This window comes from Amycolatopsis heterodermiae, from assembly GCF_034929455.1.
Classification (GTDB): domain Bacteria; phylum Actinomycetota; class Actinomycetes; order Mycobacteriales; family Pseudonocardiaceae; genus Amycolatopsis; species Amycolatopsis heterodermiae.
In genome coordinates this window covers 53726-102725 of record NZ_JAYFSI010000022.1, presented here as the reverse complement: position 1 = coordinate 102725, position 49000 = coordinate 53726, and the positions used below count along the sequence as shown (strand labels likewise).

General features: G+C 71.9%; 46 protein-coding genes (1 of these 46 only partly in view). 21 read left to right on the top strand and 25 right to left on the bottom strand.

Translation table 11 applies throughout. The features are described 5' to 3' along the window. On the bottom strand, positions 1-2860 hold a 2860-nt coding region (locus VA596_RS48350; RefSeq protein ID WP_323337395.1), incomplete at its 3' end, for a PKD domain-containing protein. 271 nt (positions 2861-3131) lie between these two features. Continuing rightward, positions 3132-4568, bottom strand: coding sequence for an MFS transporter (locus tag VA596_RS48345; protein WP_323337393.1), 1437 nt, complete (start codon positions 4566-4568; stop codon positions 3132-3134). A gap of 97 nt (positions 4569-4665) precedes the next feature. On the opposite strand from VA596_RS48345, the gene VA596_RS48340 reads away from it, so the two are divergent. Then, the gene (locus VA596_RS48340; protein WP_323337392.1) at positions 4666-5214 is read left to right on the top strand and encodes a TetR/AcrR family transcriptional regulator; all 549 of its coding nucleotides are present in this window, start codon (positions 4666-4668) and stop codon (positions 5212-5214) included. A gap of 84 nt (positions 5215-5298) precedes the next feature. Further along, the gene (locus VA596_RS48335; protein WP_323337390.1) at positions 5299-5628 is read left to right on the top strand and encodes a putative quinol monooxygenase; all 330 of its coding nucleotides are present in this window, start codon (positions 5299-5301) and stop codon (positions 5626-5628) included. Positions 5629-5641: 13 nt separating this feature from the next. Here the strand turns inward: VA596_RS48335 and VA596_RS48330 are convergent, their stop codons facing one another. Next, positions 5642-6325: a response regulator transcription factor gene (locus VA596_RS48330; protein ID WP_323337388.1), complete on the bottom strand. Its 684-nt coding sequence runs from the start codon at positions 6323-6325 to the stop codon at positions 5642-5644. Beyond that, positions 6322-7515, bottom strand: coding sequence for a sensor histidine kinase (locus VA596_RS48325; RefSeq protein WP_323337386.1), 1194 nt, complete (start codon positions 7513-7515; stop codon positions 6322-6324). Before VA596_RS48325 ends, VA596_RS48330 begins: the two co-directional genes overlap by 4 nt. Positions 7516-7623: 108 nt before the next feature. Here VA596_RS48325 and VA596_RS48320 point away from each other — a divergent pair, with 108 nt between their 5' ends. Both VA596_RS48320 and VA596_RS48315 read left to right on the top strand, forming a co-directional pair. Continuing rightward, positions 7624-9591, top strand: a complete 1968-nt coding sequence (locus VA596_RS48320; RefSeq protein WP_323337384.1) for an alpha/beta hydrolase — start codon at positions 7624-7626, stop codon at positions 9589-9591. Beyond that, positions 9588-10064 (top strand): SRPBCC family protein, encoded by a 477-nt coding sequence (locus tag VA596_RS48315; protein WP_323337382.1) that lies wholly within the window; start codon positions 9588-9590, stop codon positions 10062-10064. The genes VA596_RS48320 and VA596_RS48315 overlap by 4 nt, the downstream gene beginning before the upstream one ends. 4 nt (positions 10065-10068) lie before the next feature. On the opposite strand, the gene VA596_RS48310 is transcribed toward VA596_RS48315, so the two are convergent. Further along, the gene (locus VA596_RS48310; RefSeq protein WP_323337380.1) at positions 10069-10446 is read right to left on the bottom strand and encodes a MerR family transcriptional regulator; all 378 of its coding nucleotides are present in this window, start codon (positions 10444-10446) and stop codon (positions 10069-10071) included. 112 nt (positions 10447-10558) lie between these two features. On the opposite strand from VA596_RS48310, the gene VA596_RS48305 reads away from it, so the two are divergent. Next, positions 10559-11632 carry an alkene reductase gene (locus tag VA596_RS48305; RefSeq protein WP_323337378.1) on the top strand — a complete coding sequence of 358 codons (1074 nt, stop codon included), beginning with the start codon at positions 10559-10561 and terminating at the stop codon, positions 11630-11632. Positions 11633-11635: 3 nt separating this feature from the next. On the opposite strand, the gene VA596_RS48300 is transcribed toward VA596_RS48305, so the two are convergent. The 3 genes from VA596_RS48300 to VA596_RS48290 are packed head-to-tail and all read right to left on the bottom strand — an operon-like array spanning position 11636 to position 14444. Then, positions 11636-12751, bottom strand: a complete 1116-nt coding sequence (locus tag VA596_RS48300) for an LLM class flavin-dependent oxidoreductase (RefSeq protein WP_323337376.1) — start codon at positions 12749-12751, stop codon at positions 11636-11638. Next, a complete protein-coding gene (locus VA596_RS48295; protein WP_323337374.1) occupies positions 12748-13392 on the bottom strand; it encodes an NADPH-dependent F420 reductase in 645 nt (214 codons plus the stop codon). Before VA596_RS48295 ends, VA596_RS48300 begins: the two co-directional genes overlap by 4 nt. Beyond that, positions 13389-14444 carry an LLM class flavin-dependent oxidoreductase gene (locus VA596_RS48290; protein ID WP_323337372.1) on the bottom strand — a complete coding sequence of 352 codons (1056 nt, stop codon included), beginning with the start codon at positions 14442-14444 and terminating at the stop codon, positions 13389-13391. The genes VA596_RS48295 and VA596_RS48290 overlap by 4 nt, the downstream gene beginning before the upstream one ends. Positions 14445-14528: 84 nt before the next feature. Between VA596_RS48290 and VA596_RS48285 the strand changes: the two genes are divergently transcribed. From VA596_RS48285 to VA596_RS48275, 3 genes are read left to right on the top strand one after another with little or no spacing between them, the layout of a single operon-like run. Further along, positions 14529-14993 (top strand): MarR family winged helix-turn-helix transcriptional regulator, encoded by a 465-nt coding sequence (locus VA596_RS48285; RefSeq protein WP_323337370.1) that lies wholly within the window; start codon positions 14529-14531, stop codon positions 14991-14993. Positions 14994-15050: 57 nt separating this feature from the next. After that, a complete protein-coding gene (locus tag VA596_RS48280) occupies positions 15051-15572 on the top strand; it encodes a hypothetical protein (protein ID WP_323337369.1) in 522 nt (173 codons plus the stop codon). 27 nt (positions 15573-15599) lie between these two features. After that, on the top strand, positions 15600-16184 hold the full coding sequence (locus tag VA596_RS48275) for a GNAT family N-acetyltransferase (protein WP_323337367.1): 585 nt from the start codon (positions 15600-15602) through the stop codon (positions 16182-16184). Between the two features lie 6 nt (positions 16185-16190). Here VA596_RS48275 and VA596_RS48270 read toward each other — a convergent pair whose 3' ends face one another. From VA596_RS48270 to VA596_RS48260, 3 genes are read right to left on the bottom strand one after another with little or no spacing between them, the layout of a single operon-like run. Next, positions 16191-17003 carry an ABC transporter permease gene (locus VA596_RS48270; protein ID WP_323337365.1) on the bottom strand — a complete coding sequence of 271 codons (813 nt, stop codon included), beginning with the start codon at positions 17001-17003 and terminating at the stop codon, positions 16191-16193. Then, the gene (locus VA596_RS48265) at positions 17000-17761 is read right to left on the bottom strand and encodes an ABC transporter permease (RefSeq protein ID WP_323337363.1); all 762 of its coding nucleotides are present in this window, start codon (positions 17759-17761) and stop codon (positions 17000-17002) included. The genes VA596_RS48270 and VA596_RS48265 overlap by 4 nt, the downstream gene beginning before the upstream one ends. Before the next feature lie 3 nt (positions 17762-17764). Continuing rightward, entirely contained in the window at positions 17765-18754 is a 990-nt protein-coding gene (locus VA596_RS48260) for an ABC transporter substrate-binding protein (protein ID WP_323337361.1), read from the bottom strand. Positions 18755-18856: 102 nt separating this feature from the next. Between VA596_RS48260 and VA596_RS48255 the strand changes: the two genes are divergently transcribed. From VA596_RS48255 to VA596_RS48220, 8 genes are all read left to right on the top strand, one after another. After that, positions 18857-19576, top strand: coding sequence for a class I SAM-dependent methyltransferase (locus VA596_RS48255; protein ID WP_323337360.1), 720 nt, complete (start codon positions 18857-18859; stop codon positions 19574-19576). 51 nt (positions 19577-19627) lie between these two features. Next, entirely contained in the window at positions 19628-20857 is a 1230-nt protein-coding gene (locus tag VA596_RS48250; RefSeq protein ID WP_323337358.1) for a Tm-1-like ATP-binding domain-containing protein, read from the top strand. Positions 20858-20863: 6 nt separating this feature from the next. Next, positions 20864-21688 carry a phosphoenolpyruvate hydrolase family protein gene (locus VA596_RS48245; RefSeq protein WP_323337356.1) on the top strand — a complete coding sequence of 275 codons (825 nt, stop codon included), beginning with the start codon at positions 20864-20866 and terminating at the stop codon, positions 21686-21688. 71 nt (positions 21689-21759) lie between these two features. Continuing rightward, positions 21760-24777, top strand: coding sequence for a DEAD/DEAH box helicase (locus VA596_RS48240; protein WP_323337355.1), 3018 nt, complete (start codon positions 21760-21762; stop codon positions 24775-24777). Next, entirely contained in the window at positions 24770-25480 is a 711-nt protein-coding gene (locus VA596_RS48235) for an SWIM zinc finger family protein (protein ID WP_323337354.1), read from the top strand. The genes VA596_RS48240 and VA596_RS48235 overlap by 8 nt, the downstream gene beginning before the upstream one ends. Positions 25481-25861: 381 nt before the next feature. Beyond that, entirely contained in the window at positions 25862-26140 is a 279-nt protein-coding gene (locus tag VA596_RS48230) for a type 1 periplasmic-binding domain-containing protein (RefSeq protein ID WP_323337352.1), read from the top strand. Between the two features lie 91 nt (positions 26141-26231). Continuing rightward, a complete protein-coding gene (locus VA596_RS48225; RefSeq protein ID WP_323337351.1) occupies positions 26232-28151 on the top strand; it encodes a LamG-like jellyroll fold domain-containing protein in 1920 nt (639 codons plus the stop codon). A 152-nt stretch (positions 28152-28303) separates the two neighbouring features. Beyond that, complete coding sequence (locus VA596_RS48220; RefSeq protein WP_323337347.1) at positions 28304-28807, top strand: ricin-type beta-trefoil lectin domain protein; 504 nt, start codon at positions 28304-28306, stop codon at positions 28805-28807. Between the two features lie 9 nt (positions 28808-28816). Here VA596_RS48220 and VA596_RS48215 read toward each other — a convergent pair whose 3' ends face one another. The 3 genes from VA596_RS48215 to VA596_RS48205 all read right to left on the bottom strand — a co-directional run bounded on the left by VA596_RS48215 (position 28817) and on the right by VA596_RS48205 (position 31789). Then, the gene (locus tag VA596_RS48215) at positions 28817-30058 is read right to left on the bottom strand and encodes a carboxylesterase family protein (protein WP_323337345.1); all 1242 of its coding nucleotides are present in this window, start codon (positions 30056-30058) and stop codon (positions 28817-28819) included. A gap of 80 nt (positions 30059-30138) precedes the next feature. Next, entirely contained in the window at positions 30139-30885 is a 747-nt protein-coding gene (locus tag VA596_RS48210) for an ANTAR domain-containing response regulator (protein WP_323337343.1), read from the bottom strand. A gap of 61 nt (positions 30886-30946) precedes the next feature. Further along, complete coding sequence (locus VA596_RS48205) at positions 30947-31789, bottom strand: helix-turn-helix transcriptional regulator (RefSeq protein WP_323337341.1); 843 nt, start codon at positions 31787-31789, stop codon at positions 30947-30949. 99 nt (positions 31790-31888) lie between these two features. Between VA596_RS48205 and VA596_RS48200 the strand changes: the two genes are divergently transcribed. Continuing rightward, positions 31889-32653, top strand: a complete 765-nt coding sequence (locus tag VA596_RS48200) for an SDR family oxidoreductase (RefSeq protein ID WP_323337339.1) — start codon at positions 31889-31891, stop codon at positions 32651-32653. Here the strand turns inward: VA596_RS48200 and VA596_RS48195 are convergent. Next, a complete protein-coding gene (locus VA596_RS48195) occupies positions 32625-33431 on the bottom strand; it encodes a phosphatase PAP2 family protein (RefSeq protein ID WP_323337337.1) in 807 nt (268 codons plus the stop codon). The genes VA596_RS48200 and VA596_RS48195 overlap by 29 nt on opposite strands. 93 nt (positions 33432-33524) lie before the next feature. Between VA596_RS48195 and VA596_RS48190 the strand changes: the two genes are divergently transcribed. Continuing rightward, positions 33525-34433 (top strand): helix-turn-helix domain-containing protein, encoded by a 909-nt coding sequence (locus VA596_RS48190; protein ID WP_323337335.1) that lies wholly within the window; start codon positions 33525-33527, stop codon positions 34431-34433. Positions 34434-34448: 15 nt separating this feature from the next. Here VA596_RS48190 and VA596_RS48185 read toward each other — a convergent pair whose 3' ends face one another. After that, positions 34449-35387: an NADP-dependent oxidoreductase gene (locus tag VA596_RS48185; RefSeq protein ID WP_323337333.1), complete on the bottom strand. Its 939-nt coding sequence runs from the start codon at positions 35385-35387 to the stop codon at positions 34449-34451. Positions 35388-35538: 151 nt separating this feature from the next. Next, positions 35539-36411, bottom strand: a complete 873-nt coding sequence (locus VA596_RS48180; protein WP_323337331.1) for a helix-turn-helix domain-containing protein — start codon at positions 36409-36411, stop codon at positions 35539-35541. Between the two features lie 71 nt (positions 36412-36482). Here VA596_RS48180 and VA596_RS48175 point away from each other — a divergent pair, with 71 nt between their 5' ends. Then, positions 36483-36986, top strand: coding sequence for a MarR family winged helix-turn-helix transcriptional regulator (locus VA596_RS48175; RefSeq protein WP_323337329.1), 504 nt, complete (start codon positions 36483-36485; stop codon positions 36984-36986). A gap of 12 nt (positions 36987-36998) precedes the next feature. On the opposite strand, the gene VA596_RS48170 is transcribed toward VA596_RS48175, so the two are convergent. Then, complete coding sequence (locus VA596_RS48170; RefSeq protein WP_323337327.1) at positions 36999-38306, bottom strand: extracellular catalytic domain type 1 short-chain-length polyhydroxyalkanoate depolymerase; 1308 nt, start codon at positions 38304-38306, stop codon at positions 36999-37001. 194 nt (positions 38307-38500) lie between these two features. Between VA596_RS48170 and VA596_RS48165 the strand changes: the two genes are divergently transcribed. Continuing rightward, on the top strand, positions 38501-39493 hold the full coding sequence (locus VA596_RS48165; RefSeq protein WP_323337325.1) for a glycoside hydrolase family 26 protein: 993 nt from the start codon (positions 38501-38503) through the stop codon (positions 39491-39493). Positions 39494-39529: 36 nt separating this feature from the next. Here the strand turns inward: VA596_RS48165 and VA596_RS48160 are convergent, their stop codons facing one another. Beyond that, positions 39530-40642 (bottom strand): GDSL-type esterase/lipase family protein, encoded by a 1113-nt coding sequence (locus VA596_RS48160; RefSeq protein ID WP_323337323.1) that lies wholly within the window; start codon positions 40640-40642, stop codon positions 39530-39532. A 125-nt stretch (positions 40643-40767) separates the two neighbouring features. On the opposite strand from VA596_RS48160, the gene VA596_RS48155 reads away from it, so the two are divergent. Then, positions 40768-41157, top strand: a complete 390-nt coding sequence (locus VA596_RS48155; RefSeq protein ID WP_323337321.1) for a hypothetical protein — start codon at positions 40768-40770, stop codon at positions 41155-41157. 249 nt (positions 41158-41406) lie between these two features. On the opposite strand, the gene VA596_RS48150 is transcribed toward VA596_RS48155, so the two are convergent. The 6 genes in view from VA596_RS48150 to VA596_RS48125 are tightly spaced (at most 30 nt apart) and all read right to left on the bottom strand, a layout consistent with a single transcriptional unit that may run on beyond the window. Then, positions 41407-43809 carry a glycoside hydrolase family 2 protein gene (locus VA596_RS48150; protein ID WP_323337319.1) on the bottom strand — a complete coding sequence of 801 codons (2403 nt, stop codon included), beginning with the start codon at positions 43807-43809 and terminating at the stop codon, positions 41407-41409. A gap of 30 nt (positions 43810-43839) precedes the next feature. Continuing rightward, the gene (locus VA596_RS48145; protein ID WP_323337317.1) at positions 43840-44589 is read right to left on the bottom strand and encodes an ABC transporter ATP-binding protein; all 750 of its coding nucleotides are present in this window, start codon (positions 44587-44589) and stop codon (positions 43840-43842) included. Continuing rightward, complete coding sequence (locus tag VA596_RS48140) at positions 44586-45584, bottom strand: ABC transporter ATP-binding protein (protein WP_323337315.1); 999 nt, start codon at positions 45582-45584, stop codon at positions 44586-44588. Before VA596_RS48140 ends, VA596_RS48145 begins: the two co-directional genes overlap by 4 nt. Then, positions 45581-46477 carry an ABC transporter permease gene (locus VA596_RS48135; protein ID WP_323337314.1) on the bottom strand — a complete coding sequence of 299 codons (897 nt, stop codon included), beginning with the start codon at positions 46475-46477 and terminating at the stop codon, positions 45581-45583. Before VA596_RS48135 ends, VA596_RS48140 begins: the two co-directional genes overlap by 4 nt. Continuing rightward, a complete protein-coding gene (locus tag VA596_RS48130; RefSeq protein ID WP_323337312.1) occupies positions 46474-47472 on the bottom strand; it encodes an ABC transporter permease in 999 nt (332 codons plus the stop codon). The genes VA596_RS48135 and VA596_RS48130 overlap by 4 nt, the downstream gene beginning before the upstream one ends. Next, on the bottom strand, positions 47472-49000 hold the 3' portion of the coding sequence (locus tag VA596_RS48125; RefSeq protein ID WP_323337310.1) for an ABC transporter substrate-binding protein. Its footprint extends 118 nt past the window's final position; 1529 of the gene's 1647 nt are visible here — the last part of the coding sequence; its start codon lies off the right edge, out of view — the gene reads right to left on this strand; its stop codon occupies positions 47472-47474. The genes VA596_RS48130 and VA596_RS48125 overlap by 1 nt, the downstream gene beginning before the upstream one ends.

Sequence of the window (49000 nt, the reverse complement as noted above, 5' to 3'; positions counted from 1 at the left end):
GCCGCCGGGGGAGGCCCCAGTGGGGGGGGAGGGGGGGGCGGTGGGGGGGGGTGCCCCCGCCGGTGAGCGAAACCGCACCGCCCTCGTTCCCGGTGTACGGACCGCCGGTGGCGACCACCGGCGGGTCGTTGACGACGATCCGCACGGTCGCGGTGCCGGCCCCGCCGTCGTCGTCGGTGACCTTGACCGTGATCGTGTACGTCCCCGAGACGGTGTAGGCATGCGAGGCCGTGCAGGCGCCCTGCGCGACCGTCCCGGTGACGGGCGGACCGCCGTCGGCGTAGTCCACCGTGCAGGTGTGCGTGTCGTGCTTGCCCGCGTCGGTGAACGGCGCGGTGACGGCCACCGGCGCGTCGTGGCCGAACACCTTGTCGGCCGCGGGCGCGGTGATGCCCACGACCGGTGCGACGTTGGCGAGGGTGAGCGTGGTCGTCTGGACGACCGCCGGGTGCAGGCCGTCGTTCGCGCTCAGGGTGAGCGTGAAGACGCCGTCGTCGTCACACGTCACCGTGGTGGCCAGGGCGTCGGCGTTGCCGAAGGAACACGTCGTCCCACTGTCCACTCCGGACTGCGGGGCGATGCTCCAGTGCACCGCCGACGGCGGGCCGTCGGGATCGACGACCGTTCCGCCGAGGGACACCGCGGCGCCCTCGTTGCCCGCGTACGGGCCGCCGGGCACGACCACGGGCGGGTCGTTGACGATGATCTTGGCCACGGCGGTCGCGGAACCGCCATCATCGTCGGTGACCTTCACCAGCACGTTGTACGTGCCGGAAACCGTGTAGCCGTGCGAAGCGGTGCAGGTGCCCGAACCCGGGCCCTGCGCGACCGTGCCGGTGACGACCGGGCTGCCGTCGGCGTAGTCCACGGTGCAGGTGTGCGTGTCGTGCGTCGAGACGTCCGTGAACGGCGCGGTGACCCCCACGGGGGCGTTGTGGGTGAACACCGTGTCGTCCGCCGGTGCGGAGATCGTCACGTGCGGGGCGACGTTGCTCAGCGTGAGCGTCGTCGTCTTGACGACCGGCGGGGCGATACCGTCGGACGCGGTCAGGGTGAGCGTCCAGACGCCGTCGTCGTCGCAGGTGACGGTGGTGGACAGCGCGTCGGCGTTGCCGAACGTGCAGGCCGCGCCCGGGTCGACGCCCGAGGCCGGGGCGATCGTCCAGTGCGTGGTCAGGTCCGGCCCGTCGGGGTCGGTGACGGTGCCTGCGATCTCGACCGCGGTGCCCTCCTGGCCGGAGTACGGCCCGCCCGCGGTGACCACCGGTGCGGCGTTGACCACGACGTGGGTCACGGCCGTGCCCGCCCCGCCGTCGTCGTCGGCGACCCGCGCGGTGACGGTGTGGCTGCCCGAGGCCGTGTAGCTGTGGCTCGCCTGGCAGGTCGGGCCGGTGATGGTGCCGGCCACGGGCGCGCCGCCGTCACCGAAGTCCACGGTGCAGGTGTGCGTGTCGTGGCTGCCCGGGTCCGTGAACGGCGCGGTGACCGCGACCGGGGTGCCGGGGCTCACCAGCGCGCCGTCGGCCGGTGCGGTGATGGTGACGGCCGGGGCAACGTTGGCCACGGTGACGGTGGTGGTCTTCACGACCGGTGGGTTGACGCCGTCGTCCGCGGTCAGCGTCAGGGTGAAGACGCCGTCGTCGTTGCAGGTCACCGTGGTCGACAGGGCGTGCGTGTTGCCGAACGTGCACGCGGTGCCCGGGTCGACGCCGGAGGACGGCGTGATGGTCCACGTCGTGCCCACGCCGGGGTTGTCCGGGTCGGTCGCGGTGCCCGTGATCGGCACGGCCGAGCCCTCGTTACCGGTGTACGGGCCACCCGCGGAGACCACGGGAGGTCCGTTGACGAGCACGTGCGTGCAGTCGGTGACCGCGCCCGCGCCGCCGCCGTCGGTGCCGGCCGCGGTGACGCACAGTTCGTGCGTGCCCGCGCCGAGCGGCGGGGTGGGCACGGTGAAGTTCACCGACGCCGGGCCGGTCTGCGGCAGCCCCGGGGTGACGTTGGTGACCGGGATCGCGGCGCCGCCGTCGACCTTCAGGGTCAGGCCGGTCAGCTTCGCGCTGATCAGGCCGGGCACCACGTTCGGCAGGTTCGCCGGGTCGGGCACCGCGGTGCAGGTGCCGTGGGTGAGGTCCGCGATGGCCTGCAGGCTGGCGTTGTAGCTGGTGCCGGCGCAGCTCGAGCCCGCGCCGACGGCGAAGGTGTAGTAGGTGACGTCCGCCGGGACCGCGCCCGCGGCCGGCCGCACGTCGCCCGAGGCGACCCCGTCCGACATGAACACCACGATCTTGCGGGCTTCGGTCTGGGCGTTGGTGACGGTGGTCGCGGAGCCGATGCCCGCGATGTAGTTGGTGCCACTGCCGACGCTCTTGGAGGTGAACTGCCCGACCCCGCCGATGACGGCCGAGTTCAGCACCTCGTCGACGTCACGGGTGCCGTTGGTGTTGGCGTCGGTGGCCGGGCCGGTGAGCAACTGGTCCCCGGCGGCCGGGACGACGTCCGCGGGCGCGGCCGACGAGCCGAACACGACGGCGCCGACGTGCCCGACGACCGTGTTCGCGCTCGCGGCGTTGGTGTTGAGGTTCTTGCCTGCGATGATTTCGCAACCGAGCACGTTGGTGCTCGAACAGCTCGACGCCGTGCTGCCGGAGACGTCCAGCACGTAGGTCAGCGCGGTGTCCTTGACCGCGACGCCGGTGCCGACCGCCGCCGTTCCGGTGACCGTCACCGGCCCGGGCGGGACGACGGCGTTGTCGGCGGGCCCGGTGATGTCCACCGCGATGCTCGTCCCGCCCGGAAGGTTCCCGTTCACGGCGTTCGCCGGGACGGAACTCGCGAGCAGAGCCGCGATTCCCGTCACTGCGGCGCACGCCCATAGCCTGCGTCTCATTCGTTCTCACGCTTCTTTCACTGATTGAGGATGTGGTGTGAAAATCGCGTTAAACGAACGGATGGTTACTAGGCTGATTCAGTGAGTTGTTGGTGAGGCCGTTCGAGTGCCTTTTGTTTTTCCGTCGAACGGAGCAGTGACTCTTCGTTTGCGTCTTTTTTCGTGCGGCCGGGTGGGCCGTCCGGTGCGATTCCGCCGATTTCTTTCACTGAAGAGTGATCGCTGTGCGCGCAGTGCGGTTTCAGCGCCGGACCCCGGCGGATTCGGGGTCGGGGCTCGGGGTGAGGCGGCGGCCGTTGCGGGTGGCGGCGGTCTTGGCCCAGGTGCTGGTGGAGAGGACGCCGAGGGCGAGTGCGACGAGGCCGCAGCCGCCGAGGACGAACCAGGCCGCGTGGCTCGCGCCGACGAAGGCGGTGCCGGTGCCGGCGACGATCGAGCCGGTGACGGCGACGCCGATGGCGACGCCGAACTGGCGGGCGCAGGCCACGAGCGCGCCGGCGACACCGACCTGGTCACGGGGCAGCCCGGAGACGGCGGTGTTGGTGACCGGCGGGCCGACCAGGCCCGCGCCGAGGCCGAAAACGGCGTAGGTGGCCAGCAGGTAAGCGCTTTCGGTGTGCTCGGTCAGCGGGACGAGCAGGAAGCCGCCGGCGGCGAGCAGCGCGCCGCCCAGGGTGAGGGGGAGGCGGGGGCCACGGGCGGCGAGAAGCCGTCCGGAAAGGTTCGCGGCGACGGCTTGGCCCGCGGCCATCGGGATGATCATCAGTCCCGCGTGCAGCGGGCCGAAGTGGCGGACGTCCTGGAGGTAGAGGGTGTTGAGGAACAGGAACCCGCCGAGGCTGGCCGACATCATCACGGAGATCACGTTCGCGCCGGAGAACGGGGGACTGCGGAAGAACCGCAGGTCGATCAGCGGCTCGGCGCGCCGGCGCTCGACGGTGAGGATCCCCAGGAGGGCCAGGACGGCGAGCACGACCAGTCCGGCGATCAGGGGGTCGGCCCAGCCGAGGCGGGGACCCTCGATCGTCGCGGCGATGATCGACGCGAACAGGACGACGATCAGCGCTTGGCCGGGCGGGTCGAACGCGCGGGCGCGGGCGGCACGGGACTCGGGGACGAACCGCTGGGTGAGCAGGAGGGCGGCGAGCCCGATCGGGACGTTGACCCAGAACACCGATCGCCAGCCGATCCCGCTGACCAGCACGCCGCCGAGCACGGGCCCGGCCGCGATGGTGACCCCGATGACCGAGCCCCACACGCCGATCGCCCGCGCCCGTTCCCGGTCGTCGGTGAACACGCTGACGATGATCGACATCGCGACCGGGTTGAGCATCGAGCCGCCCACCCCCTGCAGGCCGCAGAAGGCGATCAGCCACCCGGCGCCGGGTGCGAGGCCGCACAGGAGCGAACCGAGGGCGAACAGCGACAGGCCGAGCCGGAAGATCCGCTTGCGGCCGAAGCGGTCGGCCATCGAGCCGGACAGCACGAGCAGGCAGGCCATGACGAGGGAGTAGGCGTCGACCGTCCACTGCAGACTGCTGACCGAGGCGTGCAGGTCCGCCGCGATCGACGGGAGCGCCACGTTGACGATGGTGAGGTTGATGCCGGTCACGCCCACGCTGAGGCAGCAGATCGCCAGCACCAGCCGGCGGTGAACGGGGGTGTTCGGGATGCTCATGGCGGATCCTCGGGCGGGTTCGATAGAGTCTCCGAGAGAAACGGAGAGGGTGCCCGGATGATATGGGGACCCTCCCCACTTACGCAAGGACGCCTGAATGACCGACCAGCCGCCCGCCAAGCGGGCCGACGCGGCCCGCAACCGCCAGCGGATCCTCGACGCGGCACGCACCGCGTTCGCCGCCACCGGGGCCGAGACGTCCATGGCCGAGATCGCCCGGCGATCCGGGGTCGGCTCGGCCACCCTCTACCGCAACTTCGCGACCCGCCGCGACCTGCTGGAGGCGCTGCTCGTCGACGAGGTCGACGAGGTCTGCGCCGCCGCCGGGACCGTCGAGGGTGACAGCCCGGGGGAGCGGCTCACGGCCTGGCTGCGCCGGTTCTTCCGGTACGTCACCACCAAGCGGCCGGTCGTCATGGGGCTGCTCGAGCACACCGACACCACCGACCCGGTCTTCCAGACCCGGGGCCGGCTGCTCGCGGCCGGCCGGCCGCTGCTCGCCGCCGCGCAGGACGCGCGGCAGATCGATCCCGGCCTCGACCTCGGCCAGATCCTCGATCTCGTGATGGCCGTCGCGAAGATCCCCGGTGACCAGGAGTACCGGCAGCCGATCCTCGACGCGGCCCTCGCCGGACTGCGCCGGTGACGGTCGTCACCAAGCCCTTCAGCTGACACTGGTGTCAGCTCGTACCTTCGATCGCGTTAACCGTCAGCGATTTCGGAGGGTTCCGTGAGCTCGAACGATGCGGTCGTCAACGTCGTCACCCTGGTCGTCGAGGAAGGTCACGAGGACGAGGTGGAGCGAGCGTTCCGCGTCGCGGTCCGCGCCGTGCACGGCGAGCCCGGCTGCGAGCGCTACGCCCTGCACCGCGATCCGCGCTCGCCGTCGACGTTCGTGCTGATCGAGAAGTGGGTTTCGGCCGAGGCGTTCCGGGAGCACGAGAAGGCACCGGCCCTGGCCGCGCTCACGGCCGCGATCGGCGGGTTGTTCGCCGCGCCGCCGATCATCCAGACCGTCAGCCCGCTGCCGGAGGGCGACGAGCACCTCGGGCAGCTGTGACGGCGAGTGCGTCTCACAAGCCCGACGTGTCGTGGGGCTCGATCAGGCCGTGGTGGTGGCCGAAGCGCACGGCGTGCACCCGGTCCCGGAGCCCGAGCTTGGCCAGCACCCGCGAGACGTGCGTCTTGACGGTCTGTTCGCCGACGTAGAGCTGTTCACCGATTTCGGTGTTGGAGAAACCGGTGGCCATCAGCAGGAACACCTCGCGCTCGCGCGCGGTGAGCCGGTCCAGGCCGGGCGCCCGGTCCCGGTCCGGGACGGCCGGGGCCAGCGCGTCGGCCAGCCGCGGGGCGAGCCGGCTGGTGATCGACGGGTCGAGGTAGGTGTCGCCCCGGGCGGCGACGCGGATCGCGGTCACGAGCTCTTCCGGCGGCAGGCTTTTCAGGACGAACCCGCTCACGCCCGAGGCCAGCGCGGAGCGCACGTAGTCGTCGGTGCCGAACGTGGTGAGCAGGACGATCTTCAGGTCCCGCCGCCCGGACGACATCAGCTCGCGGGCGGCGGCGAGACCGTCGAGCTTGGGCATGCGCACGTCCAGGACGGCGAGGTCCGGGTCCAGCGCGGTGACGGCTTCGACGGCGCTGTAGCCGTCGCCGACGTCGGCGACGCACTCCATGTCCGGCTGGGCGTCGAGGACCGCGCGGAACCCGGACCGGAACATCGCGTGGTCGTCGGCGATCACGATGCGCAGGGTCACGATCCACCTCCCAGGGGCATGGTCACGCTCGACTCCCAATAGTGCCCGGCCGCGCCGAAAGACGCGGTCCCGCCGAGTGTTTCGACCCGCTTGCGCATCCCGTCGAGACCGACCCCGAGCCCGGGGGAGCCGCCCGCGGCCGCGATCCGGTTGCGGGTGGTGAGTCCCACGTGGTCGCCGCCGTAGTCGAGCTCGACCCGCGCCGCGGTCCCGTCGCCGTGCCGCAGCGTGTTCGTCATCATCTCCTGCGCCACCCGGTACAGGGTGGTGTCGACGGCCCGCGGCAGCGGGTGCGGGTCGTTGTAGACGACGAACGTCACCTGCAGCCCGGACGACCGGACGCCGTCGAACAGGTCCGGCAGCATCGTGGCGCCGGGCTGCTCCGGTGACCGATCACCTTCGTGCAGCAGGGAAAGCAGCCGCCGCAGGTCGACCATCGCCGCTTGGCTGGACTGCTCCACCGCGGTGAGCGAGGTGCGCACCGAGCCGTCGGCCGGCACCGGCACGGCCGCGAGGTTCAGCCGCGCCGCCGTGGCGTGGACGCCGATCGCGCTGACGTGGTGGGAGATGACGTCGTGCAGGTTGACGGCGATCGTTTCGCGCTCCTTGGCCACCGCCGCGGCCACCTCGGCCTCCGCGTCCCGCAGCGCCGCCTCCCGCTGGTGGCGCAGTTCGTCCACGTGCGCCTTGCGCGCCGTGGTGTACCGCCCGACCAGCCACGGCAGCAAGGCGTTGGCGGACACCAGGGTCACGAGCGAGGCCGGCGCGGTCAGCCCGCTGATCAGCAGCGAGCACAGGACACCGCCGCACAGCACGGCCAGTGCCGCGCCGGCCGGCCGGCCGCGCAGCCAGGCCCCGGCGCGGTAGGCGCTGACCAGCTGGCCGGCGGTGCTCGCGCTCCGGCCGGGGAGGACGAAGGCGAGCGCGGGAACCAGCAGCGCGTGCCCGAGCGCGACCCAGCCGGAATACCGGGGCGACGACACGAGAACGGCGTCCGCGACGACGATTCCGGCCAGCAGCAGCACGTTCCACGGCCCCGGCGCGGGTCCCCGCGTCACGAAGCTCGCCACGTCGATGACCAGGCAGAACGCGCCCACCAGAAGCGACTGGCGCGCCAGCGATCGTTCCGCCGGGTGCGTGCCGGTGCGGGCGCGCCACCGGCGGGCCATTTCGTTCGTGCTGCTGGGCATCCGGCCATTGTGCCCGGCGCGCACCGGCCGGAAGTCACTCCCTGGAGGGACAAGCGATCACAGCCCGGTATGACGCCCTCGGGTGGTCGCCGCTCATAACGTGCCGCCATGCGCTTTCCCCCTCCCCGCCGCCGAGTCGTGGTTTTCGCGAGCATCGCGGCCGTCCTGATCGTGCTGAGCACCGTCGTCTTCTGGCCGGACGGCACCCCCCGTGTGCCGCGCGGTGCCGCGCCGGACACCCTGACCGTCCAGCCCTGCACCTTCGACACGGAAGCCGGGGCCCAGGCCGCCGACTGTGGAACGCTGGTGGTCGCGGAGAACCGCGCGAACCCGGCGTCCGGCCTGATCGCGCTGCCCGTCGTCCGGATCCGCGCCACCGCGCAACCCGCGGGCGAACCGGTCTTCCGGCTCGGCGGCGGCCCGGGACTGTCGAACATGGACTTCCCCCAGGCCGCCCGGCTCACCGACCACCACGACGTCGTCCTCGTCGGCTACCGGGGCGTCGACGGCTCACGGCGGCTGGACTGCCCCGAGGTGACCGACGCCCTGCAGTCGTCCGGCGGGATGACCGGCGCCGACGCCCTTCCCGCCACCAGCAAGGCGTTCGGCAAGTGCGCGAACCGGCTGCAACGCTCCGGGGTGGACCTGACCGGCTACTCGGCCGCCCAGCGCGTGGACGACATGGAGTCGGCGCGGAAAGCCCTGGGCTACCAGCGGATCGACCTGGTCAGCTCCAGCGCGGGCACCCGGACCGCGATGGTCTACGGGTGGCGCCACCCGGATTCGCTGCTGCGCTCGGCCATGATCTCGGTCAACCCGCCCGGCCATCTGCTCTGGAACCCGCGGACCACCGACGCCCAGTTCGGGCAGTACGCCGACCTGTGCCGGGCGGACGCCGCCTGCGCCGCGAAGACCCCCGACCTCGCGGCGTCCATCCGCGACGGCGTCGCCACGATGCCGTCGCGGTGGGGACCGCTGGCCATCAAGGACACCAACGTGCGGGTCCTGAGCCAGTACGCCATGCACTACAACGGAAGCGCGTCGGCGCCGAACAACGCGCCCGCGGCGATCGACGCCTACCTCGACGGCGGGCCGAGCGCGAAGTGGGCGATGTCCGTCCTCGCCGACCTCGCCCTGCCGACCTCCACCGTCTGGGGGGAGTTCGCGTCCTTCTCGATGCTCGACGCCCCCGACGCGAAGCGCTACTACGCCGACGGCGGCGATCCCGGCTCGATCCTCGGCAACGCCTCGACCGACTTCCTCTGGGGCGGCCCGTCGGGCTTCTACAACGCCTGGCCGGACAGCCCGGAAAACGCCGCGTACCGCACGGTCCGGCCGAGCGCGGTCGAGACCCTGCTCATCGGTGGCGAGCTCGACTTCTCCACGCCGCCGGTCAACGCGACGAAGGAGCTGCTGCCCTCGCTGTCCCGCGGACACCAGGTGGTCCTGCCGGGCCTGGGCCACACCGACGACTTCTGGGGACACCGGCCCGAAGCGGGCAAGCACCTGCTGACCACGTTCTTCGACACCGGCCGCGTGGACAGCTCACAGTTCGACCGGCGCCCGGTCGACTTCGCCGCGGTGCCGCTCAGCATGTCTGCGATCGCCGGGCTGCTGGTCGGCGTGACGACCGGCGGGGTGCTGCTCGGCCTGCTCGTGCTCGGCCTGCTCGCCCGCCGGCGCCGTACAGCAGAGCGCGGGGCGCGCTGGTGGGTCCGGGCGCTGATCGTGCTGCCGCTGGGCCTGGGCGGCTGGTTCCTGGGCGTCCTGTACGCCTGGACGCTCGCGCCTTCCTGGTTCATCGCCGGTCCCACCGTGGTGGTGCCGGGCACCGGGCTGCTGATCGGGCTCGGCGCGTACCTCGCCGCCCCGGGCTCGGGCGGCCGGCTCACCGGCGCCCTGGCCGCGGTCGCCGGCGCGCTGGCGGGCGCGTGGCTGCTGTCACTGGCCGGAACGGGGTTCGTCGTCCCGGTGCTGGGGATCGTCGGCGCCGCGCTGGGCGCGAACCTGGTCCTCGTGCTCCGGGCCCGCCGTGATCACCGATCCGTGACGGCGGTGGATAGGGTGGCGGCATGAGCCGCTGGGTCGTGTCCGTCGAACGCCGCATCGCCGCCCCGGCGGGCCGGATGTACGCGCTGGTCGCCGATCCCCTGCGGCACAAGGACATCGACGGGTCCGGTTCGTTGGTCGAGGCGATCGAAGTCAGCTCACCGGTCCGGCCGCTCGGTCTCGGCGACCACTTCGGCATGCGGATGGACCTGCGCGGCAAGTACGTCATGACGAGCACGGTGATCGAGGCCGTACCCGGCCGGCGGTTCGCCTGGCAGAGCCGGCCGCACGAAGACTCGGTCAAGTGGCGCCTGGTCTTGTTCGGCGGCCGGATCTGGCGGTACGAGTTCGAGCCGGACGGCGACGGCACGCTGGTCCGGGAGAGCTGGGACCTGAGCCGGGAGCCGCTGCGCGTGGTGGTCACTTTGGGCCGGTGGGCGGCACGCGGGGCGATGCGCCGGACCCTCGACCGGATGGCCGAGCTGGTCGAATCGACCTGAGCGCCTACCGGCCGGCGGCCGCCGGCAGGGTTTCGCGGTGCGCCCGGTTCGCGGCGAGGAGACCGTCGAGCGAGTCGCGGGTGTCGGTGAGGTCGGCGATGTGCCGGGTCAGCCGGTCGCGTTCCTGCTGCATCCGCTCGAACGCGGCGTCCGAGGTGCCTTCGCTCGGGGATTCCACGCAGGGAAGCAGATCGGCGATGGTGCGGCTGGACAGGCCTGCGTCGAACAGCCGTTGGATGAACGCGACCCGTTCGATTTCGTTGTCGGTGTAGTGCCGTTGCCCGCTGGTGCTGCGGGTGCTGGTGAGCAGGCCCTGTTGTTCGTAGTAGCGCAGGGATCGCACGCTGACCCCTGCTCGTGACGCCAGTTCGCCGATCCGCACGACGTCCTCCCGGTTGTGACCCGTGACACGAAGGGTTTCCCCTGACACTGATGTCAGATCCTAGCGTGATCGTCAGGCCCGTGCCGGGCCCCACCGAGCGAAGGAGCCTGACGTGACAACGCTTTTCGACCGCCACGAGATCGGCGGGCTGGTCCTGCCCAACCGGGTCGTGATGGCCCCGATGACCCGGGTCCGCGCGGCGGCCGGCGGCCTGGCCACCCCGTCGATGGCGACGTACTACGCCCAGCGCGCGACCGCTGGGCTCATCGTCACCGAAGGGGTGCAGCCGAGCGCGGCCGGGCAGTCGAACCCGGGAACGCCGGGCCTGCACACCGGCGAGCAGGTCGCCGCGTGGCGCCCGGTGACCGACGCGGTGCACGCCAACGGCGGGCGCGTCTTCGCGCAGCTGATGCACGGCGGGCGGGTCTCCCACCCGGACACGACCGGCACCCGGCCGGTCGGCCCGTCGGCGGTGCCCGCGGCCGGTGACGTGTTCACCCCGAGCGGGCCGCAGCCCGCTCCGGTGCCGCGGGCCCTGGAAACCGCCGAGGTGCCCGGGCACGCCCGGTCCTACGCCGAGGCGGCCCGCCGTGCGCTCGACGCCGGGTTCGACGGCGTCGAACTGCACGGGGCGAACGGCTACCTGATTTCGCAGTTCCTGTCGTCGAATGCGAACCTGCGCACCGACTCCTACGGCGGCACGGTGGCCAACCGGATCCGGTTCGCCGTCGAAGCGGCCGAGGAGACGGCGGCGGTCGCCGGAGCGGCCAGGACCGGTATCCGGCTCTCCCCGGGCGGCTCGTTCTGGGGTGTCGAGGAGACCGACGTCGCCGAGCTCTACACCGCGCTGCTCCGCGAGCTGGCCCGCCTGGAGCTGGCTTACGTCCACCTCGAAGCCACCGTCGACGAGAGCGTGCTGCTCGACCTGCGCCGCCGATGGCCGGGCACGCTGATCGTCAACCCTTCCGTTCCCATGGGGCCGAAGCAGACCGGGCGGACGGACGCCGAGCACTGGCTCGGGCTCGGCGCGGACCTCGTCAGCTTCGGCCGGGCCTTCCTCGCGAACCCCGATCTCGTCGAGCGGCTGCGCAACCGCCTGCCGATCGCCCCGGTCGACGAGGCGACGTTCTACCAGGGCGGCGACGACGGTTACCTGACGTACCCGGCGTACCAATACGCGATGTGAGGGTTACCGGGCTTCGAGGGGAGACGTGCGCCCGTACGCGGCGGGACGTCCGCCGTACGGGTCGGCGTCCGTCCACAGTGCCGTGGGTGCCGCCTTGCGCACCACGGGCACGACCTCGCCGGCGAACCGTTCCAGCATCTCGAGCTGCTGCTCGTGCGGGAGCATGGTGGGCAGGCTGAAGGACTGCAGGTCGTGCCGGAAGGCTTCGTGCCACCACAGGATCTTCTCGGCGATCTGCTGCGGGCTGCCGACCAGGACGGGCCCGCGGGCGATCGCGTCGTCGACCGTGGCGAACGTCATCGCGTTGCCCGGCGTGTGGTTTCCCGGCCGGTTGAAGAAGGCGACCATCTTCTCGTAGGTCGGGCCGAACGCCTCCCGCGCCTCCTGCGTGGTGTCGGCCAGGTAGAGGAACCCGGCGCCGGCCGCGACGAACGCGAGTCGCGGGTCGTGGCCGTGCTCGGCGTACTGCTCGCGGTAGCGCTCGATCAGGACCGTGTAGTTGTCCCGCGGCTGGATCGCGTTGGCGGAGAACAGCGGATCACCCCACTTCGCGGCCAGCTCGGCCGACGTCGCCGTGGTGGCCGAGCCGTGCCAGATCCGGGGCGCGCCGGCGAACGGGCGCGGCAGGCTCGTCACGTCCTTCAGCGGACCGCGGAACCGGCCCTCCCACGTGACGTCCTCCTCGCGCCAGAGCCGCCGCAGCAGCTCGTACTTCTCCGCGAGCGCGTCCCACTGGTCGCCGTTTTCGATGCCGAACATCGGCAGCTGGCGCAGCTCGTTTCCCTTGCCGATGACCAGTTCCAGCCGTCCCCGGGAGAGCTGGTCGACCGTGGCGTAGTCCTCCGCCACCCGCAGCGGGTCGTGGATCGACAGCACGGACACGCCGGTCTGGATCCGCACGCGGCTGGTCGTCGCGGCGATCGCGCCCAGCAGTACCGTGACGCCGCTGCTGAGGAAGGGGCCCGCGTGGCGTTCGCCGAGCGCGACGGCGTCGTACCCGAACTCTTCGGCGTAGCGCGCCGAGGTGAGCGCCTGCGCGAAGCGTTCGTCGGTGCGGACCTGGCGGCCGCTCACCGGGTTCGTCAGGTGCGGCAGGATGTCGAGAACCTGGAACTTCACGCCTCTGCTCCTTCGCTGACCGAGCCGATCATCGTGCGCAGGTCGTCGGCGCCGACGTTGGCGCCGAAGGGTGCCCGGCCGGGTTCGAGCCGGGCGCCGTCGGCGAGCGAGCCCGCGAGCACCGGGTCGAAGCCGAACGCGACGACCAGCCGCGCGACGGCGGCGAGATCGGCGGGATCGTCGCCGGCGACGGCGATCGCCTTGCGGCCGTCGGCGCCGCTCGGCCGGGCTTCTTCTTCCAGGTGGTGGTAACCCATGTGGTTGAAGGCTTTCACGACCCGGGACGCGGGCAGGAACGCCTGCACGATCTCGCTGGTCGAGCTGCGGAGGTCGGCGCGGATCCCGTCGGTTTCCCACCAGTAGTTCATCGCGTCGATCACCAGCTTGCCGGCGAGCGCCTCGGCGGGCAGGGCGGTGTGCTTGCCCAGCGGCAGCGCGAGGATCACCACCGACGACCGGGCGGCCAGGTCCGCCGTGGTGGTGGCCACGGCGCCCGGTGCCAGCACCTCGACGGTGAGCGCGATCTTGGCCGGGTCACCGGAACCGGAGATCAGCACCTCGTAGCCGGCGTCGAGAGCCAGCCGGGCGAGCACGGTGCCGACCTTGCCGGCACCGACGATGCCGACGCGAACCCGGCTCATGCCGACACCTTCTTCTCCGCGAGCAGGGCGCGCACCCGGGGGATGACCTCGGTGCCGTACAGCTCGACCGCGTGCAGCCGGGCCGACGCCGGGAGGCTGCCGACGGTGTAGATGAGGTCGAAGCGGCCGACGTCCAGCGTCTGCACGGCGTCCGCGATCTTGCGCGCCACGGTGGCGGGGGAGCCGATGTACAGCGACCCGTCGGCGACCTCGGCCTCGTACTGCGCCCGGCCGATCGGCGGCCAGCCGCGCAGGGCGCCGATGCGGTCGTGCATGACGCGGTAGCGCGGCCAGAACGTTTCGACGGCCTCTTCGTCGGTGTCGGCGACGAAGCCGGGGGAGTGCATTCCGACGGGGTGGGCCGTCGTGCCGAACTGCGCGGCGGCCCGGCGGTAGAGGTCGACGTAGGAGGCGAACCGCGCGGGCGCTCCGCCGATGATGGCGAGCATGAGCGGGAGGCCGTAGCGGGCCGTGCGGATGACCGACTGGGGCGAGCCGCCCACGCCGACCCAGGTGTCGAGGCGCCCGGAGTCGGTCTTGGGGAACACGTCGGCGTTCTCGAGCGGGGCGCGGGTGGTGCCCTCCCAGGTGACGGGCTTCTCGTCCAGGAGCCGGGCGAAGAGGTCGATCTTCTCCTCGAACAGCACCTCGTAGTCCTTCAGGTCGTAGCCGAACAGCGGGAACGACTCCGTGAAGGACCCCCGGCCGAGGATCACCTGGGCGCGCCCGCGGGACAGGGCGTCGACGGTCGCGAAGCGCTGGAAGACCCGCACCGGGTCGTCCGACGACAGCACGGTGACCCCGGACGCGAGCTTGATCCGCTCGGTGCGGGTCGCGATGCCGGCCAGGACGGTTTCCGGCGTCGAGATGGCGTATTCCGGCCGGTGGTGCTCGCCGAGGGCGATGACGTCGACGCCCAGCTCGTCGGCCAGGACCGCTTCGGTGACGACCTGGCGGATCGCGTCGCCGTGGGAGAGCAGTTGGCCGGAGTCGTCCTCCGGGACGTCGCCGAAGGTGTCGAGACCGAAGACGAGAGGTTCCGGCGTGGTCATCTGGCGCTGCCCTTCTGGTGCTGGACGCTGACAGCGAGTAGAACAACATGACTGCGCATGTATTCCCGGCGGCCTACGCTGTGCGTGAGGAGGTCGAACGAGTCGATGGCCGGTGTCTTCCGATTGGCGAACGAGGCGTGGGAGGCCCTGTTCCGCGCCCAGGCGACCCTGGCCCGCGAATTCGAGCAGGCCGGCGCGTGGGGCGGCTTCGCCCCGACCGAGTACGGCGTGCTCTACGCACTGGCCGGCCACGACGAGGGCCTGCGGATCACCGAACTCCTCGACGACGTCCTGCTCACGCAGGCCGGGGTGTCCCGCCTCGTGGCCCGCCTGGAGCAGCGCGGCCTGGTCGAGCGCCGGTCCGACCCCCGGGACGGCCGGGCGTCCCGGATCGTGCTGACCGACGAGGGCCGCGCGGTCCAGGGCCGCCTCGGCCGCGCCCACGCGCGGCACGTGGCCACGGCGATGACCCGCACGCTGAGCGCGTCCCAGCTGCGGGCACTGCGCGACCTGAGCCAGGCGCTGGTGGAAGAGCCTCCGGCCTCCTGATGGGCCGTATGGCGTAGCCGCCGGGCGGCCCTCTACGGATGGGCCGACCATGAGGGGATGAGGACGCGAGGGGGATCTCGGCGGGCCTGGCAGCTGGGGCTGCGGTTCGGGGCGTGGTTCGCGGTCGGCGTGGTGCTGATGGAGGCGACGGTGGCCCTGCCCGACGCTCCGCTCTGGGTCGCCGTGCTGGTGGGCGTCGGCGGGGGCACGGTGGTCGGTGCGGTGGCGGGACCGGCGAACGCCCGCGCGGAACACGAGATGTGGCGGGCCGCTGGGGAAGAGCTGACGTGGCCGCAGTTCCGTGCCGCCGCCCGGGCCAGCCGCTCCGGCCGGGTCCCTGAAGACCCCGGGCTGCGTGAGGCGGCGATCCGGCTCGGGGTTCACCAGCTGGCGCGGCACCGCCGCCACCGCGCGGGCACCGTGGTCGCCTGCGCGCTGGGCGCCGGGATCAGCGGGCTCAACGCGGTGCTCGGCAACTGGCTCAGCCTGCTCACGGTGGCCTGGTTCGCCGCGATCATGGTCGTCTGCCTGCGTGAGCGCACCAAGCTGGGTAAGGCGTTGCTCCGCCTGCGCGCGTGACGTTTCGGCGTGTGGCATGGTGGCCCGGTGACCGACGTGGAAGCTTGGGAGGTTCGTCCCGCTTCGCGGTTCGAGGACGTCGCGGCGCTGCTCAACCCGGGCGGGAACCCGCGGGCCTGCTGGTGCCTCGCCTACCGGATCACCTCGGCCGAGTACAGCGCCCTGCGCGGTGAACAGCGGGCCGCGCGGGTCCGGGACCTGTGCGCCGGTTCGCCCGCTCCGGGGGTCGTGGCCTACGACGGCGCTACGCCGGTCGGCTGGTGCGGGGTCTCGCCGCGCTCGCGGATGGAACGGCTGGTGCGGTCGCGGACCATCCCGGCGCTCGACGACCGGCCCGTGTGGAGCGTCGTGTGTTTCGTGGTGCGGTCGCCGTTCCGGCGGCGCGGCGTGTCGCGGGCCTTGCTCGACGGCGCCGTCGAGTACGCCCGCGAGCAGGGGGCGCCGGCGGTGGAGGGCTTCCCGGTCGACACCGAGGGCGCGCGGATCAGCTCGAGCGCCGCGCACGTCGGCACGACGACGTTGTTCGAGGCGGCGGGGTTCGAGCGGATCAGGCCGACGCAGGCGCGCGCCGACCGCCGGGTCCGCTGGCACATGCGGCTCGAACTCGGCTGAGCGGCGCTACTCCGCCCCGGACGCCCGGTGCTTGCCGAGAACACGATTCTCTACCAGCAGGAACAGTCCGTTCAGGACGTTGCCGAGGATGCCGACCAGCGCGATCCACGCCCACACCGCGGGAAGGTCGAAGCTCTGGCCGGCGAGCTGGAACTGGTAGCCGATCCCGTTCGTCGCGCCGACCAGCTCGGAGATCACCATGAGCACGAGGGACAGGCCGAGCGCGATCCGCATGCCGGAGAAGATCTTGGGCAGCGACGCCGGCAGGACGACGGTCACCAGCAGCCGCACCGGCGAGGTGCCGTACACCCGCGCCGTGTCGACCATGACCGGCTCCACCGACTGCGCGCCCTGCACGGTGTTCAGCAGCACCGGCCAGATCACGCCGAACACGATCGTCGCCAGCTGGACCGGGGTGCCGATCTTGAACAGCACCAGGAACACCGGGAGCAGCGCGGGGGCCGGCAGCGCGCGGCCGAAGTTGACGATCGCGTCGGCGTAGTCGAGCCCGGCGCGGGAGCGGCCCAGCACGAGCCCGAGCACGACGCCGGTCGCGCCGCCGACGAGCCAGCCGGCCAGCAGCCGGCCCAGGCTCGGCAGGATGTTCTCGATCGCCACCTGCGTCAGGAACAGGTGATTCGCCGGGCCGGAGAACCACAGCTCGTGCATCTTCCCGGCGATCTCGACCGGGGTCGGGAAGTACGTGTCGTCGAAGTACGCGGTCAGCGCCTGCCACACGAGCAGGCACCCGATCAGCACCGCCCACCGCTGGAGCACCCCGGCCACGAGCCGGGCCGGCGCCTCGGTCCGCCCGGTCATCGCACCTCACCCGGCGCCCACACGACGAACTTCCGTTGCAGCGCCGCGAAAGCGCTGTTGCTCAGGTAGCCGAGCACCCCGGCGACGACGGCGCCGGCCAGTACGATGTCCAGGCGGCCGCTCTCCTCGCCGTACCGGATGAGGTAGATGCCGACGCCCCGGTCGCCGCCGAACACCAGCTCAGTGGACACCACCACCAGCAACGCGAACGTCGCCGCGATGCGCAGGCTGGTGATGGCGAACGGGACCACGTCGGGCAGCTTGACCCGCAGGAGGATCGCCAGCCGGCCGAGCCCGAACGACCGCGCGGTTTCGACGTACCCGCGCTCGACCTCACCCAGCGCGTAGACGATGTTGAACAGGATCGGCCAGGCCGCCGCGTACGCCGCGAGCATGATCTTGGTTTCCGCGCCGTCCATGAGGATGATGTAGAAGAGCGGGAACCACATGATCGCCGGGATCGGCCGCAGGAACTCGATCACCGCGCCGACCGCCGTGCGCACCAGCGGGATGCTGCCGAGCAGCAGGCCGGCGGGGACGGCGACCAGCACGGCGACGCCCACCGCGATCAGCCACGCGAGCAGCGTCGCGATCAGGTCGAGCAGGAACTCGCGCTCGCCCAGCATCCGGGCCAGCGCGACGACGACCTCGGACGGCGGCGGGAAGTACTCCCGCGCGATCAGGCCGGAGCGGCTGAACCCCTCCCAGCCGAGGAGGAGCACCGCCACTCCGGCGAGGCGGCGGAGGATCCGGCGCATGACCTACGACGCCGGCGCCTGGTAGAGCATCGGCCCGACGTCGAACTTCTTCTTGAGGTCGCCGTAGGTCAGCATCAGGTCGGCGACCTTCTGCAGCCGGGCCCCCTCGACCGCCGTCGGGAAGACGCCGGTGCCGACGGCCTGCGCGACGCCCGGGTCGAGCTTGGCGTAGTCCTGCAGGGTCTTGCGGACCAGCTGCTGGTCGGCGAGGTCGCCCTGGCCCTTGGCCATGGCGCCGGCGAAGGCGGCGGTCGTCTTCGGGTTGTTCTTGACGAAGGCCGCGGGCGCGACGTAGCCGCTGATCGAGAAGTCCGCGACCGGCCCGGTCGCCCGGTCGGCCACGACCTTGGCGCCGAGCTTCTGCTTGGCCATGGTCAGGTTCGGTTCCTGCAGCGACATGACGTCGATCTGCCCGGTCTTCAGGGCGTTCAGCGCGTCCGCGGTCGGGATGACCTTGAACTGGACCCGGCCGGGGTCGGCACCGGCGGCCTTGACGACCGCCTTGCTGGTGAGCGTCACGTTGCCGACCAGCGCGTTGACGCCGACCGACTTGCCCGGCAGGTCCTTCGCCGAGGTGATCGGGGACTGCGGCATCGCGACCAGTGCCGTCATGCCCGGCTTGGCCTGCAGGCCGTCCGCGACCGCCCGCAGGTCGGCCGCCCCCTCCGACTGGGCCGCGATGAACGACGACCAGTTGCCGAAGGCGAAGTCCAGCTCGCCCGTCTTGAGCTTGGGCACGGCCTCGGTGGCGCTCTTGATGGTGACCAGCTCGACCTGCAGGCCGGCGGCGCCGAAGTAGCCCGCGCTGCGGGCCCGCTCGAAGCCGGCGATGTCGAGCAGCTGCGGGATGATGCCGACCTTGACGGTGGCCTTCTCGACCTTGTCGTTGCCGCCGGCGTTGTCGTCCGACCCGCCGAGCAGCCCGCACCCGCCCAGCGCGGTGACCGCGACGACCGTGACCGTGGCGGTGACCCACCGCCGGAATGTGTGCATGACAACCCCTCCCTCGATCCCGAGAGGGGAGAATACCGGTTTGTTCTCGCCCGACTCGGCGAAAATGCGAAAATAACCGACCGGATCAATGGGGGGACGACAATGCCCGAAACGGACGAATTCCGCCCTGAAAACCGCATCGGCGCGGTTCTCGTCAGCTCGCGCTCGCTCGACGAGTACCGCCGGATGTTCGCCCTCACCGGCGCCGACCTCGCCGGGCGCGTCCTCGACTGCCCCGGCGGCGCGGCGAGCCTGACCGCGGAGCTCACCGCGGCGGGCGGGCACGCGCTGGCGTGCGACCCGGTCTACGAGCGCCCGGTCGGGCAGGTGCGCGAGGCGGCGCTGGAGAGCCTGGGCCGCGGGTACGCCTACCACCAGGCCCACCCGGACGAGTACGTGTGGACGTACTTCCGCGACCCGGACCACTACCTGGAGTCCCGGACGCGGTCGGCCGAGCTGTTCGCGGCCGACCGCGCCGCGCGCCCGGAGAACTACGTCCACGCCGAACTGCCCGCGCTGCCGTTCGCGGACCGGCAGTTCGACCTGGTGCTGAGCTCGCACCTGCTGTTCAGCTACGCCGACCGCTTCGACCGCGAGTTCCACGTGGCGAGCCTGCGCGAGCTGGCGCGGGTCGGGCGCGAGGTCCGCGTGTTCCCGCTGGTGTCGATGGGCCTGGCCGAGAACCCGGAGCTGGCGCCGGTGCGCGCCGAGCTGGCGGCCGCCGGGCTGCACACGGCGATCCGGCCGGTGGACTACGAGTTCCAGCGCGGCGGCGACGCCATGATGACGATCAGCCGGGCCGGCCACGACAGCGCAGAATGAAGGGCGGCCGGCCCGCGGCGAGACGGTCCGGCCCGACCGAAGGGGCTGTCGATGGCGACCGTGGTTCTCCTGGGAACGCTGGACACCAAAGGTGCGGAGTACGCCTGGCTCCGGGAGCGGCTCGCCGGGCACGGCGTCGACGTCCTGACCGTCGACGCCGGGTCGTTCTCCGCAAGCCCGCTCGCCGACGTGTCCTCGGACGAGGTCATCGCGGCCGCCGGGGGCGACGCCGGGCAGCTGCGGGACCGGCGCGACCGCGGCGAGATGATGACCGTGCTGGCGGCCGGCGCGGCCGCCGTGGTGCGCGACCTCCACGGGCAGGGCCGCCTGCACGGCCTCCTCGCCGTCGGCGGGTCGGGCGGGTCCTCGGTCGCGGCCCCGGCCATGCAGGCCCTGCCGGTCGGCGTGCCCAAGCTGCTGGTGTCCACGATGGCCAGCGGCGATGTCCAGCCCTACGTGGGCGAGGTCGACGCGACGCTGATGTACTCCGTGGTCGACGTCGCCGGGATCAACTCCGTCTCGGCGGCGGTGCTCGGGAACGCGGCGGCCGGCATCGCTGCGATGGCCCAGGCGTACGAGGCCCGGACCGGCACCGAGGAGCACGCCCCGCTGGTCGGGCTGACCATGTTCGGCGTCACGACCCCGGCCGCGGACGAAGCGCGCGAGCGGCTGACCGCGCTGGGTTACGAGGTGCTCGTCTTCCACGCCACCGGCACCGGCGGCCGCGCGATGGAGAAGCTGGTGGCGTCCGGCATGCTCGCCGGGGTCTGCGATCTGACCACCACGGAACTGTGCGACGACCTCGTCGGCGGCGTCCTCAGCGCCGGGCCGGACAGGCTGGAGGTCGCCGGACGGCTCGGCGTGCCGCAGGTGGTCAGCCTCGGCGCGCTGGACATGGTCAACTTCGGCCCGCGGGAGACGCTCCCGGCGCAGTTCGAAAGCCGCAACGTCCTCGTGCACAACCCCACGGTCACCCTCGTCCGCACGACGGCAGGCGAGATGGCCGAACTCGGCCGGCGGATCGCCCGCAAGCTGGCCGCGGCCACCGGGCCCACGGACCTGTTCATCCCGCTGCGCGGGGTCAGCGCGGTCGACGTCGAAGGAGCACCGTTCCGGGACGCGGACGCCGACGCCGCACTGTTCGAGGCGCTGCGCACGGGCTTGGAAGGCTCCGCGGTGACCGTGCACGAGCACGACCTGGCCCTCAACGACCCGGGCTTCGGCGCGGCCATGGCCGAGACCCTGCACCGCCAGCTCACCTCGACCCCGAAGGAGCGTTGAGACCCGATGAGCCGCGAAGAGATCCTCGCCCGGTTCCGCGCGCAGGTGGCCGCCGGGAAGCCGGTCATCGGCGGGGGCGCCGGCACCGGCATCACCGCGAAGTCCGCCGAGGCCGGCGGGATCGACCTGCTGATCGTCTACAACTCGGGGCGGTTCCGGATGGCCGGGCGGGGCTCGCTGTCCGGGCTGATGCCCTACGGCGACGCCAACGCGATCGTCATGGAGATGGCCGCCGAGGTGCTGCCGGTGGTCAGGACCACGCCGGTGCTGGCCGGGGTGTGCGGCACCGACCCGTTCCGGGTCATGCCGCGTTTCCTCAAGCAGGTCAAGGAAACCGGGTTCGCGGGGGTGCAGAACTTCCCGACCGTCGGCCTGATCGACGGGACCTTCCGCGCCAACCTCGAGGAGACCGGCATGGGGTACGGCCTCGAGGTCGACATGGTCCGCGCCGCCCGCGAGCTGGACCTGCTGACCGCGCCGTACGTGTTCGACGAGGAGCAGGCGGCCGACATGGCCCGGGCCGGCGCGGACATCCTGGTGCCGCACATGGGACTCACGACGTCCGGCACGATCGGGGCGCGGACGGCGATCACGCTCCCGGAGGCGGCCGAACGGGTCCAGGCCCTGGCCGACGCCGCGAAGCGGGTCAACCCGGACATCCTGTGCCTCTGCCACGGCGGGCCGATCGCCGAGCCCGCCGACGCGAAGTACGTGCTGGACAACACCAAGGGCATCGCCGGGTTCTTCGGTGCCTCGTCCATCGAGCGGCTGCCGACGGAGGCAGGCATCCGCAAGCAAACGGAGAGCTTCAAGGCGATCGTGGTGGACTAGGACCGGCGAGTGCCCCGGCCGCCGTGCGACGATCTGCGGGGAAGCCGGATCGGACGAAGGAGCTCCAGACCTTGCCCTTGGTGCACGCCCTGTGGTCGCCGGGCCGGGGTCTGCTGCTGTGGGCGGAGCACGACCGGCGCCCGGCCGGCACGTCGAGCCGCTCGGCGCAGATCGCGCTGCCGCATCCGTTCGCGGTCTCCAGCGCGCAGCTGACCGCGCTGCACCCCGGCAAGCCGACGTCGGCGACGGTGCTGCTGCCGTCGCGGGCGAACCGGCCGCTCGCCTCCTCCGAGCTGCCGCCGAGCCGGCGTGGCCCGGCGCCGACGCTGCGGCCGTGGTCGGTGCCGGCGTTGATCGTGGACGCCACCGAGCTGGACGACCTCGACGACTCGGCCACCTACGGCGCTTCGGTCACCTACCTGCGGGCGGTGGCCCGCCTGGCCGCGGACCTGGTGCGGCGCGGGCGGGTGCTGCCGACGCTGGTCCGCCAGGGCGACGCGGCGGAGGCCCGGTGGCGCCCGGTGCTGCAGGGTGTGGACTTCGTCGCGTTCGACGCGCTGGTCAAGGCCATGCCGCCGGCCGGGCGGGCCGAGCAGATCGCGCCGCTCACCGGCGCCTCGCCGCGCGCGCTCGTCACCGACGCCCTCCACACGCTGGTCGACGCGGCGGTCCGGGACCGGCTGGCGCGGGCGGACCCGCCCGCCGACCTGCGCGGGAGCCGGGGCGCGGTCGGCGTGTGGCTGTCGGCGTTGCAGGGCGGCGCCGCCCGCGTCGAGCTGCCGCTGAGTGAGCTTGGCGTCCTGGCCGACGCCGTCGCGAAGTGGGACGAGGTCGCCGACACCGACGTCGTCGACGGCCGGGCGTGTTTCCGGCTGGCCGAGGTCGGCACCCTGCGCCTGCCCGCCGAGGCCGATCCCGACGACCAGACCGGCGACGGCACCAAGTGGCAGCTGCAGTTCCTGCTGCGCGCGACGGCCGATCCGAGCCTGCTGCTCTCGGCCGGGCAGATCTGGTCCGGCGAGGCGAACGGGCTGGTCCGGGACCCGCGGGGGCTGTTGGTCGCCGAGCTGGGCCGGGCCGCGCTGGTGGAGCCGATGCTGGCGCCGGCGTTGCGCCGGACCCAACCGTCCGAGTACGACCTGACCGTCGAGGAGGCCGAACGGTTCCTCACCTCGGGCGCGACCCGGCTGCTCGAGGCCGGCTTCGAAGCGCAGCTGCCGGCCACCTGGGACGGCCGGCGCCGGCTCGGGCTGCGGCTGTCGGTCCGCAGCACGCCGTCGGAGCAGGTCGTCACCCGCAGCCGGGTGGGCCGCGACGAGCTGGCCGCGTTCCGCTGGTCGATCGCGGTGGGCGACACCGAGATCGGCGAGGAGGAGCTGGCCAGGCTCGTGGCGGCGAAGACTCCGCTGGTGCGGCTGCGGGGCCGGTGGATCAGCGTCGACGCCGATCGGCTCCGCGCCGGGCTTGAGTTCCTGCGCCGCGACCCGCACCGGCACACCGAGCCGCCGACCGCGGCCGAGCTACTTGAGCTGGTCAGCCTCGCGCGGGAGGCGCCGCTCCCGGTCACCGGCGTCAGCGCCGGCGGCTGGGTCGGGGACGTCCTGGCCGAGCGGGTCCACGAGGGTTTGCGGCCGGTCGAGCTGCCGCCGTCGTTCCGGGCCACGCTGCGCCCCTACCAGCGGCGAGGCGTCGCCTGGCTGGCCTTCATGGCGGCGCTGGGGCTCGGGGCGTGCCTGGCCGACGACATGGGCCTCGGCAAGACCGTCCAGACGCTGGCGCTGGAGGCGCTCGAGCGGGTCGAAGACGATCGACGGCCGACGCTGGTGCTGTGCCCGATGTCGCTGGTCGGCATGTGGCAGCGGGAGGCGGCGAACTTCGCGCCGGGCCTGCGCGTCCTCGCCCACCACGGCAGCGCCCGCGCGCACGGGGACACGCTCGCCGAGCAGGTCGCCGCGGCCGACCTCGTCGTCACGACGTACGCCACCGCCGCCCGTGACGCCGGCGAACTCGAGAAAGTCACCTGGCGGCGCCTGGTGCTCGACGAAGCGCACGCCATCAAGAACGCCGACACCGCGACGGCCAAGGCGGTGCGGCGGTTCACGGCCGGGCACCGGCTCGCGCTGACCGGCACCCCGGTGGAGAACCGGCTGGCGGACCTGTGGTCGGTGCTGGACCTGCTCAACCCCGGGCTGCTCGGCAGCCGGTTCGAGTTCCGGCAGCGGTTCGCGGCGCCGATCGAGCGCCGCGGCGACACCGCCATGGCCGCCACGCTGCGCCGGCTCACGCAGCCGTACCTGCTGCGCCGGGTGAAGACGGACCCCGCGATCGTCCCCGAGCTCCCGGAGAAGATCGAAATCCGGCAGGAGTACCGGCTCACCCGCGAACAGGGCACGCTGTACCGCGCGATCGTCGACGAGATGATGCGGAAGATCGAGAACAGCCAGGGCATCAAGCGCCGGGGCAACATCCTCGCCGCGATCACGAAGCTCAAGCAGGTCTGCAACCACCCCGCGCACCTGCTGCACGACGGCTCGCCGATCGGGCACCGCTCCGGCAAGGTCACCCGCCTCGAAGAGGTCCTCGCGGAAATCCTGGCGTCGGGGGACCGGGTGCTGTGCTTCACGCAGTACACCGAATTCGGCCACCTCCTCGTGCCCCACCTGACGGACCGGCTCGGCGCCGAAGTCGCGTTCCTCCACGGCGGCCTGGCCAAGGGGGCGCGGGACGCGATCGTGGACCGCTTCCAGGCCGGCGACGGGCCGCGGATCCTCCTGCTCTCGCTCAAAGCGGGCGGCTCCGGGCTCACGCTGACCGCGGCCAGCCAGGTCCTGCACCTGGACCGCTGGTGGAACCCGGCCGTGGAGAACCAGGCCACCGACCGGGCGTTCCGGATCGGGCAGGGACGGACCGTCCAGGTCCGGAAGTTCGTCTGCCCGGGCACCATCGAAGACCGCATCGACACCCTGATCACCCGGAAGCGCGCGCTCGCGGGCCTGGTCGTCGGCGAGAGCGAAAGCGGGCTGACGGAGCTGTCCGCGGACGCGCTGCGCGGGGTGCTCGCCCTGGGGGAGGAGGCGATCGATGACTGAGCCGCTCCCGTGGTGGGCGACCCGGTTCATCCGCGCGCTGACGGCGGTCGGCGTCCTCCTGCCCGCGCACGGGCAGGGGAGCGTCAGCTCTTTGGAGGTCGGCGCCGGCCGCGTCGACGCCGAGGTGCGGGACGGCCGGCCGTACCAGGTGCGGCTCGGGCTGACGGCGTTCGGGAAAGCGGACTGGGCGGCGATCACCCAAGCCCTCGCGGCGAAAGCGTCGTTGACGGTCCAGCTCCTGCGCGGCGAACTGCCCCGTGACGTCGAACAGATCTTCAAGGCGCTCCGGCTGCCGCTGTTCCCGTCGTCGGCGCGGGAAGTGTCCCTGGACTGCACCTGCCCGGACGCCGAAGTGCCGTGCGGCCACCTGAACGCGGTGTTCTCCGCGCTGGTTGCGCGGGTCGGCGACGATCCGTTCACCGTCCTCGCGCTGCGCGGCCGGGACCGCGAAACGCTGTTGGAGGAACTGAAGAACCGGCTCATCTCCGCCGAACCGGCCGATCCCGAGTTCCCGGCCCTGACCGAGGTCATGGACACCTTCTTCGACAGCGCCCCGGCCCCGGGCCTGAACGGCGCGGCCCCGCTGCACGGAGCCCCGTCCGACGCGCTCCTGGACCAGGCCCCGCCGTTCCCGATCACGGCGGGCGGCGAGGACGTCACCGACCTGCTGCGGCCGGTTTACCGGGCCCTCACCGGAGAGTGACGGAGACGAATCCGCTGTCGCCGGCGTTCGGGTGCACAGCGCGCTCGACCGCAACGACATCGACCTCGTGCTCCGGGTGCCGGACCGGGACTACGACGCCGGGACGCAGGCGCATCACGTGCGCCGCATCCAGAGCCGGAAGGAAGCCTGCATCGGGGGCATCATCGTCGCCGGCGAAGTGCTCCGGCTGCGCGAGGATCTGGTGACGTTCTGCCGGGAATCCCGGCTGCCGGTCGTTTTCGCCGATCTCGAGCCTTTCCCCACCGAGTCCGAATACCCGGCCAGGACCGCGTTCATCGGATACGACACGGGTGAACTCGGGGAAATGGCCGGCTGCCGGACGGTCGTGGCCTCGACGCGGTCTTCTGCACCAACGACGAGATGGCGGTCGACGCGGTCGACGCCCTCCTGGTCGCTCCGTCGGCGGCCACCCGCGCGACTGTCGTGATCGGCATCGACGGCGTCCTCGAAGCCAGGACGCTGATCGACACCGGCAGCAGCCCCCTGCGAGCCACCGTCGTCCAGGACACCCACCGGCTCGCGGTGGGCGCGGTCGACCTGCTGGTCAAGAGGCCGGCTGATCTCGAACAGGACAGGAATTGTCAAGCAGGACAAGGATTGTCAACCCCGAAAGGCGCCGACGTAAGGGAGCCGACGTGAGCAGGACATCTGGTGTTCGTGTCGGCTCAAGCAGGCGGGAATAGCGTCCGGGCCGTTGCAGGATTCTCCCGAAAACCGAATGAGGCACATCATGCGCGAAAACCAGGCGGGCCCGACCCGACGGTCCTTCCTGCGCAACGCGGGCCTGGCCGGCGTCGGCGCGACGGCGCTGGGTGCGCTCGGCGCCGCACCCGCCCAGGCCGAGCCCGCGGACAGCGCTAACCGAGGCGGCGGCCGGTGGAACCCGGACGGCGACAGCCTCCAGTTCACCGTCGCGATCATGCCGGACACCCAGTACCTCTACTGGGGCAGCCAGAACAGCATCAACCCGGAGCCGCAGGAAGCGTCGCTGCGGTACGTGATCGAGAACAGCGGCAAACCGGACAACAACATCGTCTTCCTGGCCCACCTCGGCGACCTGACGCAGGACGCCGACGCCACGTCGTTCCAGGCCGTGGACAAGGCGTTCAAGATCGCCGACTCGGCCGGCGTCGCCTACAGCGTGCTCGCGGGCAACCACGACGTGTCCGGGGACGACACCCGCGGCACCACGCCGTACCTGCAGACCATGGGCCCGCAGCGGTTCCGCCGGCAGAAGTCGTTCCTCGGCTCCGACGCGAGCGGCTACAACACCGCGCACGTCTTCCGCGCCGCCGGGCGCGAATGGCTGCTGCTGGCCATGGACTGGCGTACGTCGGCCGCGGGCTTCGCCTGGGCCAACGACGTCATCAAGAAGCACCCGAAGCTGCCGGTGATCCTGACCTGCCACGAGATCGTCGGGTCGACCTACGGCGACGAGGTCTACCCCTACGAGTCCGGCGACCCCGAGAACAACGCCGAGTTCAGCGGCTACGGCCAGACCGTGTGGGACACGCTGATCAAGGACAACGACCAGATCTTCCTCACGCTCAACGGCCACTACTGGCCTTCGGGCCGCATGACGAAGAAGAACACCGCCGGCCACGACGTGCACCTGCACATCACGAACTACCAGAACCGGTACATGAGCGGCGGCGGCATGCTGCGCCTGTACCACTTCGACCTCGAGCGCAACACGATCGACGTCGAGACGATCTCGCCGTGGATCCTCGAGAAGGACCCCGCGAAGCGCAACCGCATGGAGGTGCTGGAGTCGCGGCTCACCACGCCGGTCGACCGCTTCTCGATGCCGTTCGACTTCGAGCAGCGCTTTTCCGGCTTCATCCCGGTGCCGGTCCGCCCGGCGCGCCCGGCCGGCAAGGTGCTCGTGCCGGGCACGCTCGCGTACTGGCGCTTCGACAACGTCGGCCCGAACGGCAGCCCCGTCACCGCCGGCCAGAAGGTGCGCGACCTTTCCGGCCACGGCAACGACCTCACGCTGCAGTCCGTCGCCGGCACCGTCCCCGACGCGCTGGTCTGGACCGACGACCACCACCCCGACCAGCCGGGCCACGCCAGTCTCCGGTTCGCCGGCGGCCGGAGCCCGCTGCACGGCGCGTACCTGAGCACCGGCGCGGGCGCGCCGCTGAACACCGAGACGTTCCAGCGCGGCTACACCATCGAGACGTTCGTGAAGATCCCGCGCGACTGGGACGGCGGCACCAACGGCAACATGCCCGTCCTGGTCCGCCGCGGCGCGTCCGGCGACGCGGGCAAGCACGGCAAGAACACCGACCCGAAGGAGCCGGTGGCCCAGCTCATGACCACGAACAACGGTCGTGAGGTGCAGTTCAACTGCTACCCGCTCAGCCAGACCTACCCGACCACCAACTGGAGCCACGGCCTGGCCGAAGACCAGTGGTGGCACATCGCGGTCGTCAACGACGGGCACCACACCAAGGTCTACGTCGAAAGCTCACTGGTGGCCGACAACCCCTTCACCGACTCCGTGGGCATCGCCTCCCTCGGCCTCACGTGGCTCCTGGGCGGCCACGAGTACGGCGGCGCACTCGACAACGTGTTCCACGGCTGGATCGGCGACGTCCGGATCGTGAACCGCGCGCTGCGCCTGGACGAGTTCCTGACGAAGTGACCTGCCCGGCAGCGGGGGACCGGTGGTCTCCCGCTGCCGCGGTGTCTTTCTGCTGCCCCTTCCGCCGCCCCCTCGGCGGGTCCGCCGCGGCGAGTGACCCGCGATGCTGTCCCGTGTCCACGAGGACTGCACGCGATCAAGGGGGCTCACTCATGCGCGGATTCTCTCGAGCGGTGCTGGCGCTGGCCGGAGCGCTGGCGTTGACGGCCGGGGCCGTCGTTCCCGCGAACGCCGTGGAAGGCAACACCATCCGCAGTCTGGCCTCGTCCGCCGACAAGTGCGTCGGCCTGGCGGACAACGGCAGCACGGCCAACGGGACCCGGCTGGTCCTGTGGGACTGCCACTACCACGTCGACCAGTACTGGTACTGGGGCAACGGCCCCCTGGTGCGCAGCACCGCGTCCGGCTACCCGAACGGCAAGTGCGTCGGGCTGGCGGACAACGGCAGCACCGCGAACGGGACCGACCTGGTGCTGTGGGACTGCCACGGACATCCCGATCAGCAGTGGAGCTGGGTCGCCGTGCCCGGTGGGTGGGCGTGGAAGAACACGCCCTCGGACAAGTGCGTCGGGTTGGCCGACAACGGCAGTACCGCCAACGGGACCCGGCTCGTGCTGTGGGACTGCCACCTGCACGTGGACCAGCGGTGGCACTGACCTTCGGGTTCAGCGGTGTTTCCGGGCCATCCACTGCCAGACGTGGGTGCCGCCGATGCTCGGGTCGTTGCGGGCGACGTAGATCCAGGACCAGTGGCCGGGGAACTGGTGGCCGTCGCGGATGACGTGGTCGTAGAGCGTCATCGACGAGCGGGGGATGAGCTCGTGGGCGTGGACGGTGTTGGCCTGCGGGTCGACCGTGTCGTCGTCGCGGGAGGCGACCAGCCAGGTCGGGGTGCTGATCGCGGCCAGCTCGGCGTCGGGCACCAGCGGCGGGCCGCCCGCCTCCCGGGCGGCGACGACCCCGCAGATCGGCACCGACGCGGCGAACGTGCGCGGGTAGACGGTGGTCATCTTCACGCTCATGTAGCCGCCGTTGCTGCAGCCCACGACGTACACGCGCGCGGGATCGACCGGCCGCGTGCGCAGCACGTCCCGGACGATCTCGTTGATGAGCGGCGCGAACCGCGGGCCGTCGTCCATCCAGGCGGACGTGCTCTGCGGGGCGACGACGTAGGCGTCGCCGAAGATCGCCTGCGCTTCACGGGTGGCGAAACCCAGCGCGCCGCGGTTGGCGCGCAACGTGGTTTCGTTGTCGTAGTAGTTGTCGGGCAACGAAGCGCCTTCGCCGCCGCCGTGCAGCCAGACGATCAGCGGCCGCCTGCCGTTTCGGTGGGCAGGGGAGTACAGCCGGTACTTCATCCCGGAACGTGAGGTGTGGTGGTCGAAAGCGTCGACTTCGGCGTTCACCAGCGGGCCCTGGGTGAACCGGGTGATGGTGACCGGCCGCCCGCCTCGCGAGCGGAGCGGCTCGTGCTGCGTGATGGTGTACGCGAGGTTGAGCCGGACGTTGCGGCCCTTGCTGTTGATGTAGCCGAGCGTGCCGCCGCCGGGCTGGCCCTCGCCGTAGCTCAGGTCGAGCACGACGTTCCCGCGGTGGTCGAGCCGCGCGGCCGTCACGGGCCGGTCGAGGTCGTACCCGATGTCCTGGCCGCCGGTGTCGATCGGGCTGGTGGCCTTCGCGTGCACGCTGAACGTGCCGGTGGTCAGGCCGGCCGGGTCGAGCGGCCCGAACCGGGCGGTGGCGAGGGTGACCGAGGTGACCTGTTCGCCGCCGTCGAGCGTCTGCGCGTCCAGGGTGAATCCGGCGCGGCCGGTTCCACCGGCGTGGGCGATGCCGGGCACCGTCAGGCCGGCGGTGACGCTCGCGCCGGTGACGAGGACAGTGCGGCGGCTGAACACCTTACCCATGCGGACTCCTTTGTCGTGGGGATCGGCGTTGTCCAGTCTCACACGTGATCGGGTTCCCGGGCACCGGCCACACGTATGTCCTAAGTGGACTTTTCGGCGCCCATGGCGGTGATGACGAAGTCCTCCGCGACTTCGCGAAGCTTCACGTTCCGCTCCTGCGACGCCTTGACGAGCAGTTCGAAGGCGTCGTCGGCGGTGATGCGGTGCAGGGCCATCAAGATGCCCTTGGCCTGGTCGATCACCGCGCGGGAAGTCAGGGCCGTGGACAGCTGGGCCATGGTCTCGCGGGCCGCCTGGTGTCGCCGTGAGCTGCGCAGGGCGGCTTCGGCGGCGGTGGTGTACAGCTCCAGCAGCGCCGCGTCGAGGGCGCCGAAGCTGTTGCCGCCGGTGTCGTACAGGTTGAGCGAACCGTGGTACTCGTGGTCGATGAACAGCGGCGCGGACAGGTAGCCCAGTACCGCGGACTCGGCTGCGGCCGTGGCGAATTCGGGCCACCGCTGGGCCGCCTCGGCGACCTTGACCCGCTGGAGCTCGCCGGTCCGGGCGGCCTCCAGGCACGGGCCCTCCCCGGCGGTGTACTGGGCCTGGTCGATGTGGTGCGCGCTGTCGCCGGTGGCCGTGGCGGTGTACGGGGAGCCGTCGCGCAGCAGGGTGATGCTGGCCAGTTCCGCGTCCGGCACGGCGTGCACGACCTGCTGGCACACCCGCTGCAGGACCTCGGCCAGCGTCTCCTCCTCCTGGAAGGTGCCGGCCAGCCGGTCCAGCGCGGTGGTGACCTCGTCCACGCGCCGGACGGCGTCCCGCTCGGCAAGCAGGTTTTCGTCCATGTGGTGCTCCCTCGGGTTCCGGCGGCCACCCTATGCGTACCCCGACTGGCCCGGCGGGAACCTAACGGGCGTCTTCGAACCGCTCGTTGCCGAGCACACCCAGCAACTGCAGCTTCTCGAACGCCTCCGTGCGCGGGGGCGCGGTGAGCACCAGCAGGGTCTGCGACTGGTCCTCGGTGAACAGTGCCTGGCAGTCCACCTCGATCTCGCCGAGCTGCGGGTGCACGAGCACCTTGTGGTCCTCGAACCGCCTCGCGACCTCGTGCCGCTCCCACAGCCGGGCGAACTCTTCGCTCTCGCGGGTCAGCGCCCGCACCAGCTCGCCCGCCCGGGACTGCGGGCCCATCGAGCCGTGCGCGGCGCGCAGGTTCGCGACCAGGGCGCGGCTCTGCCGGTCGCGGTCGTGCTCCGGGTAGATCAGGCGCTCCCGGGGGTCGGTGAACCAGCGGTAGATCTCGCTGCGCGCGAGCCCGGTGTGCTCGGCGGCGCCGTAGAGCGCCTCGGCGAGACGGTTGCGCACGAGGACCTCTCCCAGGTTGGAGATGATGAGCGCGGGGGTGTCCGCCAGGCGGTCCAGCACCCGCAGCAGCGCCGGGGCCACGTGCGCGGCGGTCGCCACGGGGGAGGGGGCGGTGCGGCCGGCCACCACGAACAGGTAGTCGCGCTCGTCGTTGCTCAACCGCAGCGCGCGGGCCAGCGCGGCCAGCATCTGCTCGCTCGGCTGCGGGCCGCGCTGCTGCTCCAGGCGCGTGTAGTAGTCCGTCGACATCGCCGCCAGCGACGCGACCTCCTCGCGCCGCAGCCCGGCCGTCCGGCGGCGGGCGCCCGGCAGGAGCCCGACGTCCTCCGGCCGCAGCTCCTCCCGCCGTCGTCGCAGGAAGGCCGCCAGTTCCGCTCGATCCATCCCTCCAGTATCGCGCCCGGCGCGGCCGCAACCAGGGATCGCCGATCCCCCGATGAGCGATCTCTGCCGGCGGCCGCCGGGACCGGCGAAACTGAAGACATGGACATCACCGGAAACACCCTCTTCATCCCCGGCGCGACCAGCGGCATCGGCCTCGCCCTGGCCGTCGCCCTCAAGGACCGGGGCAACACCGTGGTCGTCGGCGGGCGGCGCACCGAGCTGCTGGAGCAGGTCGCCGCCGAGCACCCCGGCATCGGCACCGTGCGGATCGACACCACGGACGCCGCGAGCATCCAGGCCGCGGCGAAGGACGTGCTCACCCGCTACCCCGAGCTGAACGTGCTCGTGACCATGGCCGGCGTGATGCGCGCCGAGGACTGGCACCAGCCCGGCACGTTCCTCGAATCGGCCGAAAACGTCGTGACGACCAACGTGCTCGGCCCGATCCGGCTGATCGCCGCGTTCGTCGAGCACCTGCGGACCCGGCCGGACGCCACGATCGTGACCGTTTCGTCGGGTTTGGCGTTCACCCCGCTCAAGGTGACCCCGAGCTACAACGCGTCGAAGGCGGCGATCCACATGCTGAGCGAGTCGCTGCGGCTGCAGCTGGCCGACACTTCGGTGCGGGTCGTGGAGCTGGTCCCGCCCTCGGTGCAGACGGACCTGATGCCCGGCCAGGCCGAGAACGACCAGGCCATGCCGCTCGACGAGTTCGTCGCCGAGGTGCTGGGCATCGTGGAGACGCAGCCGGAGGCCAAGGAGATCCAGGTGGAGCGGGTCAAGTTCCTGCGCTACGGCGAAGCCCGCGGCGACTACGACCAGGTCGTCGCGACCCTCAACGGCACCGATCCCCACGGGAAGTGAGACGCCGGCCGGCCGCCGCGGTGTCCCGGCCGGCCGTTCCGGACCCGGCGAGGCGGCCCCACAGCGCCGCGACGGCGATGGCGGCGGCCAGCAGCGCGACGCTGCCCGCGACGTCGAGCACGTAGTGGTTCGCGGTGGCGAGCACGTCCGCCGTCATGAGCAGCGGGAACGACCACGCCGCCAGGGCCAGGCGCGGCCGTGTGCCCCGGAGCGCGGTCCACACGGCGTACGCGCACCACAGCGACCAGCCCACGTGCATGCTGGGCATGGCCGTCCAGTGGCTGGGGTGCGTCCAGCTCTCCCGGCCGGCCTGTCCCAGGATGTCGTACCCGGCCACGATGTCGACGGCACCCGGCAGGGCGAACCGCGGTGGTGACATCGGCACGGCCCAGTAGACCGGCAGGACCAGTGCCGTCATCGCGACCATCGTCCGCCGGACCCGGCGGTAGACGCCGGCGTGCCGGGTGAACACCCACAGCAGCACGCCGGCGACCACCACGTAGTACAGCCGGTACAGGTACACCGCGAGGTGCCCGAGCACCGGATTCGCGGCCAGCCAGGCGTTCGCGCTCCGCTCGACGTCGAGGTGCACCGCGTGTTCGGCGGCCTGCAGGGCCAGCGCGTGCGCGTCGGCGGCCGCGAAGTCCTGGCCTACGGCGGCGTCGAGCCGTGCGAAGAGCAGGAACCAGAGCAGCAGCAGAACCAGCTCGACGAGCACGGCCGGCCGCCCGCCGGTACCCCGGAAGAGCGCGCGGACCACCGCGGACTGCGGATGCACGCGGCCACCGTAGCCGAACGCGGCCCCGGGCCATGCGGAAAGCGCCGAATCTCGGGGCGTCCGATAATTCTTCCCGGCGAGGTCAGGGGGACCATGGACGTGATCAGCACCGCGGAGGCGCCGGACGGTGAAGGGTTCGCCTACTGGCGCGAGGTGAACGCGAAGCTCTGGGCGCCCTACGATCTCCGCTGCGACCCGCGCGGGGAAAGCGCATTCCGGGCTCAGGTGGGGATCAGCGATTTCGGTGCCGTGCAGGCGACGCTGGGCTGTTTCGGCCGCGGCGGCGGCCTCATGAGGCAGGACGGCCAGTGCGCGGAGTACGGCGTGGGGGATCTGAAGCTGTACGACACCTCCCGGCCCTTCGGGGGCGAGTTCGCCCCGGACGTTCCGACGAGCCAGCTGCTGCTCCTGCGCTTCCCGCGTTCGCTGCTTCCGTTGCCCGCCAAGGACCTCCGGCAGCTGACCGCGGTCCGCATCCCGGGCTCGTCGGGGGTCGGCGCGCTGTCGTCGCAGTTCCTGCTGCACCTCGCCCGCCACCTGCACGAGCTCGACCCGGCCGACGCCGCCCGGCTGTCGACCCTGACGGTCGACGTGCTGATGGCCGCGCTGGCCCACGCGCTGGACGCCCAGAGCACCGTGCCGCCCGGCACCCGGCGGCGGGCGCTGCTGGCCCGGATCCACGCCTTCATCCGGGCCAACCTGGGCGACGGGGACCTGGCACCCGAGACGATCGCCGCCGCGCACCACATCTCCCTGCGTTACCTGCACAGTCTCTTCCACCAGGACGGGCACACCGTCGGCGGCTGGATCCGGCGGCGCCGCCTCGAGCAGTGCCGCCGTGACCTCGCCGAACCGCGGCTGAGCGCGCGTCCGATCAACGCCGTCGCGGCTCGGTGGGGCTTCGGCAGCCCGGCGCACTTCAGCCAGGTCTTCCGCGGCGCCTACGGTCTCTCGCCGAGCGAATACCGCCGGCAGTGCGCGGCGGAGACCGGGAAGCGGTGACGGCTCGGCCGGGCGTCAGGCCGGGACGACGACCACCTTGCCGTGCACCGCGCCCTCGGCGGCGCGGGCGTGCAGCGCCGGCAGCTCGGGCAGCGGGACCCGCTCGGCGACGTCCACGCGCAGCTCGCCGCGGTCGACCAGCGCCACCAGCTCCGCCAGCTGCCCGGCGTCGCTGCGGACGAACAGGTCGACGCCGCGGACGCCGCGGTCCTCGTCGGACGGCGCGGGCATCCACACCGTCGTGTTCACCACGACCCCGCCCGGCCGGACCAGCGTGACGAGCGCGGCCAGCTCCGCCGGGTCGACCGGCGCCAGGTTGAGCACGACGTCGACCGGCTCGGTCACCGCCGCGGTCACGCCGGTGGCGGTGTGGTCGACGACCTCGTCGGCGCCGGCCGACTTGACCGCGTCGCCGCTGCGCGGGCTCGCCGTGGCGATGACGTACGCCCCGGCCCCCTTGGCCAGCTGCACGGCGTACCCCCCGACCGCGCCACCGGCGCCGTTGATCAGCACGCGCTGCCCGGACTTCAGCTCGCCGTGGTCGAACAGCGCCTGCCGCGCGGTCAGTCCCACCAGCGGCAGCGCGGCCGCGTCGGCCAGCGGGACGTTCTTCGGCGCGGGCGTGAGGATCTCGGCCGGCGCGAGGACGTACTCGGCGGCGGCGCCGTCGCCGTCCATCGGCAGGAAGCCGACGACCTCGTCGCCGGCCCGGACGCCGGTCACGCCCTCGCCGAGCGCGTCGACCGTGCCGGCGACGTCGATGCCCGGGGTGTGGGGCAGCGCCACCGGGATGGGGCCCTGCATGAAGCCGCCGCGGATGTTGCCGTCGACGGAGTTGAACGATGTCGCGGCGACCCGGATCCGGACCTGCCCGGCGCCGGGAACCGGCTGGTCCACGTCCTCGTAGCGCAGGACGTCGGGGGCGCCGTACTCGTGGAAACGCACTGCCTTCATCGGAGTTCTCACCTTTGCCGAGAGCGATGTGCTTCGAATTCGAAGCAACTGGGGACCAAGGTACTGCTGCTTCGAATTCGAAGCAAGTGATACCGGTCACCGGGGGTTCCCTTGATCCACACGGACCTCAGGGTCGTGGCCGCGGGCCCGATCAGCCTGGGCCGGTTTGGCCCACCTTCACCACGGCCGGCGCGCCCGAGGCGCGGACGGCCTCCGCGAGCCGCGCCGCGTCGGCCGAGCCCGGCGCCGCGGTGAGGACCACCGCCATCAGGCCGTCACCGGGCACGTCGAGCAGGGCGCCGTCGAGGGTGATGCCGTCCCCGTCCGGATGCCGGAACACGGCACGGTTCTCGTAGGTGGTCACGGTTTTCGGCGTGCGCCACAGCGTGTCGAACGGACGGCTGGTGCTGCGCAGCTCGTCGACGAGCCCGGCGAGCGACGCGTCCGCCGGGTAGCGCAGGTGCGCGTCACGCAGCCGGGCGGCGAGCGCGGCCTGGAACCCGGCCGTGTGCTCCTCGGTCCGGCCGATCTCCGCGCGCGCGTCGCAGAACGTGCGCCACGCGACGTTCCAGTCCCGGGCGGGCCCGGCCGGTGCCCCGCCGCCGCCCAGCGCCAGCCACGCACCGTTGACGGCGACGACGTTCCACGCCGCGTCGGTCAGGAACGCCGGGGTGCCGTCGAACCGCTCGAGCAGCCGCATCGCCGCCGTCCCGGCTTCGCGGGGCACTTGCCCGTCGGCCGCGGCGTAGCCGGCGAGGGCGCAGAGCCGCTCGTAGTCCGCGCGGCCGACCCGCAACGCGCGGGCGATGGCGGTGACCACGCCGGCCGACGGGTGCCGCCGTCCCTGCTCCAGCCGCCGGATGTAGTCCGCGGACACCCCGGCCAGCTCGGCGAGCTCCTCGCGGCGCAGGCCGCGGACCCGGCGCCCGGCCGGCCGCAGCCCGCCGGACGGCAGCCCGGCGGTGGCGGGCTCGGTGTGCTCGCGCAGCCGGCGGACCGCGGCGCCCAGGTCGGACAGGGACATGGCGCCAGTGTGCCTCAGCGGATGGCCGCGTTCACGGAACCCCTTCGAATTCAAAGCAGTAGGCTGCGGTCATGCCCGACGCACCCCTGTCACTCGACCCCGTGCAGCTCGGCGTCTACTTCGACCTCATCGAGGTGACCAGCCTGCTCCGGCACACGGTCGAGCAGCAGCTGCGCGAAGCCGGCGACCTCAGCTACGTGCAGTTCCAGCTGCTGGCCCGCCTCGGCGACTCGCCGACGGGCAGCCACCGCATGACCGACCTGGCCGACGGCGTCGTCTACAGCCGCAGCGGCCTGACCTACCAGGCCGGCCTGCTCGAGAAAGCGGGCCTGGTGGTGCGCGCCCCGTCCCCGGACGACGAGCGGAGCATCACGGTCACCATCACCGACGCCGGCCGCGCTCGGCTCGCCGACGTGCTCCCCGGGCACATCGAGGTGGTCGGCGGCCTGCTCTTCGAGCCGCTCTCGCGCGAGAACGTCGAGGCCCTCGCCGGCCTGCTGGCCCCGGTCCGCGACCACATGCGCTCGACCCCACCCCGCTCGGCGGCCCCGCGCCGCCGTGCGAAGGGGGAGTGAGGAGCCCGCCGCCTACCGCGAGTGCGCGGCGAAGAAGCGCCACATGAGCGTGTTCGCGTCGATCTCGTGGGTGGTGTTCCCGTTCTCCGGCTTGGCCTGCGGGGAGCCGGGCCAGGTGTGGCCGCCGTCGGCGACGGTGTAGAGCTGCACGTCGCAGTACGTCGTGAGCGTGACGTGCGTGCTGACCTGGGTGGTCGCCGGGCCGGTGGTGCAGCCGTCGATGGCCGCCCAGCGCTGCTGCGCCACGGGCACCGAGTACTGCCAGAGGTCCGTGCCGCCGCCGTCGTACGGGTTGGTGGCGTCCTGCCTGCCGTGGAAGGCGATCACCGGAACCGGCACGCCCGGCCGGCAGGACGCCGGGTCCGGGACGGACGTGTTCCCGGGCGTCGGCCGGCCCGCGCGCAGCCCGGCCACCGGGGCGATCGCGGCGATCCGGTCCGGCCGCGCGCAGGCGAACGCCGACGTCATCCGGCCGCCGCCGGAGTAGCCGGTGAGGTAGGTCCGGTGCGGGTCGGCGCACAGGGAGCCGGTGAGCGTGGTGATGACCTGGTCGAGGAAGCCGACGTCGTCGCGCGCGCCGGCCGGCGGGGTGCCGACGCCGGGGACGTTCCACGAAAGGCCGCCCTGGTAGGCGATCGCGCCTTCGGGGAACGCCGCGAGGTAACCGTCGGCGGCGGCCGCCATGTTCGAGTAGCTCAGCTGGCCGGCGCCGGTGCTGCCACTGCCGTGCAGGTTGAGCACGAGCGGCGCGGTCGCCGGGGCGTTCGCGGGGACGTAGACCGTGACGGGGTAACGCTTTCCGCCGTAGTCGACCGAGACGACGGACTGCCCGGTCGGGCGCGGGCAGGCCGGCGCCTGACCGCCGGGGAGCGTCCACCGCTGGTTGGTCTGGTTGTTGCACGTCCACAGCTGCAACGGCGTGCCGTCCGCGCTGAACTGTCCGGTGACGTCGAGGCAGCCGGCCGTCGCCGGGTTGACCAGGCGGCCGGAAGTGCTGTCGTAGCGCCATTTCTGGTGCGTGTTGCCCAGGCAGTCCCACAGCTGGATCGGGGTGCCGTTCGCGGCGGAGCCGCCCTGGACGTCGAGGCACTTCCCGAGCGCGCGGATCGTGCCGTCGTCCTGGACGGTCCAGCTCTGCGCGCCGGAACCGGTGCAGGTGCTCAGCTGGACGCGGGTGCCGTCGGCGGTCCCGCCGCCGGCCACCGTTGCGCACTTGCCGGCCAGGCCGGTGAGCGGGCCGGGGCCGGCCGCCGCGTGTGCCGGGGGTGCGACGCAGAGCGTGGCGGCGATCGCGACGAGCAGGACGGTCTTGGCGTACAAGGCAGGGCTCCGTTCCGGAGGTCAACCGCTTAAGTGCCGGTCCAGCCAGTAGAGCAGCGGCGATACCGCCGGTCAACGATTGTCACCGAGCAGGACAAGCCTCGGCGGATTGTCACGGGATGTCTTGACACGAAGCACGTCGAAGCTGTCATGCTTAAGCGCTTAATACGTCCTCACCGCAGAGGAGCCAGCCTGTGTCCCCACGCTCGCGCAAGACTCGTTCGATCCTCGCCGCGGCCGCGCTCGTCGCCACGGCCCTGGCCACGCCCGGCGCCGCCGTCGCCAGTCCCCGGGCCGGCGGCACCCTCAACTACCTCAAGCAGATCTCCGGCCAGTACACGATCGCCGGGCAGCACAACAAGGAACCCGCGAACCAGCCGTCCCTCTACACCGCCAAGGTGCACGACATCACCGGCCAGTACCCCGGCTTGTGGGGCGGTGACTTCTTCTTCGGCGGCTCGGACGTCGCCAACCGGCAGGCCGTGATCGACCAGGCCAAGCTCGAATGGAGCCACGGCGCGGTCGTGACCATGACCTGGCACATGTGCCCGCCCACGCAGGGCAGCTCGTGCGACTGGTCGTCCGGCGTGATGAGCAAGCTCAGCGACGCCCAGTGGAGCGAGCTGATGACGAACGGCTCGAACCTCAACAACCGTTACAAGGCGCGCCTCGACGAGATCGTGCCGTACCTGCAGCAGCTGCAGAACGCGGGGGTTCAGCTGCTGTTCCGGCCGCTGCACGAGCTCAACGACAGCTGGGCGTGGTGGGGCGGGCGCCCGGGCCTCGGCGGCAGCGCCGGCCTCTACCGGATCACCCACGACTACCTGGTGGGCAAGGGGCTCACGAGCATCGTGTGGGACTGGGCGGTCAAGGACGTCAACATGGGTTCGATCGCCAGCTACTACCCGGGTGACGCCTACGTCGACGTCGCGGCCCTCGACGTCTGGATGAAGGCGAATTCGTCCTCTTCGGACTACCAGGCGATGCTGAACGTCTCGCACGGCAAGCCGATCGCGCTGGGGGAGACCGGGACGATCCCGTCGCCGGAGCTGCTGGCCTCGCAGCCGAAGTGGACGTACTTCATGGAGTGGTCGGAATACCTGCAGGGCAGCAACTCCAACGCGGCCATCCAGCGCACGTACTTCGACGGGCGCGTGCTGGTGCTCGGCGAGATGCAGCGCGGCTGACGTCCCGGGTGCCGGGAGGCGCTCCCGGCACCCGGTTCACCGCAGCGACCGCGTGATGGCTTCGGCCATCGCCCGCGCGAGCCGGTTTTCCCCGGTGACGTTGGGGTGCTGGTGGTCGCCGACGTCGTATTCGGCCGCGATGCGGGTGGGGTCCGCGGTGGAGCGGATCGCCGCGTCGAAGTCGGCGACCTCGTGGCCGGACGTCCGGATCCAGTCGTTCACCGTGGCGCGGATCCGTTCCCGGTCGGCGCCCTGCTCGGGCGCCATGGGCGTGATCGTCGCGAGGAGCACGCCGAGCCCGGCCGCCGACGCCCGGTCGACGAGCCGGCGGTAGGCGCCGATCTGCTGCCCGGCCGTGGGCAGCTCGCCCAGCGGCGCGTGGTCTCCCGGCAGGCCGATGTCGTTGCCCGCGTGGGCGAGGACCACGTGGGTGACGCCGGAGGTGCCGAGGACGTCGTCGTCGAACCGGGACAGTCCCGACCGGCCCCAGGACGGGGTCGCGGGCGGGGCGTCGTGCCGGAGCCGGTTGCCCGGGATCCCGCGGTTCAGGACGGCGATCCGCGCCTCGGCGGGCAGCATCGCGGCGGCGAGCTGCGGCCAGCCCATGGTGGTGATGGACGCGCCGAGACACACGATCACCGCGCCGGCGTCCGTCCCGGCGACTTCGACGGCGCGCAGGAACGGGCCACCGGAGGGCAGGGACCACCCGGTCCCCTCGGCCGCGAGTCCGGTCTCGCCCGCCGGGAACCGCCGCGAACCCACGACGTCTCCCGGGGTTGTCGAGCGCTGGAACCGGAACCCGTTCGCGGTCGCGTACGGCGTCGGTTCGGGCAGGTAGAGGTCGACTTCGACGTGATCCCCGTGGCCGACGGCCAGCTCGACCGGGTCCGTCCACCGCGACTCGCCCGCGGGGATCTCGGTGGAGCGCTGCCCGTCGAAGGTGACTTCTAGTGCCTGGTCGACGCCGATCGCGGCGTGGCCGACCACGACGGGCGCGTCCCCGAAGCGGTTGCTCAGCTCCGCCCGGACGCGGTCGCCGCCGATGCTCACGGGCACCGTCATCCGCACGGTGACGTCGGCGAAGGGCGGCTCCTCGTCGTCGGCGCGGAAGTCGGTCATCGCCTGGGTCCACGCTGCCTGCCACCGCATGCGGCCAGTCTGGAACGGCGTTCCATAGATGTCAAGATTGCTCCGGGGGCTAAGACCATCGCACTATCGGCTGATCGGTCTTCGGTGCGATGCCGGGGTCCGGGCGCCGCCTCTACCGTCGGGGCATGAAGATCAACGCAGTGCTCGGGACGGTCGTTCTCTGCGGCGCGCTGGCCGGCGTCGCGGGGTGCTCGAACCCGACCGGCAAGTCGTGGGCCATCACCTACGAGGTGACCGGGCAGGACAACGGGACGCTGGCGAAGGTCGGCTACGCGAACTCGCCCGACCGCTACCAGGACGAGATCAAGCAGCAGAGCGTCCAGGGCCCGGTCGGCGTGCCGTGGAAGCAGGACGTGGTGGTGGCCGCCGGCCAGAAGGCGGAGGTCACCGCCACCCCGACCGGCGGTCTCACGCTGACCTGCCGCATCCTGCTGGACGCCGAGAAGGAACTGGCCCGGGCCACCGCGCCGGGGCCCGGGCAGCCGGTGTCGTGCGCCAAGACCACCGACTCCTGAGGCTCAGTCGTTGAGACAGCGCAGGACCGGCCGGGCTGGGTCGAGTTGGTAGTGCGTGGTCACGCGGATCGTCGTGTGATCCCCGGGCGGCCGGTGTCGTGTGCCAAGATCACCGGCTCCTGAGCTTCAGTCGTTGAGGCAGTGCAGGACTGGCCGGGCTGGGTCGAGTTGGTAGTGCGTGGTCACGCGGATCGTTGTGTGGTCCTCGGGCGGCCGGTGTCGTGCACGAAGACCACCGGCTCCTGAGCCTCAGTCGTTCAGGCAGCGCAACACCGGCCGAGTGGTCAGCCGGGCCGGATCGAGCTGGTAGCGCGTCGACACCCTGATCGTCGCGTGGTCCCCGGGCAGCAGCGTGAGCAGGCACCGATCCGCTTCCGCGTCCGGGGCCAGCCGGTCGGCGAACACCGCCAGCTCGTGGACCAGGGTCCGGGCGGTGACGGTGATGTCGTAGCCCGTCGTGGTCCTCGTGACGGCGGTTTCGAACCGCGGCTCCGGGTAGGCGATGTCGAGGTCGTCGGCGAGGAAGCGGATCGCGCGCTCGGCGCCCGTGTCGGCCACCAGCAGTTCCTGCGGCGGGTTCCCGGCGACGTCGCCGAACGGCAGCGTCACGGTGTCGCGCGGGGGCACCCGAACCGTCGTGCCGGACTTGGCGAGGATCTCGCCGTCCACCGTGATCCGGCGCAGTTCGACGGGGGTGTCCCACACCGCAGCCGAGTCGTTGACCAGGATCGCGACGAGGGCGCCGTCCCGCTCCTGGATGGTGATCAGCCGGTCCGCGTAGGCGTCACGCAGCGCGTACCAGAGCGGCTTCCGGCGTTCGGCGCCGTCGATCGCGCTCCACGACGTCACCGGCCAGCAGTCGTTGAGCTGCCAGACGATCGTGCCCATGCAGTGCGGCCGGTGGCCGCGGAAGTGCTCGATGCCGGTCCGGATGGCGCGGGCCTGGGTCACCTGCGTGAGGTAGTGCCAGTCCTCTGTGGACGTCGGCGCGGCGAAGTGGTGCGCGAGTCCACGAGCGAGCTTTCCGTTGCCGTCCTCGGCCTTCTGGTGGTGCAGGAGGCCCGGCGACTCCGGCGTCAGCGGGTCGTCGTGGACGGCCGCGGCGAGCGTCGCCCAGGCGGGCGGGGCCTGCCAGCCGAACTCCGAGACGAACCGGGGGACGCGCTCGAGGTAACCGCTGTAGTCGCGCTCGTTCCAGACGTCCCAGATGTGCACGCAGCCGTGGTCGTCGTCCTGGGTGTCGCGGTCGGGGGAGCCCGACCACGGGCTGCCGGGGACGTACGGCCGGGTCGGGTCGAGCTCCGCGACGACGCCGGGCAGCAGGTGCTCGTAGTAGCCGGCACCCCAGTCGCGGTCGGCGAGCTCCTGCTGCCAGCCCCAGTGGAACCAGCCCATGTAGTTCTCGTTGTTGCCGCACCACAAGGCCAGCGACGGGTGCGGGGCGAGCCGGACGACGGCCTCGCGGGCCTCGGCCTCGACCTCCCCGCGCAGCGGCTCGTCCTCGGGATACCCGGCGCAGGCGAACAGGAAGTCCTGCCACACCAGCACACCCCGCCGGTCGCAAGCCGCGTAGAAGTCGTCACTCTCGTAGATGCCGCCGCCCCACACGCGCAGCAGGTCGATGCGGGCGCCGGTGGCCTGCTGGACGCGGCGGTCGTAACGGGCCGCATCGATCCGGTGCGGGAAGCAGTCGTCCGGGATCCAGTTGGCGCCGCGGACGAACAGCGGGACGCCGTTGACGCGGAAGGTGAACGCGCCACTCTGCTCGTCGAGTTCGATGGTGCGGAAACCGATCTCGCGCGACCACGTGTCCACAATGGACCCATCCGGCGTTTCGAGGGTGACGGTGAGCGGGTACAGCGGCTGGTCACCCAGGCTGTGCGGCCACCACAACCGCGGCTGCCCGACGCTCACCGTCAACGCCGATCCGGCGGGTCCGGCCACTTCGGCGCCGCCGACCTGGGCCCGCAGCACGAGGCCGTCCGAGCCGTCGACGTCGGCGTGGATCTCGACCACGCCGTCGCCCGAGGGGGTCACCGACACCAGCGGCCGGACCTGACGCAGCCGGCCGGCGTCCCAGACGTCGATCGACGCGGGCTTCCACAACCCCGCGGTGACGAGCTTCGGACCCCAGTCCCAGCCGAAGTTGCAGGCCATCTTGCGGATGAAGTTGGCCGGCTCGTCGTTGCCCAGGTTGGGCAGGTCCCCGAGACGACGGCGTTCGGCGCGCGCGTACCGCACCGCGGAGCTGAACGTCACCGCGAGGGTGTTGCCGTCGGCGAGCAGGTCGGTCACCGGGACGCGGTAGGAGCGGTGCATGTTGACGGTGGTCGCGATGACGTGGTGGTTCAGCTCGACCTCGGCGATCGTGTCCAGGCCGTCGAAGACCAGCTCGACCACGCCGGGAGCGGCCGGCCGGTCGAACGTCGTTTCGTAGCGCCAGCCGGTGAGGCCGATCCACTGCAGCTCGTTCTCGTTGCGGTCGAGGTAGGGGTCGGGGATGAGCCCGGCGGCGAGCAGGTCGGTGTGCACCGTCCCCGGCACGGTCGCCGGGATCCCTTCGGCGAGCCGGCGGGCCAGCTCGATCGGCACGTGGTTCAGAGGTCCGCAGGCGCGCAGCGTCCAGTCGCGGGCGCCGAGGTCGATCCGCACGGGTGGGTCCCTTCTGGTGGATGGGAGGGGTCAGCGCCACGGGTCGGGCGCGGCGGCGGCGAGCCGGCGGGTGTAGTCGTCCGCCGGGTGGAAGATGACCTGGTCGGAGTCGCCGATCTCGACGACGCGCCCGGCGTTCAGCACCATGGTCGTGGCCGAGAAGTGCCGGGCGGTGGCGAGGTCGTGGGTGATGTAGAGGACGGCGAGGTCGTTGTCCCGCTTGAGTTCTTCCAGCAGGTTCAGGATGTCCAGCCGGACCGAGACGTCCAGCATGGACACCGGCTCGTCGGCCAGCAGCACCGACGGCCGGGGCGCGAGGGCCCGCGCGATGGCGACGCGCTGGCGTTGCCCGCCGGACAGCTCGTGCGGCAGCTTGTCGGCGTACTGGTCGGCGGGGCGCAGGTGGACGCGGTCGAGCAGGTCCAGCACGGCGCGGCGGCCGCCGTCGAGCCCGTGGACGCGCAGGGGCCGCGCCAGCTGGTGGTGCACCGGCTTGACCGGGTTGAGCGAGGCGAACGGGTCCTGGAACACCAGCTGCACGTGCTTGCGGTACTCCCGCAGCGCCCGGTAGCCGGGGCGGCGGGGCTCGCCGTCGATCGTGATGGTCCCGGACGTCGGCCGGTCCAGCCCGCACAACATCCGGGCGATGGTGGACTTCCCGCTGCCGCTGGCGCCGACCAGCGCCAGGGTCTGCCCGGACGTCACGGTGAAGCTGACGCCGTCGACCGCCCGGAACCCGGAGTACTCGCGCACCAGGTCGTGCGCGCTCAGCTCGGTCATCCGGACACCTCCTGGCGCTCGGCGGTGTAGAGGTGGCAGGCGACGTCGGTGCCGCCGACCGGCCGCAGCGTGACGTCGGTCGTGGTGCACTCCGGCCGGACGAACCCGCACCGGTCGGCGAACGCGCACCCGGCGATCGGCACCGCCAGGTCGGGCGGGTGGCCGGGGATGCCGTGCCGGTCACGCCGTTCCGAACGCAGTGTCGGGAACGCGTTGAGCAGCCCGGCGGTGTACGGGTGCCGGGGGTTCTCCCGCAGCTTCACGCTGTCGCCGAGTTCGACGACGCGCCCGGCGTACATCACCGCGATGCGGTCGCTGATTTCCAGCAGCAGCGAAAGGTCGTGGGTGATGAAGACGACCGCGAACCCGAGCCGCCGCCGCAGTTCCGCCAGTGCGTCGAGGATCTCCCGCTGCACGAGGACGTCCAGCGCGGTGGTGGGCTCGTCCATCACGACGACGTCGGGGTCGAGGGCCAGGGCCATCGCGATCATCACGCGCTGCCGCATCCCGCCGGACAGCTGGTGCGGGTACGACCGGGCGACCCGCTCGGGCAGCCCGACCAGGTCCAGCAGCTCGCCCACCCGCGTCCGGCGTTCGGCTTTCGTCAGCTGCGGGCGGTGGGCGTGGAAGAGGTCCTGCAGCTGCGCGCTGACCCGCTGGACGGGGTTGAGGGCGTTCATCGCGCCCTGGAACACCATCGACATCCGGTCCCAGCGGAACTTCCGCAGCGCGCTGCCGGTCAACGCCGTCACCGAGACCGGCGCGGTGTCGTGGACGCCCTGGAAGGTGACGCTGCCGGCGGTCAGGTGCGCGGGGGCGCGCAGCAGCCGCGTGATCGCGTACGCCAGAGTCGTTTTGCCGCAACCGCTTTCGCCGACGATGCCGACCAGTTCGCCGCGGTGGACGTCCAGGTCGACCCCGCGCACGGCGTGCACGGGTCCGGCCGCCGTCTCGTAGTCGACGTGCAGGTTCCGCACCTGCAGCACGGGTGTCATCGGATGTCCCCCTGGGCCCGGCCGCGGCGCTGGACACGCAGCCGCGGGTTGATCAGTTCGTCGACGCCGATGTTCAGCAGCGTCAGGGCCGCGCCGAGCACGGCGATGCACAGGCCGGGCGGCAGGAACCACCACCACGCGCCTTGCGAGAGCGCTTCGCCGTTCTGGGCGAAGAACAGCATCGTGCCCCAGGTGACGGAGTTGAGGTCCCCGAGCCCGAGGAACGACAGCCCGGCCTCGCCGAGGATGGCGCCGATCATCGCGAACACGAACTGGGAGATCAGGATCGGATAGAGGTTCGGCAGGATCTCGACGACGACGATCCGCCACCCGCGTTCGCCCGACGCGCGGACGGCGTCGACGTAGTCCCGGTGCGCCAGCGACGCCGTCTGGGCGCGCAGCACCCGCGCGGAGGCGGCCCAGCTGGTGACCGCGATGAGCAGCGCGATCACGGCGATCCCGCTGGAGTGCAGGTAACTGGCGGCGACGACGATCAGCGGCAGCGCCGGGATGACGAGGAAGACGTTGCCGATCAGGTTGAGCACCTCGTCGGCCCAGCCGCCGGCGTACCCGCCGACCACGCCGACCAGCGCGGCCAGCACCATCGTGACGGTGCCGGCGAGCAGCCCGACCAGCAGCGACGAGCGGAACCCGACGATCAGCTGGGCGAACACGTCCTGCCCGTTGTTGGTGGTCCCGAGCAGGTGCGCCGCCGACGGCCCGGCGAGCAGGTCCTCGCCGGTCGCGTGCGGGTCGCCGACCAGCAGCGGCCCGACGACCGCGACGAGCGCGTAGACCGCGACGATGCCGGCGCCGAGCAGGAACTTCGGCCGCCGGGTCAGGGCGGAGACGCGCCCGGCGCCGCGGACGGGCGTGATCACGGCCTGGGTCATCGGGCACCCGCCTTCGCCGTGGTGCGCACCCGCGGGTCGATGACCGCGTAGAGCAGGTCGACCAGCAGGTTCGCGCCGAGCACCGCGAGGGTGATGATGAGGAAGATGCCCTGCATCAACGGGTAGTCGCTGTTGCGGACCGCCTGCAGCAGCGTGAACCCGATGCCGGGGTAGGAGAACACGGCCTCGGTGACGATCGCGCCGCCGACCACGAACCCGAGCGACACGGCGACCCCGGACACGCTCGGCAGCACGGCGTTGCGGGCGGCGTAGGTGACCATCACCCGCCGCAGGCTGAGCCCTTTCGCCTGCGCGGTCACGACGTAGTCCTCGGCGAGCGTGGAGACCATCATGTTCCGCATCCCCAGCAGCCACCCGGCCAGCGAGCTGACGACGATCGTGAGCGCCGGCAGCAGCGCGTGGTAGACGACGTTGCCGACGAACTCGCCCGACCAGCCGGGCTCGATCTCGACGTCGTACCCGAGCCCGAGCGGGAACCAGCCCAGGCCGGCCGAGAGGAAGTACAGCGCGGCCAGCGCGAGCCAGAAGTACGGGATGGCGGCGAGCATCGTCGACCCCGCGACGAGCGAGTCGACGACGCCCCGGCGGAACCACCCGGCCAGCGCGCCGAGCGAGATGCCGAGCGTGAACGACACGACCGTCGCCACCCCGACCAGACCCAGCGTCCACGGCAGGGCCTGGCCGATGATGTCGCCGACCGGCGCCGGGAAGAACGTCACCGAGCGGCCGAGGTCGCCGGTGAAGATCTGCCCGAGGTAGGCGAAGTACTGCTGCCACAACGGGCGGTCGTTGACGCCCAGCAGCAGTTCCAGCGAGTGCCGGGCCTCCGGGGAGACCGGCGCCATCGACGACTGCCGGGCCAGCACCGCGTCCACCGGGTTGCCGGGCGCGAGGCGGGGGATGAGGAAGTTCAGCGACAGCGCCGCGAGCAGCGCGACCGCGTAGAACATCAGCTTCTTGCCGAGGAACCGCATTACTCGACCGGCTTCAGGTTCTTGGCGACGAACCCGGTGTCGGGGAAGACGTCCGCCCGCGACAACGCGAAGAGGTTGTCGTCGGTCGGCCAGCCGGTGACCTTCGTGGCGAGGAACGTCGCGTTCGGGCTGTTCTGGAAGATCGGGACGTAGGGCAGCTTGTCGAGCAGCACGCGGCCGATCTCCTGGGCGCGCTGCTTGAGCACGGCCTGGTCGTCGGTGCCGGCCATCGCGGCCAGCGCGGCGTCGACCTGCGGGTCGGAGAAGCGCGACCAGTTCGACGCGGCCTTCTGCCCGATCGGCGCGGTGGTCGCGGTCGCGAGCACCTGGTTGTAGAGCTGGTACGGGTCGGGCTTTCCGCCGAGGCCGTCGATGAGGAGCTGGAAGGTGCCGGTGGAGCGGTCGGAGTTGAACTGGGCGCTCGAAACCTGCTGCACGGTCAGGGCGATCCCGGCCTCGGCGAACTGCTGCTGCATCAGCTGCAGCGCCTGGATGTAGTCGGTGTAGCCGGTGACGACCTTGATCGAGACCTCGAGGCGGCGGCCGCCCTTGTCGACGTAGACGCCGTCGGCGCCGCGCGTGTAGCCGGCCTTCTCCAGCGCCGCCCGCGCGGCGGCCGGGTCGCGGGTGACCGGGCCGGTGCTGCGGAAGCCGTCGTCACGCGGGGTCTGCAGCAGCTCGGGGCTGGGTACCTTCGCGATGCCGAAGTAGACGGTGTCGACGATCCGCTTGCGGTCCAGCGCCAGGTTCATCGCCTGCCGCACGGCCAGGTCGTTCGTCGGCCAGCTGGTCAGGTTGGGGACGAGGCTGGTCTGGTAGATCCCGGCCGACGGGACGAGATGGGTCTTCGGGTCCTTGGCCACCCAGTTCTTCTGCGGGTCGGGCACGAAGGTGTTGCCCCAGTCGATCTTCCCGGCCAGCAGCGACTGGTTCGCGCTCGTGTTGTCGCTGAAGGAGATGAAGCGGACGCCGTCGATGGCCGGCTTGCCCTGCTCCCAGTAGTTCGGGTTCTTCTTGAGCAGGAAAGTCTGCGGGGAGAACGCATCGAGCGTGAACGGCCCGGTGCCGACCGGGTTCGGGTTCAGTTCCGTGGCGGGGTCGGCGATCTTCTCCCAGATGTGCTTCGGCACGATCAGGGTGCGGCCCGCCGCGCCCCACAGCTGGTTGAACGCGGGCTGGGCGAAGGTGATCTTCGCGGTGTGGTCGTCCGGCGCGGTCGCGGCGGCCAGCGTCAGGCCGTTCGTGTTCAGCTCGGGGTGCTTGATCATGCTGTCGAAGGTGAAGGCGACGTCCTGCGCGGTGAACGCCTGGCCGTCCTGCCACTTCACGCCGTCGCGGGTGGTGACGGTGAGCGTCCGGCCGTCGGGGGAGAAGGTGGCGGCGGTGGCCAGCTGCGGCACCGGCGGGCGGCGTTCGGCCATGTCGAAGAACAGCAGCGACTCGTAGATCGTGCCGCCGTAACCCGCCTGGGCCTGGTTGGGCAGGAACGGGTTGAAGTTGCGGACGAACGCGCCCGACGCGCCGGTGT

Bases quoted from the DNA above. Each gene is read 5' to 3' on its own strand.
- VA596_RS48345 (WP_323337393.1), bottom strand. From the start codon at position 4,568: ATGAGCATCCCGAACACCCCCGTTCACCGCCGGCTGGTGCTGGCGATC.
- VA596_RS48340 (WP_323337392.1), top strand. From the start codon at position 4,666: ATGACCGACCAGCCGCCCGCCAAGCGGGCCGACGCGGCCCGCAACCGC.
- VA596_RS48325 (WP_323337386.1), bottom strand. From the start codon at position 7,515: ATGCCCAGCAGCACGAACGAAATGGCCCGCCGGTGGCGCGCCCGCACC.
- VA596_RS48320 (WP_323337384.1), top strand. From the start codon at position 7,624: ATGCGCTTTCCCCCTCCCCGCCGCCGAGTCGTGGTTTTCGCGAGCATC.
- VA596_RS48315 (WP_323337382.1), top strand. From the start codon at position 9,588: ATGAGCCGCTGGGTCGTGTCCGTCGAACGCCGCATCGCCGCCCCGGCG.
- VA596_RS48295 (WP_323337374.1), bottom strand. From the start codon at position 13,392: ATGAGCCGGGTTCGCGTCGGCATCGTCGGTGCCGGCAAGGTCGGCACC.
- VA596_RS48290 (WP_323337372.1), bottom strand. From the start codon at position 14,444: ATGACCACGCCGGAACCTCTCGTCTTCGGTCTCGACACCTTCGGCGAC.
- VA596_RS48280 (WP_323337369.1), top strand. From the start codon at position 15,051: ATGAGGACGCGAGGGGGATCTCGGCGGGCCTGGCAGCTGGGGCTGCGG.
- VA596_RS48270 (WP_323337365.1), bottom strand. From the start codon at position 17,003: ATGACCGGGCGGACCGAGGCGCCGGCCCGGCTCGTGGCCGGGGTGCTC.
- VA596_RS48265 (WP_323337363.1), bottom strand. From the start codon at position 17,761: ATGCGCCGGATCCTCCGCCGCCTCGCCGGAGTGGCGGTGCTCCTCCTC.
- VA596_RS48260 (WP_323337361.1), bottom strand. From the start codon at position 18,754: ATGCACACATTCCGGCGGTGGGTCACCGCCACGGTCACGGTCGTCGCG.
- VA596_RS48255 (WP_323337360.1), top strand. From the start codon at position 18,857: ATGCCCGAAACGGACGAATTCCGCCCTGAAAACCGCATCGGCGCGGTT.
- VA596_RS48250 (WP_323337358.1), top strand. From the start codon at position 19,628: ATGGCGACCGTGGTTCTCCTGGGAACGCTGGACACCAAAGGTGCGGAG.
- VA596_RS48245 (WP_323337356.1), top strand. From the start codon at position 20,864: ATGAGCCGCGAAGAGATCCTCGCCCGGTTCCGCGCGCAGGTGGCCGCC.
- VA596_RS48235 (WP_323337354.1), top strand. From the start codon at position 24,770: ATGACTGAGCCGCTCCCGTGGTGGGCGACCCGGTTCATCCGCGCGCTG.
- VA596_RS48230 (WP_323337352.1), top strand. From the start codon at position 25,862: ATGGCGGTCGACGCGGTCGACGCCCTCCTGGTCGCTCCGTCGGCGGCC.
- VA596_RS48225 (WP_323337351.1), top strand. From the start codon at position 26,232: ATGCGCGAAAACCAGGCGGGCCCGACCCGACGGTCCTTCCTGCGCAAC.
- VA596_RS48220 (WP_323337347.1), top strand. From the start codon at position 28,304: ATGCGCGGATTCTCTCGAGCGGTGCTGGCGCTGGCCGGAGCGCTGGCG.
- VA596_RS48215 (WP_323337345.1), bottom strand. From the start codon at position 30,058: ATGGGTAAGGTGTTCAGCCGCCGCACTGTCCTCGTCACCGGCGCGAGC.
- VA596_RS48210 (WP_323337343.1), bottom strand. From the start codon at position 30,885: ATGGACGAAAACCTGCTTGCCGAGCGGGACGCCGTCCGGCGCGTGGAC.
- VA596_RS48205 (WP_323337341.1), bottom strand. From the start codon at position 31,789: ATGGATCGAGCGGAACTGGCGGCCTTCCTGCGACGACGGCGGGAGGAG.
- VA596_RS48200 (WP_323337339.1), top strand. From the start codon at position 31,889: ATGGACATCACCGGAAACACCCTCTTCATCCCCGGCGCGACCAGCGGC.
- VA596_RS48190 (WP_323337335.1), top strand. From the start codon at position 33,525: ATGGACGTGATCAGCACCGCGGAGGCGCCGGACGGTGAAGGGTTCGCC.
- VA596_RS48185 (WP_323337333.1), bottom strand. From the start codon at position 35,387: ATGAAGGCAGTGCGTTTCCACGAGTACGGCGCCCCCGACGTCCTGCGC.
- VA596_RS48180 (WP_323337331.1), bottom strand. From the start codon at position 36,411: ATGTCCCTGTCCGACCTGGGCGCCGCGGTCCGCCGGCTGCGCGAGCAC.
- VA596_RS48175 (WP_323337329.1), top strand. From the start codon at position 36,483: ATGCCCGACGCACCCCTGTCACTCGACCCCGTGCAGCTCGGCGTCTAC.
- VA596_RS48160 (WP_323337323.1), bottom strand. From the start codon at position 40,642: ATGCGGTGGCAGGCAGCGTGGACCCAGGCGATGACCGACTTCCGCGCC.
- VA596_RS48155 (WP_323337321.1), top strand. From the start codon at position 40,768: ATGAAGATCAACGCAGTGCTCGGGACGGTCGTTCTCTGCGGCGCGCTG.
- VA596_RS48145 (WP_323337317.1), bottom strand. From the start codon at position 44,589: ATGACCGAGCTGAGCGCGCACGACCTGGTGCGCGAGTACTCCGGGTTC.
- VA596_RS48140 (WP_323337315.1), bottom strand. From the start codon at position 45,584: ATGACACCCGTGCTGCAGGTGCGGAACCTGCACGTCGACTACGAGACG.
- VA596_RS48135 (WP_323337314.1), bottom strand. From the start codon at position 46,477: ATGACCCAGGCCGTGATCACGCCCGTCCGCGGCGCCGGGCGCGTCTCC.
- VA596_RS48130 (WP_323337312.1), bottom strand. From the start codon at position 47,472: ATGCGGTTCCTCGGCAAGAAGCTGATGTTCTACGCGGTCGCGCTGCTC.